The 57671-nt window shown below is 51.8% G+C and carries 49 protein-coding genes and 2 pseudogenes; 27 read left to right on the plus strand and 24 right to left on the minus strand.

Annotated elements, in window-relative coordinates; genetic code table 11:
* The first annotated feature begins 268 nt into the window (after window positions 1-268).
* The 15 genes from EKM91_RS02425 to EKM91_RS02495 all read left to right on the plus strand — a co-directional run bounded on the left by EKM91_RS02425 (window position 269) and on the right by EKM91_RS02495 (window position 13185).
* Window positions 269-1399, plus strand: a complete 1131-nt coding sequence (locus tag EKM91_RS02425; protein WP_125749228.1) for an ATP phosphoribosyltransferase regulatory subunit — start codon at window positions 269-271, stop codon at window positions 1397-1399.
* The gene (hisG, locus tag EKM91_RS02430) at window positions 1396-2022 is read left to right on the plus strand and encodes an ATP phosphoribosyltransferase (RefSeq protein WP_125749231.1); all 627 of its coding nucleotides are present in this window, start codon (window positions 1396-1398) and stop codon (window positions 2020-2022) included. The genes EKM91_RS02425 and hisG overlap by 4 nt, the downstream gene beginning before the upstream one ends.
* Window positions 2023-2024: 2 nt before the next feature.
* Window positions 2025-3302, plus strand: a complete 1278-nt coding sequence (gene hisD / locus EKM91_RS02435) for a histidinol dehydrogenase (RefSeq protein ID WP_125749235.1) — start codon at window positions 2025-2027, stop codon at window positions 3300-3302.
* A 139-nt stretch (window positions 3303-3441) separates the two neighbouring features.
* A complete protein-coding gene (gene hisB / locus EKM91_RS02440; RefSeq protein ID WP_125749238.1) occupies window positions 3442-4026 on the plus strand; it encodes an imidazoleglycerol-phosphate dehydratase HisB in 585 nt (194 codons plus the stop codon).
* Window positions 4026-4652, plus strand: a complete 627-nt coding sequence (gene hisH / locus EKM91_RS02445) for an imidazole glycerol phosphate synthase subunit HisH (RefSeq protein ID WP_125749241.1) — start codon at window positions 4026-4028, stop codon at window positions 4650-4652. Before hisB ends, hisH begins: the two co-directional genes overlap by 1 nt.
* On the plus strand, window positions 4630-5349 hold the full coding sequence (gene hisA / locus EKM91_RS02450) for a 1-(5-phosphoribosyl)-5-[(5-phosphoribosylamino)methylideneamino]imidazole-4-carboxamide isomerase (protein WP_125749244.1): 720 nt from the start codon (window positions 4630-4632) through the stop codon (window positions 5347-5349). Before hisH ends, hisA begins: the two co-directional genes overlap by 23 nt.
* Before the next feature lies 1 nt (window position 5350).
* The gene (gene hisF / locus EKM91_RS02455) at window positions 5351-6109 is read left to right on the plus strand and encodes an imidazole glycerol phosphate synthase subunit HisF (RefSeq protein ID WP_125749247.1); all 759 of its coding nucleotides are present in this window, start codon (window positions 5351-5353) and stop codon (window positions 6107-6109) included.
* Window positions 6106-6435 (plus strand): phosphoribosyl-AMP cyclohydrolase, encoded by a 330-nt coding sequence (gene hisI / locus EKM91_RS02460; protein WP_125749250.1) that lies wholly within the window; start codon window positions 6106-6108, stop codon window positions 6433-6435. Before hisF ends, hisI begins: the two co-directional genes overlap by 4 nt.
* A gap of 35 nt (window positions 6436-6470) precedes the next feature.
* Window positions 6471-7544, plus strand: a complete 1074-nt coding sequence (gene hisC, locus EKM91_RS02465) for a histidinol-phosphate transaminase (RefSeq protein ID WP_125749253.1) — start codon at window positions 6471-6473, stop codon at window positions 7542-7544.
* A gap of 42 nt (window positions 7545-7586) precedes the next feature.
* Window positions 7587-8387, plus strand: a complete 801-nt coding sequence (locus EKM91_RS02470; protein WP_125749256.1) for an HAD family hydrolase — start codon at window positions 7587-7589, stop codon at window positions 8385-8387.
* A gap of 217 nt (window positions 8388-8604) precedes the next feature.
* On the plus strand, window positions 8605-10077 hold the full coding sequence (aldA, locus tag EKM91_RS02475; RefSeq protein ID WP_125749259.1) for an aldehyde dehydrogenase: 1473 nt from the start codon (window positions 8605-8607) through the stop codon (window positions 10075-10077).
* Window positions 10078-10179: 102 nt separating this feature from the next.
* Complete coding sequence (locus EKM91_RS02480; protein WP_125749262.1) at window positions 10180-10593, plus strand: hypothetical protein; 414 nt, start codon at window positions 10180-10182, stop codon at window positions 10591-10593.
* Window positions 10594-11111: 518 nt separating this feature from the next.
* Window positions 11112-11945: an aggregation-promoting factor gene (apf, locus tag EKM91_RS02485; RefSeq protein ID WP_225419434.1), complete on the plus strand. Its 834-nt coding sequence runs from the start codon at window positions 11112-11114 to the stop codon at window positions 11943-11945.
* 491 nt (window positions 11946-12436) lie between these two features.
* Window positions 12437-12808 (plus strand): hypothetical protein, encoded by a 372-nt coding sequence (locus EKM91_RS02490; protein WP_125749269.1) that lies wholly within the window; start codon window positions 12437-12439, stop codon window positions 12806-12808.
* Window positions 12809-12852: 44 nt separating this feature from the next.
* The gene (locus EKM91_RS02495) at window positions 12853-13185 is read left to right on the plus strand and encodes a hypothetical protein (protein WP_125749272.1); all 333 of its coding nucleotides are present in this window, start codon (window positions 12853-12855) and stop codon (window positions 13183-13185) included.
* Window positions 13186-13256: 71 nt separating this feature from the next.
* Here the strand turns inward: EKM91_RS02495 and EKM91_RS02500 are convergent, their stop codons facing one another.
* Entirely contained in the window at window positions 13257-13448 is a 192-nt protein-coding gene (locus EKM91_RS02500) for a hypothetical protein (RefSeq protein ID WP_125749275.1), read from the minus strand.
* Window positions 13449-13945: 497 nt separating this feature from the next.
* Between EKM91_RS02500 and EKM91_RS13780 the strand changes: the two genes are divergently transcribed.
* The 5 genes and pseudogenes from EKM91_RS13780 (at window position 13946) to EKM91_RS14245 (ending at window position 17953) form a co-directional block, all read left to right on the plus strand.
* Window positions 13946-14110: a hypothetical protein gene (locus tag EKM91_RS13780; RefSeq protein WP_164508429.1), complete on the plus strand. Its 165-nt coding sequence runs from the start codon at window positions 13946-13948 to the stop codon at window positions 14108-14110.
* A 22-nt stretch (window positions 14111-14132) separates the two neighbouring features.
* Window positions 14133-14459, plus strand: a complete 327-nt coding sequence (locus EKM91_RS13785) for a hypothetical protein (RefSeq protein WP_164508430.1) — start codon at window positions 14133-14135, stop codon at window positions 14457-14459.
* Window positions 14460-14861: 402 nt separating this feature from the next.
* Window positions 14862-15459, plus strand: a pseudogene (locus EKM91_RS02505) (IS607 family transposase).
* A 36-nt stretch (window positions 15460-15495) separates the two neighbouring features.
* Window positions 15496-16668, plus strand: coding sequence for an RNA-guided endonuclease InsQ/TnpB family protein (locus tag EKM91_RS02510; protein WP_125749278.1), 1173 nt, complete (start codon window positions 15496-15498; stop codon window positions 16666-16668).
* 346 nt (window positions 16669-17014) lie between these two features.
* A pseudogene (locus EKM91_RS14245) lies at window positions 17015-17953 on the plus strand (IS30 family transposase).
* 251 nt (window positions 17954-18204) lie between these two features.
* On the opposite strand, the gene EKM91_RS02520 reads toward EKM91_RS14245, so the two are convergent.
* The 9 genes from EKM91_RS02520 to EKM91_RS02560 all read right to left on the minus strand — a co-directional run bounded on the left by EKM91_RS02520 (window position 18205) and on the right by EKM91_RS02560 (window position 32989).
* Window positions 18205-18666, minus strand: coding sequence for a deoxycytidylate deaminase (locus EKM91_RS02520; protein ID WP_125749281.1), 462 nt, complete (start codon window positions 18664-18666; stop codon window positions 18205-18207).
* Window positions 18663-19310 carry an endonuclease III domain-containing protein gene (locus EKM91_RS02525; protein ID WP_125749286.1) on the minus strand — a complete coding sequence of 216 codons (648 nt, stop codon included), beginning with the start codon at window positions 19308-19310 and terminating at the stop codon, window positions 18663-18665. Before EKM91_RS02525 ends, EKM91_RS02520 begins: the two co-directional genes overlap by 4 nt.
* A 16-nt stretch (window positions 19311-19326) precedes the next feature.
* Window positions 19327-19941, minus strand: coding sequence for a DnaD domain-containing protein (locus tag EKM91_RS02530; RefSeq protein WP_125749290.1), 615 nt, complete (start codon window positions 19939-19941; stop codon window positions 19327-19329).
* Window positions 19942-20011: 70 nt separating this feature from the next.
* Window positions 20012-21310, minus strand: a complete 1299-nt coding sequence (asnS, locus tag EKM91_RS02535) for an asparagine--tRNA ligase (RefSeq protein WP_125749293.1) — start codon at window positions 21308-21310, stop codon at window positions 20012-20014.
* Between the two features lie 28 nt (window positions 21311-21338).
* Window positions 21339-22517: a pyridoxal phosphate-dependent aminotransferase gene (locus tag EKM91_RS02540; protein WP_125749296.1), complete on the minus strand. Its 1179-nt coding sequence runs from the start codon at window positions 22515-22517 to the stop codon at window positions 21339-21341.
* A 29-nt stretch (window positions 22518-22546) separates the two neighbouring features.
* Window positions 22547-23038: a cell wall elongation regulator TseB-like domain-containing protein gene (locus EKM91_RS02545; protein WP_125749299.1), complete on the minus strand. Its 492-nt coding sequence runs from the start codon at window positions 23036-23038 to the stop codon at window positions 22547-22549.
* Window positions 23031-25820: a helicase C-terminal domain-containing protein gene (locus EKM91_RS02550; RefSeq protein WP_125749302.1), complete on the minus strand. Its 2790-nt coding sequence runs from the start codon at window positions 25818-25820 to the stop codon at window positions 23031-23033. The genes EKM91_RS02545 and EKM91_RS02550 overlap by 8 nt, the downstream gene beginning before the upstream one ends.
* A gap of 37 nt (window positions 25821-25857) precedes the next feature.
* Window positions 25858-29505, minus strand: a complete 3648-nt coding sequence (gene addA, locus EKM91_RS02555; protein WP_125749305.1) for a helicase-exonuclease AddAB subunit AddA — start codon at window positions 29503-29505, stop codon at window positions 25858-25860.
* Window positions 29498-32989: a PD-(D/E)XK nuclease family protein gene (locus EKM91_RS02560; protein ID WP_125749307.1), complete on the minus strand. Its 3492-nt coding sequence runs from the start codon at window positions 32987-32989 to the stop codon at window positions 29498-29500. Before EKM91_RS02560 ends, addA begins: the two co-directional genes overlap by 8 nt.
* A gap of 97 nt (window positions 32990-33086) precedes the next feature.
* Between EKM91_RS02560 and mvk the strand changes: the two genes are divergently transcribed.
* From mvk to EKM91_RS02585, 5 genes are all read left to right on the plus strand, one after another.
* Window positions 33087-34037: a mevalonate kinase gene (gene mvk, locus EKM91_RS02565; protein WP_125749310.1), complete on the plus strand. Its 951-nt coding sequence runs from the start codon at window positions 33087-33089 to the stop codon at window positions 34035-34037.
* Window positions 34034-35008: a diphosphomevalonate decarboxylase gene (gene mvaD / locus EKM91_RS02570; protein WP_125749313.1), complete on the plus strand. Its 975-nt coding sequence runs from the start codon at window positions 34034-34036 to the stop codon at window positions 35006-35008. The genes mvk and mvaD overlap by 4 nt, the downstream gene beginning before the upstream one ends.
* A complete protein-coding gene (gene fni, locus EKM91_RS02575) occupies window positions 35001-36035 on the plus strand; it encodes a type 2 isopentenyl-diphosphate Delta-isomerase (RefSeq protein ID WP_125749316.1) in 1035 nt (344 codons plus the stop codon). The genes mvaD and fni overlap by 8 nt, the downstream gene beginning before the upstream one ends.
* A gap of 128 nt (window positions 36036-36163) precedes the next feature.
* Window positions 36164-36565 carry a hypothetical protein gene (locus EKM91_RS02580; RefSeq protein WP_125749319.1) on the plus strand — a complete coding sequence of 134 codons (402 nt, stop codon included), beginning with the start codon at window positions 36164-36166 and terminating at the stop codon, window positions 36563-36565.
* Window positions 36566-36671: 106 nt separating this feature from the next.
* A complete protein-coding gene (locus EKM91_RS02585; RefSeq protein WP_125749322.1) occupies window positions 36672-38057 on the plus strand; it encodes an aspartate ammonia-lyase in 1386 nt (461 codons plus the stop codon).
* Between the two features lie 181 nt (window positions 38058-38238).
* Here EKM91_RS02585 and EKM91_RS02590 read toward each other — a convergent pair whose 3' ends face one another.
* The 5 genes from EKM91_RS02590 to EKM91_RS02610 are packed head-to-tail and all read right to left on the minus strand — an operon-like array spanning window position 38239 to window position 41874.
* Window positions 38239-39567, minus strand: a complete 1329-nt coding sequence (locus EKM91_RS02590; protein ID WP_125749325.1) for an RsmF rRNA methyltransferase first C-terminal domain-containing protein — start codon at window positions 39565-39567, stop codon at window positions 38239-38241.
* Window positions 39567-40526 (minus strand): hypothetical protein, encoded by a 960-nt coding sequence (locus EKM91_RS02595; RefSeq protein ID WP_125749328.1) that lies wholly within the window; start codon window positions 40524-40526, stop codon window positions 39567-39569. Before EKM91_RS02595 ends, EKM91_RS02590 begins: the two co-directional genes overlap by 1 nt.
* Before the next feature lie 13 nt (window positions 40527-40539).
* Window positions 40540-41277, minus strand: a complete 738-nt coding sequence (locus tag EKM91_RS02600; protein WP_125749331.1) for an SAM-dependent methyltransferase — start codon at window positions 41275-41277, stop codon at window positions 40540-40542.
* 44 nt (window positions 41278-41321) lie between these two features.
* On the minus strand, window positions 41322-41669 hold the full coding sequence (locus EKM91_RS02605; protein ID WP_125749333.1) for a metal-sulfur cluster assembly factor: 348 nt from the start codon (window positions 41667-41669) through the stop codon (window positions 41322-41324).
* Window positions 41670-41685: 16 nt separating this feature from the next.
* Window positions 41686-41874 (minus strand): 2-hydroxymuconate tautomerase, encoded by a 189-nt coding sequence (locus tag EKM91_RS02610; RefSeq protein WP_125749336.1) that lies wholly within the window; start codon window positions 41872-41874, stop codon window positions 41686-41688.
* 92 nt (window positions 41875-41966) lie between these two features.
* Between EKM91_RS02610 and EKM91_RS02615 the strand changes: the two genes are divergently transcribed.
* Window positions 41967-43373, plus strand: a complete 1407-nt coding sequence (locus tag EKM91_RS02615; protein ID WP_125749339.1) for a C69 family dipeptidase — start codon at window positions 41967-41969, stop codon at window positions 43371-43373.
* Between the two features lie 128 nt (window positions 43374-43501).
* Here EKM91_RS02615 and EKM91_RS02620 read toward each other — a convergent pair whose 3' ends face one another.
* From EKM91_RS02620 to EKM91_RS02660, 9 genes are all read right to left on the minus strand, one after another.
* On the minus strand, window positions 43502-44293 hold the full coding sequence (locus tag EKM91_RS02620) for a Nif3-like dinuclear metal center hexameric protein (RefSeq protein ID WP_125749342.1): 792 nt from the start codon (window positions 44291-44293) through the stop codon (window positions 43502-43504).
* Window positions 44283-44981 carry a tRNA (adenine(22)-N(1))-methyltransferase gene (locus tag EKM91_RS02625; protein WP_225419435.1) on the minus strand — a complete coding sequence of 233 codons (699 nt, stop codon included), beginning with the start codon at window positions 44979-44981 and terminating at the stop codon, window positions 44283-44285. Before EKM91_RS02625 ends, EKM91_RS02620 begins: the two co-directional genes overlap by 11 nt.
* Before the next feature lie 73 nt (window positions 44982-45054).
* Window positions 45055-46167 (minus strand): RNA polymerase sigma factor RpoD, encoded by a 1113-nt coding sequence (gene rpoD / locus EKM91_RS02630; RefSeq protein ID WP_125749348.1) that lies wholly within the window; start codon window positions 46165-46167, stop codon window positions 45055-45057.
* 34 nt (window positions 46168-46201) lie between these two features.
* The gene (gene dnaG / locus EKM91_RS02635) at window positions 46202-48016 is read right to left on the minus strand and encodes a DNA primase (protein WP_125749423.1); all 1815 of its coding nucleotides are present in this window, start codon (window positions 48014-48016) and stop codon (window positions 46202-46204) included.
* Between the two features lie 316 nt (window positions 48017-48332).
* Entirely contained in the window at window positions 48333-50399 is a 2067-nt protein-coding gene (gene glyS / locus EKM91_RS02640; RefSeq protein WP_125749351.1) for a glycine--tRNA ligase subunit beta, read from the minus strand.
* Window positions 50399-51298 (minus strand): glycine--tRNA ligase subunit alpha, encoded by a 900-nt coding sequence (gene glyQ, locus EKM91_RS02645; protein WP_125749354.1) that lies wholly within the window; start codon window positions 51296-51298, stop codon window positions 50399-50401. The genes glyS and glyQ overlap by 1 nt, the downstream gene beginning before the upstream one ends.
* Window positions 51299-51550: 252 nt before the next feature.
* Window positions 51551-52114: an LOG family protein gene (locus EKM91_RS02650; RefSeq protein WP_125749357.1), complete on the minus strand. Its 564-nt coding sequence runs from the start codon at window positions 52112-52114 to the stop codon at window positions 51551-51553.
* Window positions 52111-52923, minus strand: a complete 813-nt coding sequence (locus tag EKM91_RS02655; RefSeq protein WP_164508431.1) for an HAD family hydrolase — start codon at window positions 52921-52923, stop codon at window positions 52111-52113. Before EKM91_RS02655 ends, EKM91_RS02650 begins: the two co-directional genes overlap by 4 nt.
* 113 nt (window positions 52924-53036) lie before the next feature.
* Window positions 53037-56438, minus strand: a complete 3402-nt coding sequence (locus tag EKM91_RS02660) for an MMPL/RND family transporter (protein WP_125749362.1) — start codon at window positions 56436-56438, stop codon at window positions 53037-53039.
* Window positions 56439-56592: 154 nt separating this feature from the next.
* Between EKM91_RS02660 and EKM91_RS02665 the strand changes: the two genes are divergently transcribed.
* Window positions 56593-57165: a TetR/AcrR family transcriptional regulator gene (locus tag EKM91_RS02665; protein WP_125749365.1), complete on the plus strand. Its 573-nt coding sequence runs from the start codon at window positions 56593-56595 to the stop codon at window positions 57163-57165.
* Window positions 57166-57671 lie beyond the last annotated feature (506 nt).

Genomic DNA, 57671 nt, shown 5'->3' on the forward strand with positions numbered 1-57671 from the left:
CCGCTGCTGTGAAGGGATCACTACCCAATGCGTCCACATCTATGAACTTGGCGATTGAATCCAGTAGGTCGTCACGCAGGAATTGCGTTATCATAGCTACCAACAAGCGCTCGCTTAGGCCGTCGCTTGCAGGCAGTGTGAGGCTGGCTTCGCAAGAAGTCGGTAAACAGAGGTGGAACCGCGGTGAATCAATCGTCCTCGATGAGCAATAGCTTATCGTGGGCGATTTTTTTATCTTCTCATAATCATTTTGGAAAGAAGGTCCAATATGTCAAAACGCAATCTGCCAGTGGGCACCCGTGATGAATTCGGTCCGGAAACGGAACGCAAGACCCAATTGACACAATTACTTCAAGAACGGTTTACTCAGCAGGGCTTTCACCCGATCAAAACCCCGGTGATGGAATATCGCGCCGTGTTTGATGCAATGGCGCCGACCCCGGAAAATGCCTATCAGTTTTTAGAAGAAACTGGTGAGACCTTAGTCTTGCGGCCGGATTTAACTTTACCCATTGCCCGGGTGATGAGTACGACTGGGATCACCCCGCCGACGAAGTGGTGTTATACCGGGGATGTTTTTCGGATCAAAAAGCGCCACTCTGGCGGTTATAATCAAATCACTCAAAGCGGGGTCGAGATCATTGGGTATCAAGGCCTCAAAGCCGAATGGGAATGCCTCTTGCTGGCGGCAGGGATCTGTACGGAACTCAAGTTAGCGGATGTGACCATCGAACTTTCTGATGCCAGCTTTGTCGATACCGTGTTGGCGCAATTGCCGCTTGCCAACCAAGATGCCCTCAAACACGCCTTGTTCAATAAAGACTTGACGGCTTATGAGCAGCTGCTCAAGCATTTGCCGCAAAGCCAGCTGACCGCGTTTTTAGCCGCTTGGCCATGGCTGTTTGGCCCGGCAGATGAGGTGTTGGCTAAGCTGCCAGATGAACCGACGATCCAAGCCAGCGTTGCGGATCTGCGCAAGACGGTGGCGTTTCTTGAAGCCAATTGTCCGAGCTTGCATTTGACCATCGACTTATCCAGTCAGTCGCCGCAGCCTTATTACACCGGGTTGGTTTTCCACGGCTATCGGCCAGATGCCAATGATTACTTATTCAGTGGCGGGCGTTATGATCGACTCCTTTCAAGCTTTCAACAAACGCGTCAACCTGCCGTTGGTTTTAGCTTTGACTTAGATGCATTAGCTGCGACTTTGCCGCAAAGCCCGGCAGTGGTGCCAACGTTGATCTATTTTACTGATACGCAATGGGCCCAAGCACAAGCCCTAGCGGCTAAAACCCCTAATGCCAGTTTGTGTTTGACAGATAGCTTGGCAGCGGCCAAACGCCAAGCGCAAGGGGTTGGCGCCAACTTGATCGATCTCAGTCAGGAGGATGCGCAATGACATTAAAAATCGCATTGACCAAAGGCCGCACCGAAAAGCAAGTGTTGCCCTTGTTGGCCCAAGCGGGGATGGATGTGGAACCGATCCGCAATAAAGGGCGCCGCTTGATTTTTAACGATGATCCCAAATACCACACGATCTTAGCCAAAGGCCCAGACGTGTTGACTTATCTCAATCGCGGAGCAATGGATATTGGGATCGTCGGCAGCGATATTCTTGATGAACAGCGCAATCCGCAATATGACATGTTGGATCTGCGCACTGGCCGCTGCCGGTTTGTGTTAGCATCAACCGCGAATTTTGATCCTGGACAGACCCGTCGCAAGATCATCGCCACCAAATATCCCAATATCACGCAAGACTATTTCGCCACCATTGGCGAAGACGTCGAGATCATCAAGATCGAAGGCTCCGTCGAACTCGCCCCGTTAGTCGGGTTAGCGGATGCAATCGTGGATATCGTTGAGACTGGCACGACGCTGCGTGAAAACCACTTACAAGTCTTTGCGGAATTGCGGCCGGTGTCCACGCACTTAGTGGTCAACCGCCTCGCCTTGAAGCAAAAGCAAGTGGAGATCCAAACTTTGATCCAAAATCTACAAAAAGCCATTCAGGAGGACTAATCATGAAAATTTTAACTGGTAATTTTGACCAACTGGCCACCCAAGTCAACCAACGTGAAGAACAAGCGGCCAGCAAGCCAGAAGTTGAAGCGGCAGTTGCCGACATCATCGCCAATGTGCGTGCCAATGGTGACCAAGCCTTAAAGGACTATTCGCAAAAGTTTGACGGCGTCCAAGTTGATGATTTCAAAGTTAGTCAAGCCACCATTGATGCCGGCTATGCCAGCTGTTCTAAGGAATTGATCGATGCGTTGTTGTTGGCCAAGCGAAACATCACCAGCTACCACGAAAAAGAAGTCAGTCGCGGCTTTATTGACAGCGAACAACCAGGTGTGATTCGCGGCCAGAAGCTGACCCCCTTGGCTGCCGTTGGCTTGTATGTGCCAGGCGGGACCGCTGCTTATCCATCAACGATCATGATGGCGGCTTTGCCGGCTAAGATCGCTGGTGTCAAAAATATTGTCATGGTGACGCCGCCACAACCAGCAGGGATCAATCCTGCAGTGTTAGCTGCCGCCAAGTTAGCCGGTGTCGATGCGGTTTATCAAGTCGGCGGTGCTCAAGCGGTCGCGGCTTTAGCTTTTGGCACCGAAAGCATTCCGCGGGTCGACAAGATCATGGGCCCAGGCAACATTTTTGTTGCCACCGCCAAAAAGCAAGTCTTTGGTCAAGTGGCCATCGATATGATCGCCGGCCCTTCGGAAATCGGCATTATCGCCGATGGCCAGTCCAACCCTGCGCAAGTGGCAGCCGACTTGTTGAGCCAAGCGGAACACGATAAGCTGGCCCGGCCGATGTTAGTGACTGACAGCCAAGCCCTCGCTGATGCCGTCAATCTCGAATTGACCAAGCAACTGGCCACTTTGCCGCGTGAAGAAATTGCCACCGCCAGTGTCAATGATGAAGGGTTCATCGCCGTGGTAGAAAATCTCGACGACGCATTTAAGCTGATGAACTTGATCGCACCAGAACACTTGGAAGTGCAAGTGGATGAACCAATCAGCTATCTCAATCAGATTCAAAACGCGGGTTCAGTCTTCTTAGGCCGGACCGCTTCAGAACCGCTGGGTGATTATGTTGCCGGCCCTAACCACATCTTGCCGACTGCAGGGACGGCGCGTTTCTTCTCGCCGCTAGGGGTGGAAGATTTCGTCAAGCGCATCCAATTCATTCAATACACTCCGCAAGCTTTGGGTAAAGAAGCTAAAGCGATCACGACCTTAGCCCGTACCGAAGGCTTAGAAGGACATGCAAGAGCGATCGAATCGCGCTTTAACTAAGCCCGATGCAAAAGCCTAACTGAGGATCGGTGCCGATTTGCTGGTCGCTGCGATCAGCATGACCCAGTGGACGCGATCATTTCGTCCACCAGCATTCACCGATTTGTCATCTGTTCAACTTATTCAAGGAGGAACTGTCATGCGTCAAGCCACCATCACGCGAAATACTAAAGAAACCAAGATCACCGTTAGTTTGAACCTCGATGATTATTCGACCATCGACATTGATACCGGGATCGGCTTTTTCGATCATATGCTCAATGCCTTCGCCAAGCACGGGCGTTTTGGCTTAGTCGTCAAAGCCGATGGCGATTTAGACGTCGATCCGCATCATACGACTGAAGATGTTGGCATCGTGATCGGCGAATGCTTCAAAGCAGCCTTAGGCGATAAGGCCGGCATCGAGCGTTTTGGCACCGCGTTTGTGCCATTAGATGAAACTTTGAGCCGGGTCGTGATCGATCTTTCTGGGCGGGCGTATTTGGTTTTTGAAGCCGAATTTGATAACCCGAAGCTGGGTGGTTATGACACTGAAGTGACGCAAGACTTTTTTCAAGCCTTTGCGTTTGCCGCAGAGCTGAATCTGCATGCCACTGTCTTATATGGCCGCAACACGCACCACAAGATCGAAACCTTGTTCAAAGCACTCGGCCGGGCAATGCGCGCAGCAGTGACGATAAACCCAGAAGTTAAAGGGATCCCATCGACTAAAGGAGTGATTTGATGCTGGCAGTGATCGATTACGATACGGGCAATGTCCGTAACGTCAAAAAAGCGTTAGACTACCTGAACATCGCCAACACCTTGACTAGTGATCCAGCAGTGATCGCCGAAGCAGACGGCTTGATCTTGCCTGGCGTCGGTGCGTTTCAAAAAGCGATGGCTGAGCTGCAAAAACGCGACCTCGTCGGCGTTTTGCAAACTCAAGCCGCGGCTGGGCAGCCGATGTTGGGAATCTGTTTAGGCATGCAATTATTGTTTGATCGCAGTGAAGAGTTTGGCGATTCGACTGGATTAGGCTTGCTGCCAGGGGCGGTGGTTGCCATCCCCGAAAAATCTGGTTTGAAGGTCCCGCACATGGGCTGGGATACCAACCATAGCAAGGCTAACAACCGCTTTGGCCAAGTTTTTGATCAACAAGCGACTTATTTCGTACACTCATTTTATGTGCAAACTGCGGCGAAAAATATCGTTGCCACCGTCGACTATGGGGTCACCATCCCTAGCGTCGTGCAACAAAACAATGTTGTGGGGATGCAGTTTCACCCCGAAAAAAGCGGCCAAGTCGGCTTAGCCGGCCTAAAAGCCTTCAAGGAGATGTGTGCAGATGCAGCTTTTTCCAGCAATTGACCTGTTGAATGGTCAAAGCGTGCGCTTGTTTCAAGGCGACTACGCACAAGTTTCAACGATCAACACCGATCCGTTGGTGCAAGCTCAAAAGATCCAACAAGCCGGATTGACGAATTTACACTTAGTCGACCTCGACGGCGCCAAAGCCGGGCAGCCGCAAAATCTTGAGACGATCACCCGCTTGCGCCAAAATACTGATCTGTTTATTGAAGTTGGTGGCGGGATCCGGTCGTTAAAGACGATCCGGCAATATCTGGATTTAGGGATCGATCGGGTGATCCTAGGCAGTATCGCGCTGAAAGCCCCAGAGTTGGTCAAGCAAGCACTGGCTGAATTTGGTGCAGACCAAATCGTGATCGGGATCGACGCCAAAAACGATCGCGTCGCCACAGAAGGATGGCTTGAAACCAGCACCACCAGCACCGCTGATTTAGTGGCGACGATGGCCGAAGCTGGGGCCGCGACGTTTATCGTCACTGACATTGCCAAAGACGGGACGCTGGCAGGGCCGAATGTGGCCATGCTCAGGCGCTTGCACGAGCAGTTTCCGGCACTGATCTTTGTCGCTTCTGGCGGGATGCGCACGCCGGCAGACTTAGTTGCCTTGCAAACTGCCGGAATCGAGCATGCGATCATCGGCAAGGCGTTAGCAGCTGGCAGCATTACCTTAGCGCAGTTGAAAGCATTGGAGGGATAACATGATCACCAAACGGATCATTCCATGTTTAGATGTTGATCACGGCCGGGTAAAAAAAGGGGTCAATTTTGTCAATCTCACCGATGTCGGTGACCCGACGGAAATCGCGGCGGCATATGAGCAGCAAGGTGCCGATGAACTAGTCTTTTTAGATATCACAGCCACTAAAGAACATCGCGGGGCCATGGTCGACACCATCGAAAAAGTCGCCAGCCAAGTGTTTATGCCGTTGACCGTCGGCGGCGGGATCAACAGTGTGGCCGATATGCAAGCTTTGTTGCGGGCGGGAGCAGACAAGTGTTCACTTAACTCTGCAGCCGTTCGCCATCCGGAATTGATCACGCAAGGCGCCGAGAAATTTGGCCGTCAGTGCATCGTCGTGGCGATCGATGTGCGGTGGCAAGCGGCTAAGAAACGTTATCAAGTCGTGATCGATGGTGGGCATACGCCAGTTGATCTGGATGCCATCGCCTGGGCCAAAAAGGTCGTGCAACTTGGTGCTGGCGAGTTGTTGGTCACGTCTATGGACAAAGACGGCACGAAAAATGGGTTCGACTTGCGCCTCTACCAATTATTGACGGCAGCCGTCAATGTGCCGATCATTGCCAGTGGCGGTTGTGGCGCGATCCAAGATTTCACTGATCTATTCACCCAAACCACTGTCGATGCTGGCTTAGCCGCATCGGTGTTCCACTATGGAGAGCTGACGATTCCTGAAGTGAAAACTGAACTCAAAGAAGCCGGGGTGAGTGTCAGATGACAGAACTTGATTTTGCCAAGGGCAACGGCTTGATCACCGCCGTCGTTCAAGACGCCAAGACCAAGCAAGTGTTAATGGTCGCGTATCAAAATCGCGAGTCGTGGGAAAAAACCTTAGCGACTGGTGAAACTTGGTTTTGGTCGCGTTCGCGAAAAGAGTTGTGGCATAAAGGCGCCACCAGCGGCAACACCCAAAAAGTCGTCAACATCACCATTGATTGTGACGCCGATACCGTCTTGATCATGGTCGATCCGGCAGGCCCGGCTTGCCATACCGGGCACACCAGCTGTTTTTTCACCCCGCAAAAGCTTGCGACTCAGTCATGATTGCTGCCGTTCACGGGGTTATAGGAGGAATGTCTATGTTGAAACCAAGCGTCACGCATTTGCACCCATATGTCCCAGAAACACCCTTACCCGAATTGGAAAAGCAGATCGGTGTCAGCCCGATCGTACGCTTATCGGCCAATGAGAATCCGTTTGGGACTTCGCCTGCGGTCAAAAAAGCGATCCAAGGCTTTGATTTTAATACCACACGCCAATACCCAGATGGGGATGCCAATCAATTATGCCAAGCCGTGGCCAAATTTGCTGGAGTCCCAGCAGAGCAACTGTTGTTTGGCTGTGGGTTGGATGAAGTGATCGAATTGGTGGCGCGCACGTTTTTAAGCCCAGGGGATGAAATGGTCGAGCCTTGGCCGACTTTTGGCGAATATAAGATCCACGCCCAAATCGAAGATGCGACGATCATTGATGTGCCTGTGCAAGCTGATGGGCAATTTGATGTTGATGGGCTGATCAATGCGATCACGCCTAAGACTAAATTGTTGTGGTTATGCAACCCTAACAATCCGACTGGTACGTTTTTACCTTTGGCCCAGATGCGTGCTTTGCTGAAGCGGGTGCCTAAGCATGTCTTGGTGATGATCGATGAAGCCTATGTCGATTTTGTCACCGACGAAGCACAGCCTTCAGCTTTGGCATTGATCCCAGAATTTGACAATATCGTCGTCATGCGGACGTTTTCTAAGATCTATGGTTTGGCGGCGATGCGCGTCGGTTATGCTGTGATCCCGAAGGCATTGGTCGCCGCGATGCAAGCGGTGCGCTTGCCTTATAACCTCAATAGTGTCTCGCAAGCAGCTGCCTTGGCCGCCTTGGCTGATCAAGACTTTGTGACGACGATCCGCCAGCGCGTTGCCAAAGCCCGCACGCAATGGGAAGCATTTTTAGCTGCTAATGGCTATCAATATGACCATAGCCAAGCAAATTTCATCTTTTTCAAAGCGCCTCGTGCCGCCGAGCTGAAAGATTACTTGTTGCACCACGGCTTTTTAGTGCGTGACGGCCTGGGACCAGATCAGTTGCGCGTCACTTTTGGCACCGATGCGCAAAATCAGCAGATCCAAAAGCTGATGACGGCCTTTTACGCATAGCCATGCTATAATTGAAGGCATGTGAGAAAAGGAGTGGACGCATTGCAAGACGTCAAATTGATTGCTACCGATATGGACCATACTTTATTGACCGAAGCTGGTGAATTACCGCCAGCCTTTGGTGATAAGCTCGACGCGCTGAAAGCCAAAGGGATCCAGTTTGCGATCGCCAGCGGGCGGCCGCTTTATACCTTAAAAGCCTTATTTCCTAAACATCACGATCAAATGGTGTTGATCTGTGATAACGGGGCAGTGATTGCCGACCATGGACAAGTGATTGCCAAGCACTTATTGCCGCAAGCGACGATCTTAGATATTTGCGCAACGGTGACTCGCCAAGTGAATGGCCATCCGTTGATCTGTGGTTTAGATGGTGCAGTTGGCGCCACTGCGGATCAGCAATTTGATGGGGTATTTCGCGAGTTCTATCACCGCTTGACTTATCGAGATGACTTGCAAAGCTGGAGCGGAGAAGCCGATAAGGTGACCATTTATCTGCCTGACGGGAATGCAGAAGCCGTTTTTGAACAGCTGATCAAGCCGCGCTATGGCGCTGATTTTTCTGCGGCAGTCTCTGGCCCGGTTTGGATCGACATCATGCCCAAAAATATCAACAAAGGCACTGCTATGGCCCAAATCGGCCAGCGCAAAGCCATTTCTGCCGATCAAATGATGGCGTTTGGCGATACGTTCAATGATGCGCAGATGCTGAGTTATGTGCGGTATGGCTATTTAGTGGCCAATGCCAATCCCGGGATGGCGGCTTACGCGCGATATCGTACCGCCAGCAACGATGACTATGGGGTGGTGCAAGTCCTCGATCAAGTGCTCGCGGCGAATTAAGCGGCTTGTGCACCACTTCAATAAGCCCATGAATTTTTTAGAAACATTTTTATAATGACCCGGAGTCAACCTGGCTCAACTGCTTTTCTAAGCTTGTGAAAAAATAATTCACAAGCTTTTTATTTTGCTTCCTATTCAGTCATGGCGTATACTGCAAGCCATAAGGATGTAAGCGCTTGCTAATGACCGTTTGTGAATTTTAGGGAGGTAACTATTGATGGCTAACAGTACAACTGCGCTCAAGCATTATCAAATGTATCTGGATGGGAAATTCGTCGACGCGAGTGATCACGAGACTCAAGTGGTCATCAACCCTGCGACTGAAGCCCCGTTGGCCACTTTTCCAGTCGCAACAGCAGCGGATGCAGAAGCGGCAGTGTTAGCGGCTGAGCGCGCCCAGCGCACTTGGCGGCAATTACCGGCACCTGCCCGCGGGCAATATCTTGCTCAGCTGGCTGCGGCTTTGCGCAGCCACGCGGAGACGTTCATTGATCTATTGATTCGCGAGCAAGGCAAAATCTATGGGCTGGCTGAGACAGAAGTAAATTTTTCCGCGGACTATCTGGATTACATGGCCGCCGCTGGGCGTACCTATGAAGGGGAGATCATTCAATCTGATAATCCTAACGAGAATATCATGATCGCCAAGCAGCCGATCGGTGTTGCGGTAGGGATCTTAGCCTGGAACTTTCCGTTATTCTTGATCGTGCGCAAGCTGGCACCTGCACTAGTCACAGGCAATACCATCGTGCTCAAGCCTAGTTCTGAGACACCGCAAGTTGCATTGGAATTTGCCAAGCTGGTGGATGAAGTTGAGTTGCCGCATGGGGTCGCGAATTTCATCACCGGCCATGGCAGTGAAATCGGCGAAGCGCTGTCTGCCAATCCTAAAGTCGGCATCATCAGCTTGACTGGTTCGGTCAACTCCGGCAAGCGGGTGATGGCCACCGCTGCCAACCATGTTGCCAAGGTTTCTTTGGAATTAGGCGGCAAAGCACCAGCAATCGTGGCCAAAGATGCCGACTTAGATCTGGCCGTCCAAGCGATCATCGATTCGCGTATCGACAACAATGGTCAAGTCTGCAACAATGCTGAACGTGTCTATGTCCAAGAGGACGTCGCCGAAGAATTTACCCAAAAGCTGACGGCGAAGTTAGCCGCTGTTAAAGTCGGGGACCCAGAAGATCGCTCTGTTGACATGGGGCCGCTGATCAACCGTGCAGCCTTGGAGAAAGTCGACGGGATGGTCCAAAGAGCAGTAGCCCAAGGCGGTGTGGTCACAACCGGTGGCCATCCCCTCGATACCGAACGGGGATTCTTCTACTTGCCAACGGTCATCACACATGTGCAACAAGACTGGGAAATCGTCCAAAATGAAGTCTTTGGGCCAGTGTTGCCGATCGTCACGTTTAAGACGATCAAAGAGGCGGTGGCGATGGCCAATGATACCCGCTATGGGTTGACCAGTTCGATTTACACGCGCGATCTTGAAGCGGCCGCTTATGCAGCCAATACGATCGAAGCTGGGGAAACTTATATCAATCGATTCAATTTTGAAGCGATCCAAGGTTTTCATGCGGGGTGGAAGGAATCTGGTGTCGGCGGGGCAGACGGTCGCCATGGGATCGAAGAATTCTTGAATACCCACGCGGTATACTTGCAACGCCATCCAGAGCATTTGACCGACTAAATTGGTTTTTAAAAAAATGGGCGATGTCAGCGGGAATTTAACAAAATAGCGAAATGTATTCTCATGGTAGATAGGTATTCGGCCTGTAAAGGAGGCACAACCATGAATGTACAATTAGTTAATTTTGTTGATGTCCATGCCTCAATAGGCACGATCACAACATTGCTGACGACACCCAGTACTTTTAGCGACTGGATGTCCACCGTGGTCAAGGTGGTCCAGACGCCAGACGCTATTGAGATCACCCGGGACAACTCGTTTTTCAACCCGCATGAGCATATGCGCATCCAAGCCCATGATGGGATCGTGCGTTTCATCAGTACCGAAGGCTTGGTGCAGTATCAAGTGATCTTTCGGCCAATGTCGTTTGGACCAAATTGGACAACGATATACCAATTGTTGATCTTGACTCAGCCGCCAACGATCCCATTAACGCTATTGCGCCCATTTTTGCAGATGACGTTCAATACGGACTTGGCGCAATTTGCCCGCTATGCTGAAGCAATCACATTATGATGCACTATAGCCGCAGACCTTCAGGCCTGCGGCTATTTGCTTACTTAACGCCAAGGAACAGTGTCAAGCAGATGATCAGCGCTAAGGCGATCCTGGCATATATCATATATATAGAAAGAAGCAAAATGAGCACGGTTGTTGCTGTTGACTTTGCTGCAAAATAACCCGATCGGCGGCCGTCCTAATTTTTACATTACCGAAGCCGCTTGTGACGCATCGGCGAAAAACGATTAGCAGCTAGGCGTCAGACTGCTTGAATTCATGCCAGCATGGCTTGTCCAGGGTTCAATTTTGACGAGCGTGGGAGTTTTGTAATATTACGAGTAATAAAATAGATTGATGACAATAATACAAATCATTCGAAAAATGTAATACTGCTGTGGTATCCCTGTAATCTGAACACGTTAGTATAGTCAGTGTTGAATCGTTACTGGACAAACACATAGGAGTGAATTAATATCAAAAACTCACATTTAGCATGGCTCTTTACAACGGCAGCAGTATTAGGCGCAGCAGTCGTGTTGGGACAATCTAACACCGTTAGCGCAGCTACCACAGGCGAGTACGTGGTTAAAGCGGGTGACACCCTTGCTGAAATTGCCGCAGCGAATAATGTAAATACCGATAAGCTGGCCACAGCTAACCAATTGGCTGATAAAAATGTCATCATCGTCGGCCAAAAGCTGACCTTAAATGTTGCGACCCAGCCGCAAGCGCAAGCAACCACCGCTTCGGCTTCCACTTACACGGTCAAGGCTGGCGACACGCTTTCTGGCATTGCAGCCAGCACCGGTGTTAGTCAAGCCACATTGATTTCCTTAAATAACATCCAAAATGCCGATCTGTTGACAGTTGGTCAAGTATTAAAACTTGCTGGTACGCCAGTTGCCGCTGCGGTTACGACGGCCCCGCAACAACCAGTTGCCCAGGCGCAAACGACGACTGCTGCTGCTAAGCCAGCAACACCAGCTGCACCAGCTGCACCAGCTGCACCAGCTGCACCAGCTCAACAAGCTGCACCAGCTCAATCGGCGCCTGCAACCACATACTCCGCACCGAAGTATGTCGCCCCACAAACTCAAACTCAAACGACACAATCTTCCACGACTGCCAGCAGCACAGTAACAGGCAGTGAAGCTGCTGCTAAGGCAGCAATCGCCCAGCGCGAATCCGGTGGTTCGTACAGCGCACGTAATGGGCAATACGTTGGTAAATACCAACTGACCGATTCTTACCTCAATGGTGACTACTCCGCTGCTAACCAAGAAAAAGTGGCGGATCAATATGTTGCCAGCCGTTACGGCAGCTGGGCCAACGCGCTTGCGCATTCTAATGCTCAAGGCTGGTACTAATATCAAGTGCAACAAAATTACCGAGACGCATTTGCGTCTCGGTTTTTTGTTGCCAATTCGGTTAGTGGTCCGTTACCATGCAAGTGCAGCTTGATTACTGTCGTGAAAGAATCACTGATTGCTCATTAATCATAAGATAGCGTATAATCACATTGAATTAATGATCATAGCACTGATAGATTTGTTATCCGCAGCGTTGCTGCATGTTGGTTCGTGACTAGCATGCAGGCTAGGAGGAAAATTATGGTTCCAAAAACTGCGCGACAAGTTCGCTGGCTGATTGTCGGGATCTGGGGTATAGTGCTTTTTGGCAGTATTGCCATTCTGTCAGTGCCAGCATTTTTTGGCGGCTATGTGCCTTTTTGGGTGCCAATCGTCTCAATATTAGTGGGCACTGTGACTTACGCGGTGTGTTTAAGGCAAAGCAGGCGCCCATAGCCAGTAATTGTAGTCAGCTTTTCGGGAGTTTCTGCTAACGAATAAGGAGAAGCATGAAACCTGTAAAAATGGCCCACCAGCGCAAGCCTCATCGCATCGATAAGCTGATTGTTGCATTGACTACCGTCGATATTCCGGTTGTGAGCGGGGTGATCGTGTTAGCAGGTGCGATCGTGCTGCCAATCATGGCGGTGATGAAACATCGACAGGCCAAGCGCCTGCTGATCACAGTTTGGCAATTAGCGGATCACTTAGGATTTTCTGCAGCTGATTTGAAGCGCTTGTCAGGCAGCTTTGATTACGGCGTCATTGATTGGGCACTTACTCGGCCAGGCCGAACGCAAACAATTGTCCCGTCGCTTGAGACGATTTGTTTGGTTCGCGCCGAACTGAAGCGGTCAGTTAACCGCTGTGATACCGATTAATTGGGGATGTACATGTTGTTGCTGCGTTTGTTAGAGGGTGCTGAATGAAAAGAGAATTTTGGACCTTGAATCGCGTGTTGACGCTCTTGGTGTATGGGATGATTGCGTGCTTTGTCATCGGGCATGCGACGCCGACGTTGGCCGTTAGAACTAAAATGCTCTTTCACGGGTATTTGAGGAGTAGTCTAACGGCACAAATCACCAAGTCAAAGGAACATGGGGACCATGGTGAAGCAATCTACTTCGTTTCGCCTTCGCCGGTCAACGATTCAACAGCGGCAGCCGCGCTGGCCCAGCACACTATTTTGTTGCCTGATCACTATCGCGTCACCACATTTGGACTGTCGTTTGCTGAGATGGCTACCAGCATGGGGTAGCCATCTTTTAGTAAGGGCTGTGTTATTGGGGATGATTCGGCTGCTGAGCTTAGCAGGTAAGAATATTACCTTCACGGAATGGCAATACCGACTAGAAATAAGCACCAGTAAAGACCGACTCCGATCGTGAGGATGCCGATCAAGCTAAGCAATAATTTCCAATTTAATGAAAATCGCGCTTTGATGCTCGCAATTATCAGCATCACGCCGATAAAAATAAGCAGTATTGCAACAGATGTCCATAGTACGACGATCATCGACATTGTGATTCTCCTTAAATTGTCTTTGACAAACGACGCAAAACGTTGACGCACAGCCAGCGTAACAAACGAAGTGCCTCAAAGCAAACACAAGCGTGGAAGATGAATCAGGAACTGACTCAATCTGATTTATGGCTTAAACCTGACCTTAACTATCAAAGAAAAATGTCCCAGCAGGTTGGTGTGATCTGGATACTGAGGAGAAGGGTTAAGTGCCGGTCAACTTGACGTCTGCATTGGCTTCTCTAGTTGTGGCGTCCAATATAAAGGGCAATATGCCACCCCGCCAGCCCCTCCCTGATAAGGTTCTAGTGTGATGAATCCGTTGGCAGGAAGAGCTGGGCGCTGCTTGTTTTTTTTTGACATGTGAATATGTAGCGTATATCAAACGCAAGATGTTTGATCAACTTAACTCACCGAAGCGGAATATGCCTCTGGTTGTTATAGACTCAGGAAAAGATACCAAATAGCTAATCCATTGATGTGGAAGGGGATGCGCAATGAAAAAGTGGGGTTATCGTTTTATTTTTGGCCTGCCGGTGCTTGGCAACGAAGCACTGGCATACGCAAACTCTATCCTAGGATGGCCGGCAATGCTCCTTCCATTGTGTCTTTTGCTGGCGTTTTGTCTTTCGCCGTTTAATCCCACTGCCACTGCTTCCTGACAGCGGTGCTTTGCTCATATGGTTGGGACTCTACGCACTTTCACTAGTTTGGCTCTTGCGAAAAAGCCGCGTTGGTGAAGTCACCGAAAAGTTACCAGATACAGCTTTTCCCAGCGCCAAAAAACGGATCCGTCGCTGGAGCTGGGGATTTGGGGTTTTTGCTGCATTGATCATCGACGTGGTCCTGTCTGCCGTCCAATATCGCATTTATAATCGAGCAAATTTCTGGACGCACGGGATCGCAAATACACTATTTAATATGGCTTGGCAGTTCGCACTGATCGCCTGGCTTCTCGAACACACGTGGCGAGTCGCGCTTCAGTCGCGCCTCACCGTACGTTCCAGATAACGTAAACAGCCGAGTACCGTTTCTGAGTTCTGTCACATCAACATGCGAGGTGTGAAAATGAAACCTAATCGAGAACATTTGAGAGACAAATTGTCGATTGCTTTTCCAATATTTGCAACAATTGGTTTCTTGATTCTTTTTTCAATATCGATTTTAAAGCACGATTCCTTTATCCACGCTATGCTTATGCTTGGGCTCTCTTTGGTCTCTTTTGGAGTGGCTTTGGAAGTCCATAGCAAGCTTTGCTGATTCCCATAATGTAGGAAATTAAAGGAAAAACAGTGGTACCCAATCTTTGAGTGTTATTGATTTTTGGTCAAGGAGGTTTGAAACTGTAACTTTAAATGTAGAACAACGTATAATGTTAAGGCATAATGGGGATACAATAATTAAGTGGGAGGTATCCTCATGCTCAAACCAGGACAAATGGCTGAACGCATTGGCGTAACAGTGAAAACCTTACAGAAGTGGGACAAAGATGGCACGTTGCCAGCCTATCGAAATCTATACCGAAGAACAGTATCTTGCCTACCTAGGTAAGTCTAAGAAGAACGATCACAAGGTGATTGCTTATGCGCGTGTCTCAAATGCTGGGCAGAAAGATGACTTGAAGAATCAAGTTGACTTTTTACGTCAGTATGCCAATGGCAAAGGCGTAATCCTTGATGACGTGATTACGGATGTTGGTAGTGGACTTAATTATAAGCGTAAGCATTGGAATGAGTTGCTTGATCAGATCATGGCTAACAATGTTGATGCCGTGTATATCACTTATAAGGATCGTTTCGTCCGTTTCGGCTATGACTGGTTTGAACAATTAGCAAATAAATTTAACACCCAAATTGTGGTGCTGAATAACCCGGATTTGTCACCTCAAGAAGAAATGACGCAAGACTTAATCAGTATCATTCACGTTTTCAGTTGCCGTATCTACGGTTTGCGTAAATACAAAAGGGTTTGCGTAAATACAAAAGCAAAATCGAAAATGATAAAGAACTGAAATAGCTGTGTCTTTCAGCGAAAGGAGGTGGGTCGAATGATTAAAACACACAAAACCAAAATCTATCCAAATGCTACCATGCGGAAAGTGCTTAATTCTCTTTTCAATTACCGAAGGTGTTGCTATAACCAAGCGTTAGAGACGTGGAACATGATGTATGACGAGTCATTGATCCTTGATGACAACTCCTTCCGCCCTAACGAACGCAAGGTGCGTGATGAACTAGTAGATAATAAACAGGATTGGCAGTTCCTTCAATCCGCGCGGGTTTTACAATTAGCCGTGAACGATCTAGCCAAGGGCTGGAAAAACTATTTCAATCCCAAGATGCCCAACCATGCTAAGCCACGCTTCAAGTCTAAGAAACGCTCAAAACGAGTCTTTAAGACGGATCGGGCCAAGGTGGTCAATGGTCGATTACGACTTGATAAACCTCGAGGGTCTGGAGCTTGGTATGACATTAAATTGGCTGAAAAGCTACGGTGGCAAGGTGATATTAAGCTTGTTACTGTAGTTGAAGAGGTCGATGGCTATTATGCCTGTTTGTCTATTGATGTAGCGGACATCGCTGTCGAGAAGCATGGAGTGCAGGTCACTGGTGTTGATGCTAACATTGCACGATTTGATTACAAAGACGCCTATGGGTATCAACAAGTGAACTCGCTGCCGCAAAGCTTGCCCTGCCTATACCAACGCATCACCGTTTATCAACGACTCTTAGCACGTAAACGAGTGGCAAATCCAAAAAGTTTTCAATCAAATAATTACCGCACAACGAGAACCAAGTTGAAGCGCGATTATCAGAAAGTTAAACGGATACAAGAGGATTTGCTCAAGAAATTTACGGCTAAGCTGGTAGATGAGAACGACGTAGTCGCTATCGAAGACTTGGATGTCTTGCATATGAAGATGAACAAGCGACTAGGCAAGAACCTTCATCGATCGATGTTTGGCAAATTCAAGCAAATGATGGCGTATAAGAGCAAGTGGAACGGTGTAAAACTGGTCCTGGTTGATCAGTTTTATCCAAGCACTCAGCGTTGCTCGCAATGCGGTTATATCAAGACTGGTGATGAGAAAATTGGCTTGAGCGGTAATCAAAAGCATTACACAGGACATGATGAATATGTGTGTTATCACTGCGGTGCGAAGATGCTTCGCGATGAAAACGCCGTGGAGAATCTGATTCAATACACGCAAGTAAAATAATCATTCAGGGTATGGCTAATACCTTAAAGTTCAAGAGCTGGTCAATGTCGTGAGGGCTTATGTCTGAGTGAGAATACCAATGTAGACGGGACTAAGTGAAATGCAGAATGTAAATCAAGAAAGGAAATATATTAACCTTTATTGGTGTCAAATAGACGTTCTTCCACATTTTATATAGCAGAGACTTATGTATCAAGCGGTATATAGATCTCAACAAAATAGAAAAATAGATAGCAAAAGTACGGTGAAGAGTCGTGGACATTAAGTCCACGGCTCTTCTGTGGTTTTAGGGCAAGTTAAATAAGGAACATAGTAAGAATCAGCAAAACCTTGAAAGGGCGGCGTAATCACGGCATATAAGCACCTTAGCGAAGCAGAGCGCGGTCAAATCGAAATCTTATGGCATCAGGGTAAGACGCAAGCTGAAATCGCACGTATCCTACATCGTATCCGCAGCACGATCTCACGCGAGATGTTGCATAGCCAAGAGTTTTAAGACTACAAGATGTTCAAACCGCGCCAGCGTCAGCATATCTTGCGCTGTGACGCCATGATTGCCCAGAATAATGCACGCGGCTGCGTAATCGCAAGATTGGCCGCAAACCGTCTGTGACGCGGCGTATGACTGACATCATCGCAGAGGGTTATGCGCATCACTCGTCACCTGAGCAGATCGTTCACGGACACATAGAAATCACGGTGTGCCGCAATACAGTCTACAATTGGATCTTTCGTGGCTGGGTACCTAAAGTTGTTCATGATCAAATAAAGCGGTATCACAGGCGCCCTAAGCGCCGCAAAGAGGCACTCGCAGAAGCAAATCGTGAAATGATCAAGTCACGCTAGATTGAAAATCGGCCCGAAATTATCAACGATCGCGAACGGCTTGGTGACTGGGAATTGGATTGCGTACTGCCATCACGATCCGGTAAAAAGGTCATCGTGACGTTCAACGAACGGCGCACCAGACTCACATTCATGGCGTTAGCAAAAGCTCAGACCGGTGAAGCGTTGGTACCAGATCGATACATTGATGTCGCTGTATGGTGAGCACGTCTTGTCGTTAACGTGTGATCATGGTGCAGAGTTCACGAACGCAACACTGATCGGCAGAATTGAGAATACATACCACAAATAGCTGTATTTTGTGCATTCGTATGCGCCTGAAGAACTCCGGCACCAATGAGAACAACGGGCTGATTTGGGCGTTTCTGCTGAAACCAAGACTCAAGCCGACATGAAATTTGTTACGGATAAACTGAATAAACGCCGGAGAAAAATGTAAGATTGGAAAACATGTACAAACATGTACAGTGGTAATGGCAAATGAAATCACCCAAAATCAGAAGGCGCAAAAATGAGCTTAATACGAGGGGATAATGACAATGACTTTTTCATCTTCTCTAGTTTACATAATATATATTATACGAAGTAACATCTTCGGAACTATCCCAAGGCTTTACCTTGGGATCTGATCTGATGTGCAAAAAACGCGTCTGTTGGCCCTTTGCCTGACAAACGCGTGCATTAGTCGGTTCATTCGGCGGTCAATTTGACCGCATCGATTTGATGATTGGCCAATAGCGTTACCGCATATGGATCGTTGTGGTAATCGTTAGCGTAATAGATCTTGCTGACACCGGCTTGGATCAATGCTTTGGTACAATTCAAGCACGGGAAAAATGTCACATAAACAGTTGCATTGCGTGTGGACACGCCATTTAATGCACATTGCAAGATCGCATTCATTTCAGCGTGTAATGTGCGGATACAATGGCCATCACGCATCAAGTGGCCCGCATCATCGCAGTGCGGATCGCCGGAAATGCTGCCGTTATAGCCAGTCGCGATAATGCGGTGATCTTTGACTAAAACTGCCCCTACCGTTGCCCTTTCGCAAGTCGAACGCTCGGCAACATTGGTGGCCAATTTCATGAAGTAATGATCCCATGATTCACGATGCGCATGCCGTTTAGAGGCAATGATTTGATCAGTCATGCTTTACCTGCTTTCTGTAAAGGTTGATAATATGGCGCAAATTGTTGCCATTCAGGCGGTAGTTGGGGATTTTTGGCTGTCAGCCATTCGCGGCCGACACGGATCAAGGCACGATGCAGTGTGATCCAGGTGGATTGCGGCATCAATGTCTCCAACCGTGCTTGGATCTGATCAGGGGTTGCCGTCGCCGCGACGATGCCAAAGCCTTTGATGATGCGGCTGACATGCGTGTCAACGGCAATGCCAGGAATGTTGAAGGCATCTGTGCGCACCACGGTAGCAGTTTTGCGGCCGACACCAGGCAAGCTGGTCAATTCCTGATAGGTCTGCGGGACCACCCCGTCAAAATCTGTGAGCAGCTTAGTACTTAATGCTTTTAAATATTTCGCCTTGTTGTGGTATAACCCCAACCGGTCAATATAAGCTTCGATCTCAGTGATACTGGCTTGCGCCATATGCTGCGGATCGGGATAGGCTGCAAACAATTTGGGCGTGACGGCATTGACAGCCACATCCGTGGTTTGCGCTGACAACATGACCGCCACTAAGATCTCGAAAGGATCATGGGCAGTCAAGGTCGGCTGGGCATTCGGATAGCGTGCCAAGACGGCATTTAAAAATGTTTGTGCTTGCTGATCATTCATAGCCACTCCCCCTGCTTTACAGCTGATTGCGCTGTTGCAAATATGTTTGGACTTGCTGCGGCGTGGTGAGATGGAGTTTCTCCCAGTTGATCAAAATGCGATCAATGTAACGCAAGGAATACTTCTGATTTAAGACCGCTTCACGCAAGGCCAGCTGGATCACTTTAGGATTATAGTGGTCGATGTTGAGCCAATCTGCGATGGTTTGCTGCTCGATCGGCGATAACGGCCGGGCAAATTCGATTTCGATCTGGTTGAACACCGTGCTTGTGGCATTGGCTTCGGCTTGAGTTGTGGTGGCCTGCGGGGTATCCAACAAGCGCCGTAACAACGGGGTGACATCATATTGATCGATGGTATGGCCATGCCCGTCAGGAAAGCTGACCAAAGCAACCGCTTGTTTTTGTAGGAGGCTGTTGATCGTTGCGTATAAGGTGCCTGGTGTCATTTTGAGTCTAGCAGCCAGCCCGTCAGGTTCAGGCGCTTCTGTGTGTGTTTGCGCCCATTGACTCAAGAATAGATATACTAAAAATTCACTATGAGTCAGGTCACTTTGCGCGTAATGGTCAAATAATGCGGTACTGAAGCTGCTTTGACCAGCAGCCAAAAAGCTGTTTAATTCATCAGCCAAACCAATTCCTCCTTATCGCTGCGGTGATATAAAAACAAGGTCGAGACCAAGTCTCGACCTTGTAGCGGCATTACGGCTTGATCCGGTTGATCATGCGTGGGAACGGAATTGCTTCGCGCAAGTGATCGAGGTGGCAGATCCAAGTGATCGCGCGCTCGAAGCCAAGGCCAAAGCCGGAATGCGGCACGCTGCCGTACTTGCGAAGATCTAAATACCAGTCATATTCGTCCAGGGACAGGCCCTTGGCAACGATCTGGGCCTTGAGTTTGTCATAGTCGACTTCACGCTCGGAGCCGCCAATGATCTCGCCATAGCCTTCCGGCGCCAGCAGATCGGCGCAGACATAAGTGTCGTCGCGGCCTGCTTCAGGCAGCATGTAAAACGGCTTGATCGCTTTGGGGTAGTTCAATACAAATACCGGTTGTTCGAACTGGTCGGACAGATAAGTTTCTTCAGGAGAGCCGAAGTCATCGCCCCACTTGACGTCAAAGTCGGCTTTTTGCAGCATTTCAATGGCTTCGTCGTAGCGGATCCGTGGGTATGGCAACTTCGTGTATTTCTTGAGTGTCTCCACGTCACGGTCGATCAGTTTCAGTTCGTATTCGCAGTTGTCGATCACACTTTGCACCAAAAAGGCGATGTAACGTTCTTGAATCTCCAGGCTTTCAGCTTGGTGCATGAAGGCCATTTCCGGTTCGATCATCCAAAATTCGGTCAGATGTCGGCGAGTTTTAGATTTTTCAGCACGAAACACCGGCCCGAAGGTAAAGACCTTCCCATACGCCATTGCCCCGGCTTCGGCATACAATTGACCAGATTGACTCAAGTATGCCGGCTTGTCGAAGTATTCGGTTTCGAATAATTCGGTGGTGCCTTCTGGCGCACTCCCGGTCAAGATCGGGGGGTCCATCTTGATAAAGCCTTCATTGTTGAAGAATTCATAGGTCGCGCGGATCATTTCGTTACGGATCTTTTGGATCGCAAACTGGCGCTTGGAGCGCAGCCAAAGATGGCGATGATCCAGCAAGAATTCGATTCCATGTTCCTTAGGCGTGATCGGGTAATCTTCTGATTCGCCTACCACTTGAATGTCATGGACTTCGATTTCATAACCAAAATGGCTCCGGCTGTCTTCGTGGATCACCCCGGTGATCGTCATGCTGGTTTCTTGGCGCATTTCTTTGGCAGTGGCAAAGACTTCCTCAGAAACCGCGTTTTTTAACACGACCCCTTGGAAAAAGGCCGAGCCATCGCGTAATTGTAAGAAAGCGATCTTGCCGCTGGAGCGTTTATCTGTCAGCCAAGCGTTGATAGTCACCTCTTGATCGACGTGTTGTGAGGCATCCTTGATGCGAATCTGTTCAGTCATGTGTCAGTACTTCTCCTTACCCAAATTATCAGTTGTTGCCGACGAATGCAGCGATGCGATCGAGGGCGGTCATTAAGCTGTCCATGTCATTGGCATAGCTTAAGCGTGCATGTTCCGGCATTCCAAAAGCACGGCCAGGCACGAGTGCGACGCCAGTTTCTTCCAGCAATGACGAGATAAAATCATCGACGGAGCCATAATTGGTCAGTTGTGCCGCGCGCCGGACGTTCGGGAAGAGATAAAACGCCCCTTGCGGCTTATCTTCTAAGGTGAAACCAGGCAGCTGGACCAGCCGGTCGTACACCGCATTGAGCCGTTCTTCAAAGGCCTGACGCATCGATTCGACCGGTGTTTGGTCATCACGAAAGGCGGCTAAAGCGGCATATTGCGCCACTGCAGTCACATTGCCGGTGGCATGGCTAAGCATCGTGGCGACGGCATTAATGATTTTTTCCGGTCCAGCCATGAAGCCGACCCGCCAGCCGGTCATCGCGTATGACTTGGAAACACCAGAGATCAAGACCGTATTAGCAGTGACTTGCGGATCGATTTCGATCATCGACGTGTAGCTGGCGCCGTTATAGATCAAGTCCCGGTAAATATCATCGGCGACCACTAAGATATCATGCTTTAAGGCCCAGTTGCCGATCAGCGTTAATTCCTGGCGCGTGTAAACGGCGCCGGTCGGATTTTGCGGTGAATTAATGATCAGTGCGCGCGTCTTTGGCGTGCGTTGAGCTTCCAGTTCATCGACGGTCACTTTAAAATGGCTCTTGGCCAATACTGGTCGCGGCGTTGCACCGGCTAAGCGGACTTGTTCCACATAAGAAACCCAGCCTGGGATCGGGATCAAGACTTCTTCGCCAGGATCCATCAAGACTTGAAATAACGCATACAGCGCAAATTTCGCCCCAGTGGTGACCACGATTTGTTTCGGGTCATAGCGCACCTTGGTTTGTGCTTCAATGTGGTCAGCGATCGCTTCACGCAATGGCAAGATCCCAACGGCTGGCGTATAAAAGCTAGTCAAGTTGTCATGGATCGCTTGGATCGCGGCTTGTTCGATATGTTCAGGTGTCTTGAAATCCGGTTGGCCGATCGATAAATCGATCACGTCTTCGCCGCGAGCTTTCATCTGTTTCGTCAAATTGCTGACTGCGAGGGTGGCCGATGGCGCCACGTTGATGATGCGCTTAGCTAAATGCATATTATTCTCTCCCCTTTGATGCTGACTGCTTACAAGTTGGCAACGGCGAATAATTCATCACCGGACTTGAAGTCATACGTCACATAGCCTAGTTTACCAGACTTTGTGCGGTAGCCAACATCCCAAACAAATTTCTTTCCCCGTTTGCTTAGCCCAACGGACAAGATCTTCTTAGGCGAATAGCTGGCGGTGGCCTGTGCGATCGCGGTTTGACGGCTGATCCCGGCGTGTTGCGATAAAATCGTCACCCGCCCATTTTTTTGCCGGATCAAGACAAAAATCGGCTTTTTTTTGGTATTGGTTCCAGCAACGGTCAAGTATGATTCTCGTTGCCGATCCCAATAAAAGGCATCGACGGTTTGGATCTTGGCCTTTTTTTCAGCGATCGTGATCGCGTCGCGCCGCACTTGTTGCATGGGACTCAAACCACGATGATAAATGCCCAAAACGATCACGATCAGCACGATCCCGGCGACAAGCCAAGCGGTGCGGTGCCATGTTGGACGATGTGCTCTACGCATGGGTAGTTTCCTCCTTAGATAATAACGGCTGATGGGTCAACCACGCTTGCACATACTGGGCGATAGTTGCCACAGGTAAGGCCATGGGTTTCAGATTCGGTAAGGCATGTTGCAGCTGGCGGCCATAGCGCGTGGTGGTAAAACGCGGATCTAACACCACAAAGGCCCCGCGGTCGTGTTCGGTGCGGATCAAGCGGCCGAAACTTTGGCGCAAGCGAATCGTTGCGCGCGGCATGGCATCTGCCGTGAACGGATCTTGGCCGGCAAGTTTTAACGCCGCTGTACGGGCTTTGACGAGCGGATCATTCGGTGCGTCGAATGGCAAGCGCGTCAAAATGACTAACTCCAATAATTTGTCTGGGTAATCGATGCCTTCAAAAAAACTCGCGGCGCCTAATAAGACGCTGTTGTCCCCTAATGCAAACCGTTTGGCGATTTTTTCTGCCGAGCCGGTGACGCCTTGGGCCAGTAATTCCTTTTCTGCGGCGATCGGGGTGTGCAGCAGCCGCTGATGCACCGCAGCAATGGCCGCAAGCGATGTGAACAAAACTAGCGTTTGCTGCGGCCCGCGCACCAACGTGGCGATAGCGTGGGCCAAATAGTCATAATAAACGGTTGCATCTTGCGCCGGATCTGGTGCTTGAGGGTCAACGAACACTTGGGCTTGTTGCCGATAATGAAAAGGACTGCGCAAATGCAGCGTTGGGGTGTTTTGCGGCAAGCCGAGCTGCTGTTGTAAAAAGTCAAACCGCCTTGCCACCATCAATGTTGCCCCGACAAATACTGGCGCGGTAAAATGCTGCAACAAGGCTTGGATCTTTTCGGTGGCTGAGAATAACTCCCACACCAGCTTCAAGCTGTAGTGGTCGTGACCATTGGCCAATTGTAGTCGACAAAGCCCAGCTGCGCCACTGGCGATCACTTCAGGCGTCAAATTCGCCAAATCACCGGCTTGCGCGGCGATCGTCGCACTTAATGCCGAAACCGCTTGAAATAACGCCGCATCGCCAGGCATAAAGTGGTCCGCGTGGCTGGCATGATCCTGCACTAACTGGGCGCATACCGCATTGACAGCGGCTAATTGTTGGGCCAACTGGCGCAATGGTGCTGTCAATGCCGTTGCGACCCACTGTTGTTGGGCTTGCGTCAAGGGTAACTCAGCAAACCCGCTCGACCAGTCTTGGTCGTGGCCAAAATGGCGAAACAAGCGCTGCTGACACCCTTCGATCACGGCAATGGCGTTGGTGATCGTCGTCGCCAAACTTTGCAGCTGATAACGCATGACTTGTGAATCCGCATAAGCGGCTTGCAAGCTGTGTTGCCCAGGATGATCGACTAAGCGCAGCAAATGCTGCAAATGGCTGCGGAGTTTGGCAAAGTCTAAGCTGCGCGCATGCGCGGCGGCGACATGTTCGGCAAAATGCTGGGCTTCATCCACGACTAAAAACGGCTGATCAGCCCACTCTGTGGCATGCCGGGCCAAATAAGCATGATTGGTGATCACGATGGTTGCAGCATGTTGTTGGGCTTTGAGCCGGTGATAAAAATCGTATTCAGCGTAGGCACTATCTGACGGCAAGGCTTGGCCGCGATGCCGGATCCGAGCAAATAACGGGGCGCGATAGCTGGTCAAGTGCAACTCGCTAAGATCTCCGGTATGGGTTTGTGTCAGCCAAACAACCAGCTTCATTTGCAACAAACGCGTGAGACGATCGGCATGCGGGGTCGCCAATGTATCCGCAAAGCGCTGCAAGTCGATAAAATGCCGCGCGCTTTTCACGATCACGGCTGGCAGCGGCTGTTGCAACAATGCGGCCGCTTGGCGAACTTGTTGGGCGATTTGGGTTTGCAATACGGTGGTGGCAGTCGCCACCACTAATTGGCGCTGCGTATCACTGCAATAGGCATAGGCAAGCAAATACGCTAACGTCTTGCCAGCCCCAGTCCCCACTTCGATCATCAAGGGGGTTTTGGTCACGGTCGCATTGTTGTACAGCGCATCCATCATGGTGGCTTGGGCCTTGCGCAAACGCAGCTGCGGGGCGAATAATGCCCGCTTGGCAGCCGCGCTCCAAGGATAGCCGCCAATAGGCTGAGGATTGCCGCTGGCGGTTGCAAAACGCTGTAAGATCAACTCCCCCACTTGGACTGACCCATTTGGTAAAGGGGCTTTGGGGGTTTGGTGGGCTTGCAAATACGCGCCGGTTTGACGCGCCAGCGGTGCCGACAAGCGCACTAATAGCGCTTGAGTGGCTTGCGGCAAGGCTTGAAACTGCGCCGTCAATGTCGTTAGCAGCTTGGCGGTGCTGATGGCATCACTGTCTGCTCGGTGCGGATGGTCGTGTTGGATCTGCAAGTGCCGCGTCAAGTCGCTTAACCGAAAGCTCCCCAGCTGCGGCAGTAAGATCTGCGCCAATTCAACCGTGTCAACTGCCTGATTGGTCAAAGCCGGCAAGCCAACGCGTTCAAATTCCGCACTTAAAAAAGGATAATCAAAATTGACATTATGAGCCACGATCACCGTTTGGGCTAACCGCGTTTGCAGCGTTGGCGCAAGTTCGGCGAAATATGGGGCAGCCAAAAGATCATCTGGATGAATATGCGTTAGTTGCTGGATCGCCTCTGGTACGCCCCGTTCTGGGTTGACCAGCTGTGAAATCGTGTCGACAATTTGACCGTGTTGCAAAAAGGCACAGCCAAATTGGATGATCCGGTCACCGTTTTTGACGCTGGTACCGGTAGTTTCAAGATCGAGCACCGCGTAGATGGTGTCGGGATTCATGTCGTCACTCGTTTCTGTACAGATTGTCTCTATTCTACTATTCTTGAGGCCCCTTGGCTATCGTCTTGACTTGACCAGTTTCTAAAAGGATCAATTCCCGGCGCAAGACCGGTTTTGCCTGCAGGTGGGCCAAGGCTTGTGCATATAATTGCAACTGGATCTCATATTTCGTGACCAGTGCTTGGACATCGGTCACATGATCAGTTTTGTAGTCAAACAAGATCACCCCTTCATCAGTGGTGACAAACCCATCGATGATCCCATGGACTAAGACATCGTCAGCGTGGGTCACCCGCTGATCTTTGGCGAGTTGGGTGAAGACTTGTGTGGCTGGCAGCAACAAGGAAAACGCGACTTCGCGCTGGACGGCATCGGCTTGGGCCAACAACAATTGGCCTAACGGTTCGGTGAAAAAGCGCAACACCGCCGCTTGATCGATTCGCTTGGCCACGGCATCATCGATTTGGCCAGCGGCCACTAAGGCTTTCAATGTCGCCGGTACGCTGATTTGCGGGTCTTGGTGCAGATCCAGGCGTTGTAAAAGCAAATGCGTCGCAGTGCCGACAGCGGTGGCTGCCACGGTTTTAGTCGTTGCAAGAAATTGCGGCTTGGCAAAATCGCTCACATAACGATTGCCCAAAAGCTGGCGATTCGAGCGGACCAATTCTGTATTATCAGGATCTTCGCTGCGGGCGCGTTTGATCTCAGTGACGCTTTGAAACCCAGTGGTTTGCGTTTCGGCTTGATACGGGTAATCCCAATCAAGCCATGCGGATAAATCAAGGTCTAATGGCGGCTGCACGGCTTGTGCTGGCGCCAAAGCGACCGGTGATACCGGCGCTTCCACCGTGGTCGTGAACGCCACCTTGGCCCCATAAGTTTGGATCGCAGATTGGCCGCCGACTTGGGGATGGCGGGCTAAAGCAAGCTTGAACCAGTCAAGGTAGCTATGGGCTGCGGCGCGTAAATTAGCCGGCAACACTTGATGAACGGCTGCTGCAGCCGGCGAATCTTCTGTGAAGCTGGTTTCGTCTTTGACACTGGCGACGATGAATAAGCGTTGTTGCGCCCGGGTCAACGCCACATACAACAGCCGCATTTCTTCGGCAAGCAATTGTTTTTTCTTACTTAGCTTGGCGAGTTGATATTGCGGCAAGGCATAGCGTTCTTGGGTCTGTGGATCGACCCATTGGATCCCGGCCAATTCTGGGGTTAAGATCTGGCGGGCCTTGAGGTCTTGAAGGTTGAACTGCTTATCGGCGGCCATTAAGAACACAACTGGGAATTCAAGGCCCTTGCTGCCATGGATCGTGCGCAGCGAGACGGCGTCGGCATCTGGTTGTAAGCTTACTGGCATCGCCAAGTCTTTGGCTTGTTTTTGCATCAATTCGATGAAGTGGATGAAGGCAAATAAGCCTTTGAAGCCGCCGTTTTCATAAGCCGCTGCCCGAGTAGCCAAGGCGCGTAAGTTGGCTTGGCGCTGCGCCCCGCCTGGCAAGCCGCCGACAAAGTCCAAATAGCCAAACATGTCATAGATCTTCCAGATCAGAGCTACTAATTCGTGCTCGCGCGCAAATGCCCGCAATGTTGCCAGCTGGGTGTTGAAGACTTGGGCTTTGGCATAGGTCGCCTGGCCTAAAGGTGTGGCACTGGGCTGGGCTAAAAAGGCCAGCCAGGCATCATCAAAACTGGCTTGCGGGGCCGCTAAGCGGATCAACGCCAAGGCATCGGCACTCATCCCCACTAATGGTGACCGCAGCACCGCGGCCAAGGCGATCTCTTGGCGCGGATTATCGATCAAGCGCAACAGGCTCATCATCGTCATCAGCTCAGTGGTTTTGAAATAGTTTTGCGCATCAGCGACCACGATCGGAATGTTGGCTTTGGCAAAAGCACTTTGAATCGTGATATTTTGACTGCGCGAACGGACTAGCAAGGTGATATCCCCGTAGCCGATGTGATGGCTTTGCCAATGGCCATCAGCGTCTTGGCCATCATAGATGATCGCTTGAGGATCGTTGATCAAGGTCTTGATCTTGGCGATCACCAATTCTGCTTGGGCAGTGGCTTTGTCCATGGCCGCTTGACTCAGCTCGTCCGCATCTGGATCGACAGTTGGCTGCACCGCGAGTAAAAATTCAGTGGTTGGCGCCCAGTCAGCTGGTGCTTGGAAAGTCGCGCGTTTGAGTTCTGCGTCGTGATCATAGGCCATCTCTCCGACAGCTTGATCCATCAGCTGGCTAAACACAAAATTGGTGAAGTCTAACACATTGCGGCTGGAGCGGAAGTTCTCTGCCAGCACGATGCGCTCACCAGGGCTGTCTTTGGCGCCAAAACGTTGATACTTGGCCAGAAATAGTCGTGGATCGGCCAAGCGAAAACCGTAGATACTTTGCTTGACATCCCCCACCATGAACCGATTGCCGGCACCTGGGCGGCTGATCGCATCCAGCAGTGCTTCTTGTAAGGGATTGATGTCTTGATATTCATCGATCATCAGCTCCGTAAAGCTGGCTTGAAAATTTTCCGCAATCGGTTTGCCGGTTTGCGGGTCTAAAGTATGCAAGATCTTCAAGGCATTATGGGCAATATCGCTGAAGTCTTGGAGCTGCCGGCGCTGTTTTTCGGCCGCAAAAGCCAACAAAAACTCTTGGCACACTTGCCCCAGGGTTTGCATCAACGGATACGCGTGGGTCAAAGCCCGGGTCAGATCTGCCGGCAAGATCTGCATCAGCTCCCCCACGGCATCATTGAAGCGGGCTTTTTGCGCATCACGTTGAGCCTTGGCGTCAGCTTTGACCGCTTTGGCCTCGTCATCGGCGACTTTGGTACGCGGCCAAGTTGGCCAAGCCACAGCATGGATCGCCGCATACGCGTCAGCATAATCAGGGGTTTGCAGCTTGGCGGCGGCGCCTATTTGTTGTTGGGTGGTCATCAGTGCGGCTTGCACTGCAGCTAAGCCTTTGTCATTGGGATCAAGGCTTTGCGCCAAGCGGTCTAGTTGCGCGGCAATATCCGCCAAGGACGTTTGCAGATCCGGCCACAATTGCGTGGCAAAATACTTGCCGAAGGCGGCCGGTGCATATGGCGCGGCTAATTGTGCCAGCCAACGCGTTGGGTCAGTAGTGGTATTGGCAAACCCAGTCAATGCAAAGACTGTCTCTTGCAGGCCTTGATCGTCTTGACCATGCGCAAAGTTATCGGTCAACGCAATAAAGGCTTTGGCTTCATCGCTGGCGTATAAGGTTTCGCGCAAATCCCCCCAGACACTTTCTGCCAGCATGGTGCGCTCCACCTCATCGCTGAGTAAGCGAAAGCCTGGATCTAAGGCGATGGCATAATAGTATTGTTGGACCACTTGCAAACAAAAGGCGTCCAAGGTCATGATCGGCGCGGCATTAGCGATCGCCACTTGTTTGACCAAATGCTGGCGGATCGGATCGGCAAGCGGTGTTTCGGCAACGGCTGCTTTGAGCTTTTTTTGGATCTTGAGCTTCATTTCTGCAGTGGCAGCAGTGGTGAACGTCACGATCAACAGTTGCGACAACTCTGCGCCGGCGCGCAATTCAGCTAAGATCCGCTCGACTAACACGGTGGTTTTGCCTGATCCGGCACTGGCGGATACGAGCACATCGTGGCCGTGATCGTGGATCGCTTGTTGTTGACTTGGGGTGTAATCAGTCATGCCGTTCCTCCTGAAGTTTTTGCATGATCGTCGCTTGATCAAGGGGTAAGACGCGGTGGTAATGGTCAAAGCCAGTCGCCGGGTCAAACGTCATGATCGCTTGATAATCGCTATTAGTGATCGTGGCGGCTTCTTGGTCAAATTGGATCGGCGCCAATGCGATGTTGCCGGCTAAGATCGCCCCAGCCGCTTGGGTGATCTTGCGGCGGTTATGCGCGAGATATAAGCTAAGCGCTTCAGGGGTGATCGCTTTGGTGCTGGTTTTGGCAAAAGAGCCGTCTTTTTTCGTGCCGATCTGGACGATCGGGCTGGCGCCGCTTTGGGTGGTCAATTGGGCATCTAACAACCCGGCTAACATGGTCGCTTCGTCAGCGTCATCCGGCAACACTAACAACCCATAAAGTTTGTAAGCTTTGAATCGCTCAGCGGCGACATCTTGCTGCGCGGCATATTTGATCTGCGGCTGATGCAAGTGAAAATACACCGCCCCGGCTGGATGGCTTTGGCGGCCAGCTGCGTGCAGGCCGTTTTGTACCGCGTCAATATACGTCAGCATCTGCATCGCCACGCCATAATAAGCCTCTTCAGGCTTGAATTGGCGGGCACTGGATTTGTAATCGACGATCAAGAAAAAGTCTTCGCCATTGACGCTGACGGTATCCAAACGGTCGATCTTGCCGCGCACCGTCACACTTTGGTCTACGCCCAGCGGCAATTCTAACGGGGCAAGGTGTTGGCCGCTGCCATCAAAAGGCAATTCTGTGCGCTGCGTGCGGAATTGGCCGCGCCGCTGTTGATCATGGATCGCCGCTAATACCGCCACCAGCATCTTTTTGGTGCGGCCTTGGACATATTGCATTTGCTGGCTGGTCGTTAAGATCTCCCACCCTGGTTCTTGCAGGAGTTGGGTCAACTCGGCTTGGACTAAGCCTGGCAATGCGCTTTTATCCAAATCAGGCAGCGCGATGTGGCGGGCTTGTAAGCGGTTAAAGACGCGGTTGAGGGTCTCATGGTATAACGAGCCGCTATCAGCCGGCGTCAAGGCAAATTCTGCCCGCGGGGTCAAGCGCAGGCCGTATTTGAGGAAATACTCATACGGGTTGCGATAATAAGTCTCCAAACGCGAAACGGATACCGCCAAGTGCCGCCCATAGAGCTTTTGCGCCAATTCGGGATCCAGCTGGCCCACGGCATTGCGATAGTGGATACTGCCGGCTAAGCGTGTGGCTAAGCCAGTGTGATCGCGGGCTTTGATCGCAGCCAATACCGCTTGCCACGCTGGGCCTAAGGCGATTTTTTGATCTGCTGCGGTGCGAGCGGCCACCACAAAATCACTGAGCAAACTGCGTGCCGTCCCTGCCGCTGCACTGACTGGCGTGGTCAACGTGATCGGGCCCCAAGTTTGTTTAGGCAGCTTTAAGGCTTGTTTGAGCCCGGTGTAATAAGGCGAAGGCCGATTTTCACGTTCACCATAAACCGGGTAACTCATGCACACGCTGTCTTGTGCAGCCATGATCGCTAAGTAGTTGATGAATGGATCCCCTAAGCTGGATTGCGGCCCATTGATCGGCAGCCATGCAGTTTCCGGCAGCTGCGGCTGTAATTTTTCCCGGTCTTCTGCCGTCAATAAGCCCAGATCAGCAGGCACATCCGGCATCACCAAACTAGTCGCGCCGATGACAAAGACATGCGAGAAATTTGGCAAGCGCGTCAGCGCGGTTTCAGACACCACCACTTGATCCAGCGTTGAAGGGATCTGCGTAAATGTCGCGCTGGCAAACCCAGCGGTCAATAAGGCCTCAAATTGCGCTTGATCAAAATCCTGATCCCCTAAGATCGCGACATAATCATCTAATAATGCGACGAAGGTTTCCCAAGCTTGCTCGCCAGTTTGACTGGCAGTCAAGTCCCCTGAAGCGATCGCCGCTTGCCGGCGCGCATCAAGTTGGGTGACGACGCCTGCTTGCAGCAGCCAGTCGTATAAGGCACTGGCGGCTTGTTGGCCGGTGGCGGCTTGTTGCCAGGCAGCAAATAATGGCGGGATCGTGGTTTGCACAAACCGCCGGATCACATTGATCTGTTGGGTCTTTTCATCATCAGCTAAAATGTGATCATCATCGATGCGGCGGCGAAAATATTGCCAATCCTGCTCTTTGAGCCACCAAGAGCCATTCATTCCCGTTCGCAACAAGTGGTTATCGCAAACATCCACGGCATCGCGAAACGCCGCCAGCTCCATCCCCGCCGGCACCACTAACTCGGTGCGCAAAAACCGCATCACATCTGCATATTGATAGTGGTGCTGGCGCAAGGCAAATAGGCTGTCCAGCAAGGCGACCAGCGGATGGTGTTGCATCGGGCGTTCGCGATCAGTAAACACCGGCAGCTGATATTCAGCAAATACCGGCTCGATCAAGTCTTGATAAGGGTCTAAGTGGCGTGCGATCACCAAAAAATCACGATAGCGCGCTCCCGCATGGACCGCTTGATTGATCTGTTGCGCCACATGCCGCAACTCAGTATAAGGGTCTTGGGCCTTAGCCAGTTGCACTTGATCACCCACCGCTGGCGGCGCTGGCAGCGGCTGCATCGCGGTGTCCGCAATGAAAAACGCTTCAGTCGCGCTGATTCCTGCTTGGACCTGGCGACGGTTGGCGGTGATCGCCCCGAGTTCCTTGACCCCTAAGCGCAACGCCGCCAGGTGCAAGCGGTGATACAAGCGCTTGGCTGGCAAAAACAAATCAGGCGCTTGCGGTGAGCGGTCTGCTGGTGTGTCAGCCGGCAAAGTCAAACACATCGTCACCTGCTGCGCGTGTTGCATCAAGGTTTCGACCAGGTTTTGTTCGCTGGCAGCCAGTTCGTTAAAGTGGTTCAAAAAAAAGTAGGTATGGCTCAAATCGCGGGCCGCCAAGTCACTGGTCAACGCGGCCAACAAGCTGGGTTCGGTGGCAAAGGGGCCGATGGCGGCTTCATAAGCTTTGAGCATCACGGCCAAGTCATTAAATTTGGCGCGATGGCGATCACCGACGGCTAAGGCGGCAGTGGCGGTTTGTAAAATTTCCGCATCGATGCGCCCAAGGCTCAATTCACTGAGTTGATCGGCTAATTTGGCGACAAACCCCGGTGCATGGGCTTCGCCTTTGAAAAGCTGCAGCTGATCGACATTTTCAGCCAATAAGCGCGCAACTAACATCGTATTGCTGGCGCGGTCTAATCGCGGCTGGGCGTAGATCGGCTGGTCCTTGAGAAAATACCAAGCCAGGCGGGAAAAGGAAAATGTTTGCACATGACTGGATGCGACGACTGCCCCAGCAGTTTCGCGCAAACCTTGCAACAGGCTCACTTCGGCGTCGAACTTGACGTGGTTTGGCACCAGGTAAAAGATCTGGGCTTGCGGGTCTGCTGCCAACGTTTGTTTGAGCTTGGTGATCACCGCTTGGCGGTGGTCTTTAGTCGCCGTGCCAAGAATGAATTGGATGGCCATCGAACTCCCCCTTTTTTATCGTTTCTAAGTTTAGCACAACCTAGTGCCGCCACGCGCTTTGGGGTATGATTTAAGAGAATGCTTAAGGAGAGATGACATGTTAAAAGCCAGTGGCGAAAGTTTCGCTAAAATCATTTTGATCGGAGAACACGCCGTCGTTTATGGCCAGCCCGCCATCGCCTTGCCGGTCAAGTCGATCAAGTTAACGGCGACGCTCATTCCGCGGGCGGATCAGCAGCAATTGATCGCCTCGACGTTTTATCACGGGCCGCTGGCTGCGGCCAACACCAGCAATTTTGCGGGGATCGCCCATTTATTGCGCGCGTTATTGACGTTTTTTGGGGCGCAGCAGCAAGGCTTTGACCTCAAGATCGTCAGTGACTTGCCGCCAGAACGCGGCATGGGCAGTTCTGCTGCCACGGCGACGGCGGTGGTACGGGCGATGTATCAAGCGTTTGCCGTGCCATTGCCGCATGCGACACTATTACGGTGGACGGCGATCTCAGAAAAATTATTACATGGCAATCCCAGCGGCTTAGATGCTGCAACGACTAGTGCCCAGCGCCCGCAATGGTTCGTCAAGCACCAAGCGCCTCACGCGATCGCGTTTCCCAGTAATGGGACTTTGGTGATCGCCGATACTGGGGTGGCAGGACAAACCAAACAAGCCGTGGCTGCCGTGGCCGCGCGGCTAAACGCCGACCCGAATCGCTATCAGCCAAAAATCACCGCGATCGGCCAAGCGGTCCGCCAAGCGGCGATCGCTTTAGCCGATGACCAGCTATGCGCTTTAGGCCAACAGCTGAATGTGGCGCAAACGCAGCTGGCCGCGTTAGGGGTGAGCACCCCGGCCTTGGATCATTTGATCCAAGCGGCGCAGGCAGCTGGGGCATTAGGGGCTAAACTGACCGGCTCTGGGCTTGGCGGCTGCATGATCGCCTTGGCCAAAGACCATGCCGCAGCGCAAGCGATCGCACAAGCGCTGACTGAAGCTGGGGCATCGGCAGTTTGGCAATACGATTTTGCCCAAAGCGAGGAGCACTCATGAAAACTGTAACAGCGCGTGCGCATACCAATATCGCCTTGATCAAATACTGGGGTAAAAAAGATCCTGAGTTGATCTTGCCTTATACTAGCAGTGTCAGTTTGACCTTGGCAGATTTTTATACGGATACCACGGTCCACTTTGAGCCGCAACTCAAGGCGGATCAATTCACCCTGGATGGCATCAGCCAACCCACCGGCAAGATCAGCGCCTTTTTGGACTTGGTGCGCCAGCAAGCCGGCTTGTCTGCTTCAGCACGGGTCGAATCCCATAACCATGTGCCCACTGCCGCCGGTCTGGCCAGTTCTGCTTCGGCGTTTGCCGCTTTGGCACTTGCTGCTAGTCGTGCCGCCGGGTTGGCACTGTCTGCGCGTGACTTGTCGCGGCTGGCGCGTCGGGGGTCTGGTTCAGCCAGCCGCAGTATTTTTGGCGGGTTGGCACTTTGGCAGCGCGGCGATGACGATGCCACCAGCTTTGCAACGGCCTTGCCCAAGCCGGCATTGCCGCTGGCGATGATCGTGGTGTTAGTGGATGCTGGGCCCAAGCCGGTCGGCTCGCGAGCATTGATGGCTAACACTGTGGCGACGTCGCCGTATTATCCCGCCTGGGTCAGCACCAATGAAAAAGCCGCCCAAGCCATGGTCGCCGCTTTGGCTGCTGATGATTTTGCGACGGTCGGCCACTTGACGGAACAAAGCAGTATGCAAATGCATGCGACGATTTTGGCAGCCGATCCCGCCTTCACCTATTGGCAGCCGGAAACCTTGACGGCTTGGTCTTTGGTGCGGCAGCTGCGTGAACAAGGCGTGCCGGCTTATGCGACCATGGATGCCGGGCCAAATGTCAAAATTTTGACGCTGGCGCCTTATGTGGCACAAATCAAAGCGGCTTTGGCGCCGACTTTTGGCCAACGCTTGTTAACGACTGGCCCAGGTCCGGCAGCCCGAGTCTTGACGGAGGTACCTGATGACTGAATCCCAACAATCACATCGCAAGGATGAACATGTCTTTTTAGCCGAAAAATATTTCCAACCCCAAGCGCAAGCAGGCTTTGACCAGGTGCGGCTAGTGCATACCCCACTGCCGGAAACTGCCGTGGCCCAAGTGGCTTTAGCCCCTGCTTTATTTGATTGGCAATGGCCGTTTTTCATTAATGCGATGACTGGCGGTTCCACGCAAACCGGGGCGATCAATGCCAGCTTAGGCCGCATTGCCCATGCGTGTCACTTGCCGCTTGCCAGCGGCTCACAATCCGTGGCGCTGCGTGAACCGGATCTGATCCCCACCTTCACCGCGCTGCGCCAAGCTGATCCTGACGGGTTTATCCTCGCCAATGTCGGCGCCGGCGCCACTTGGCAACAAGCGCAAACGGCAGTGGCGATGCTTGACGCGAATGCCTTGCAGATCCATGTCAACGCGATCCAAGAAGCGGTGATGCCTGAAGGAGACCGGGATTTTCGCTGGTTGGATGCTATCGCAGCCATCGCTGCACACAGTGATGTGCCGGTGATCGTCAAAGAAGTGGGTAATGGCATGAGCAAAGAAGCCTTGGCGCAACTGGCTCAAATCGGCGTGGCGTATGTGGATCTTGGCGGCCGCGGCGGCACTAATTTTGCGCAGATCGAAAATGCGCGGCGTGCAGAACCTACGGCTTGGTCAGCGCTAGCCGATTTTGGCCAATCGACGGTGGAATCGCTGCTTGAAGCCCAAGACAGTACGCTGACGGTGATCGCTACTGGCGGCGTGCGTGCGCCGTTAGATATCGTGAAAGCTTTGCGGTTAGGGGCCAGTGCAGTCGGCATCAGCGGGCAAGTGCTCCACTGGTTGATCCAAGAAGGTGAAGCTTTTGCCCAAGCTCAACTCGCCGCTTGGCAAGCCGCGCTGCCGGTATTATTTGCGGCATTAGGGGCCAGCGATCTCGCCAGCTTACGGCAAGTGCCGGTGGTGTTAGCCCCCTCGCTGCTCAATTATGCCAATCAACGCCAGTTAAAGCTGCCTTGACGCTGCGCAATTCGCCGCTGGCTGCTACTTGATTTTAAAGTGGCAGCCAGCGGCTTTTTTTGGTGCGAGGCAAAATATTTCTTTTCTTAAGGCTTCTGGGATATGATGGCGTGAAAGGAGGGATTTTAATGTTACCATTGACCCCTGAATCGATCACCGCCGCATACCGAGATGACGAGATTTGGAACACTGCTTTGACCGTCCAAAACGATCCGACGCATTCCCGGTATGTTTTGATCTCTGACTTGATGACCGCTGGTGCTGATTGGTATTTGGATGTCGTGCGGGTGGCTGATTATTGGCAGGTATTAGCTGCCGGCGGCTTGGCCATGGCGCAAACGGCCGCCGCCTACGCGCATGTTTATCGCGGGCATTATTGGTTTGACCGTGATCGGGCCCAAGCTGAGTTTCACGCGCATCAACACGTTGCTTTGAGCCAATGGTTAGGTGCGGGGTTTGCGGATGTGGTCATTGCCGCGATCGACACCCACGACATTAGCCGATTCAGCTGGCTTGAACAGCTCAAGTGAGCCCACTTTGCCGGGCTGGACAAGTGCTGTCGGGTATGGCATACTGATTAACAATTTGAGCTAAAATTTGTTAATTAATTTTCAGCCGTGACTGGAGGATTATCAAATGCATTACGAAGAAGACTGTATTGGTCGCCTGGCAGTGCCAGACGATGTGCTATATGGTGTGCATACCTTGCGCGCTTTAGACAATTTTCCCATTGGACCACAAATCGTCCACCCGGCGCTGATCCAAGCGCTGATCATGATCAAACAAGCGGCTGCCGGGGTCAATCAAGCTGCCGGCACGCTTTCAGCACCAATAGCGCAGGCGATCGATCAAGCATGCTGGCAATTGCGTCAGCATGCGCATCCTGAGGCGTTTCCAATCGCCGCGATCCAAGGCGGTGCCGGCACGTCGACGAACATGAATGTCAACGAGGTGATCGCCAAGTTGGCCACCCAGCTCAGCGGCGTCACCATCCACCCCAACGACCATGTGAACCAAAGTCAATCGACCAATGACGTCTACCCCACTGCTGGTAAAATGGCTTTGCTGCAGCTGCTGCCAGCTTTATTGGCAGCCGTTGCGCAATTGACGCAAACCTTGCGGCAAAAAGCGGCGGCGACCCAAACGGTCTTGAAAGTCGGCCGCACGCAGCTACAAGATGCGGTGCCAACCACTTGGGGGCACAGTTTTAACGCGTATGCCAGTATGTTCACCCGCGATCTTCACCGTTTGCGGCAAGCCGCTGGCGGTCTTAAAAGCGTCAATTTAGGCGCTACGGCGATCGGTACCGGCGTCAATGCCAGCGACTATTATCGACACCATATCGTGGCTGCCGTCAGTGCTTGCGCGAATTTGCCTTTGCAGCCAGCAGCAGACTTGTTTGACGCCACTCAAGACGTGGATGTGTTGGTCACCTTTTCGGCGGCGTTAAAGGCTTTAGCGGTGAATTTGAACAAGTTTTGTAATGACTTGCGCCTGTTAGGCAGCGGCCCGCAAGCCGGGTTCAACGAACTTCGCTTGCCGGCTCGCCAAGCTGGCAGTTCGATCATGCCAGGCAAAGTTAATCCGGTGATCCCAGAAGCGGTGAATCAAGTGTGCTTTGCCGTTATCGGGCAAGATGTGACCGTCACCATGGCTGCTGAAGCCGGCCAGCTGGAGTTGAATGCGTTTGAACCAGTGATTTTTGCCAGCCTTTTTACCAGCATGACCCAACTCACTCAAGCCGTGGGGATGCTCAGTACCAAGTGTGTAGCGGGCCTGCAAGTCAATGCCGGTGCTTGTCGTGCGCAAGTTGAACATTCTGCGATTGCCGCAACGGTATTGGTGCCATATTTAGGTTATGAGCGCACCATGCGCTTGATCAAAACGGCATTGGCGACCGATCAAGCGGTGCCAGATTTATTAGCCAAACAGCAGCTCTTGCCGCCGGCGACCATTGCCCAGATCTTTAGCCCGGCGAGTTTGACCGGCCAAGCCCCAGCGGCAGCTGCAGTTAATCAATAAGCCAAAAAAACAAGCGGCTGAGACATAAAGCGGTTTTAGCCAATAACGCAAGCGGCTCTGCACCATGATTCAGACTGAATCGCGGTGCAGAGCCGTTTGTGTTACTTGGTGTTGCTTTATGAAACGCGACTGTGTGATTGAGGTCTCGCCCGCTTGTTTGTGTTGGCGCCAAGGCTGCGAATCAATGACGCAGGCCTTTGGGATAAAGGTTCTTGATCGTTTGATTGACCAATTTACCAATGGCAAAGCCTTTGTCTTCACAAGTTAATAAGACATAATGCTTGCCGCTTAAGGCACTTGGCAACAATTCGCCATGCCGATAGCGTAAATACTCCGCTTGCGAAACTTTGACGACTTGTTGAAACGCGGCAGGCGGCAAGGCAGTGGCCAAACTGTGTGAGGGTTCAAAACGATTCTTTTTGAAAGTCCCCAGATGCAACCCTGCCCGCACGATGCGCACATGCCGCCAATCCAAAGCCGTTTCAGGCACGGCAAACAATTGGTCTTTAACCGCCAACAAGTGTCCGCTAGGCATTTGCGTCAAGTTGGCTTTGACAAAGGTGTCAAAGTCCCGGCGCTGCGTAGCGCTTAAGCGCCCCCATTGCGGGTCATAACGCTTCACTGAGGCTTGGCCTGCTTTGACAAAGCGCGCCACAAAATGCCCTTCGCCGCGTAATTGGTGCGGCCATAAGCGCGCTGTATTGGCCACCGCCGGGTCGTTATCGGCCCATTTTGGCCGGCCTGAGGCAATGCCAGCCGGCTTTTGGATCGGGACTAATGTCAGCGGTAATTCGGCATTGGCCCAAGCGGCAATCTGTTCGTCTTCTTCTGGGCTGAAGGTACAAGTCGAATATACCAAGACCCCGCCTGGGCGCAGCATTTTTTCAGCCATCACTAAGATCTCGCGTTGGCGTTGCGCGCAAGCCGCCGGGTAATCTGGCGTCCAATATTGCATGGCGTCTGGATCTTTGCGAAACATGCCTTCACCAGAACACGGCGCATCCACCAGGATCTTGTCGAAGGCTTCTGGCCATGCTGCGGCTAAGCTGTCCGGGTCGTTGTTGGTGATCAAGGCATTGGTGATGCCAAAGCGTTCGACGTTGCTGGCTAAGATCTTAGCGCGGCTGCGATTGATCTCATTGGTGACGATCAAGCCTGACGCCCCCATAAAACTGGCAATGTGGGTGGTCTTGCCCCCTGGTGCCGCGCACAGATCAAGCACACGCTCGCCTGGTTCAGGTGCTAACACAGTGGCGACAAATTGTGCGCTGGGTTCTTGGCTATAAACAAATCCGGAGACATGCTCGATGTCATTGCCAGCTACTTTGCCATAATGGCCCCAAGTGCTCCAGGGGATAGCCGGGCCGCCAAGCGCCAATGGAGCGGCTGGTTTCAAGGGATTGATGCGATAGCCGGTTTCGGCAGGTTGTTGAAACGTGGCGAAAAATGCGGGTGCTTCTGCACCTAATAAGCGTTGATATTTGGTTTTGAATCCTTCTGGAAAGTCCATTAACGGCTCCCTTCTCGATGGTAACGGGCGCGCAAGCCATAATAGGTGCCAGACACGTTGACGGCCCATAAGGCGGCGACAAAAATGAGTAATCGGCTGTAGTCAGTCAGATAAAACGCACTGGTAGCAATGATCACACCGATCACCGCGACGACTGTGGCATGCAGCGCTGCTTTGGCCCATAAGCCGCGCAAGAAACGTCCGCCCAGTGTCGGATCCATACCGCCGACTTGGCGCATCGGCGCCATGCGCCCTAAAAGCCAACTTAAGCCAAGCGTGACTAAGCCTAAGGCGATGCCAGCTGCGATCGTTGGCAAATGTTGGGTCCACCAGTTGGTTTGGCGGTCGCCTTTGCCATAATGATATTGACTGGTGCTGGCAGCTTTTAATACCTGCTTGAGTTTGCCAGTTTGTGCTTTGATATTTTGGCCATCAGCGATCACCGTCAAATGATGGATGGTCGGCGCAGTCGTGGCGGCACTGGCATTCAAAAACTCCCCTGCATTCAAAGGACTGTCCAATCTGGTGGCGACGATGCCGATCACCGGAATATAGCGGTTATCTTGGCGCCAGTAGCGCTGATTGCTGCCTTCATACAGGGATTTGGTTTGGGCCCGGCCGATCACCGCAACTGGCAAACTAGAACGCAGATCAGCGTCGGTAAACCACTGGCCTGACGTCACCGGCAGGGTGGCGTAATCACCGTGGCCGTAAAAATAGACATGCTGATCCGTTTGTTGAAACTGGACTTGCAGATTATTCAGTTTGGCCTCGGTCAACTTAACCACCGCTTGAGCTGGGGTCATGGCCGCTTTGGTGTGAAAAATCACGGCATTTTCGCTCAAGCCGTTATTCGCCAAGCGATCCGCATATTCTGCTTGATCATATGCCGACCACGTCAAGCCCGCCAAAACCACGACAGCCAGCCAAAGCAGGTCGATGAAAAATAATCGTTTCAAAAGGGCCTCCTTTTTAGCGCATCAAATAGATCCGCTCGTTAATGGCATCAAATTGCGGCAAGGCGCGATTCAATGCCAATAGCCGCCGATCTGCGACAAATCGCGCTTGAGACCAAAATAAGCGGCTATTGGTCGCCCCGTTGCGTTCCCCTATGACAAAAAAAGCCAGGCCGCTAAAATGTTGGCGCAACGTGGTCAAAAACTGGACATCGTTCAAATCGTGATCCGGGCTCCAAGCCATGACCACGGCATCCACCGCATGGCCGTATGTCCATAAAGCGGCAGTCGCACCAAGCGGCTGCAGCACCACTAACGGGTCTTTGCCGGTCACATTTTCCCCTGTCCAGCTTAACGGGTCGGTGGTGATCACCTGATTGCCTTGTGCTTGCAAGCCGGCGCTGATGTAGCCGTTGCCAGCGGCGACTTCCAAATAGCGTTGCGGGCCAAACAATTGCTGCCAAGTGGCAAACAGGTGCTGGGTGACAAATGACCACATGCCAAAATGATACGCCACGTACTGGCGAAAATTGCGCAGCATGGCATCCAATGCCTTGATCGCAGCCGGATCACGGCCAAGCAAGATGGCTTGTGCATAATCGCCTGGGGTCACCCCTAAGCGCGGCAGCGGCGTTTGGGGTAATTCGTGGCGGCTCAAGGCGTCTCGCACTGCCGCTGCTGCGGTGACTTGTTTGGCGATGGCAGGGATGGCGACGGCATGGTTCAATTGTAGTAAGCGCGGCCAATAGTCCAAGTATGCGTGCTCCTTTCGACAGAAAAAAACCGCCTGGGGCGGTTTTAGTGGATCCCTAACGCCATTTTGGCATAACGGCTCATTCGCTCTGGACCCCATGCTGGGTACCAAACCAAATGGATCTCGACAGACTTGATCCCATCGATACCAAGTAAGGCACGGTGAATATCATCATCCAAGATGTCCGTCAACGGGCAGCCCATGGTCGTCAAGGTCATTTCAACATCGCAATGACCGTTTTCGTCCAGATCCACCCCATAAATCAACCCTAAATTGATCAAGTCGATTCCTAATTCTGGATCGATGACCGTTTCTAGAGCTTCGAGGATCTCACCTTTCATCTTGTCGAAATAAGCGCTGTCGGTAGTCGTCGATTCTGGTTCTGTCGCCATAAGCGCGGCCTCCTGTCTACTTTTCGTCGGCTTTCAAAACACCGCCAACGGCATAATGCTCTTTTTGCATCTCGTTCAAGACGACATGGATATGTTCCTTAGGCGCGCCAGTATTTTTGGCGATCGCCTCAGTGACGTCTTGGACCATCTGCCGCAACTGTTCGCGTGATCGTCCTTCGATCAGCTCGATGTGTACGAGTGGCATACGATCCCTCCTTCAACTTGTATGCAACCATTCTAGCACAGGATGCCTTGCAAGACCATCTTCGGTATAATAGACAAAAAAGGAGTTAGAATATGCCAATTCGCAGTTCATGTACCAGTATCTTGATCGGAAAAAATGCCAGCGCAGACGGATCTGTAATGATCGGGCGCAATGAAGACAGCAAAGCCGCATGGCCTAAGCACTTGGTCGTGCGGCCAGCGCAGGCAAAAGCACAAACCTTCACGTCAAAAGCCACCGCTTTTAGCCTCACTTTGCCGGCTAATGCGCTGCAATATACTGCCACCCCTGAATGGACTGATGAGTTCGGGGTGTTTGAAGAAGCCGGGATCAACAGTGCCGGCGTGGCGATGAGCGCCACCGAAAGTGCCTATGCGAATGCGCGGGTGCTGGCGTATGATCCTTTTGTTGCCCAAGGGATCCTTGAAGAAGCCATGGTGACCGTCGTGCTGCCTTATATCACCTCTGCCAAAGCGGGGGTCCAGCGGTTAGGCAAGCTGGTGGCGGCTTATGGCGCTGGTGAAGCCAATGGGGTGTTGTTTGCCGACCATGACGAAGCGTGGTATATGGAAATCGCCACGGGACATCACTGGGTCGCCGCGCGGATCCCTGATGATCAGTATGCAGTCGTGGCCAATCAATTAGCGATCCAAACAGTCGATTTTGCGTCACCAGATTTCATGTTTAGTGCCGGCTTGCGTGATTTTGCCCAAAAACACGATTTGTGGCAACCGCAAACTCCATTTGATTTTCGCCGGATCTTTGGCACTGATTCTGAGTTTGACCGCATTTACAACACGCCGCGGGTATTCGATGGTCAAAGACGCTTGACCCCTAGCCGCCCAGCCGAACCCACCGCTTCTGACTTGCCATTCACGCTGCGGCCGGATTTGCCGCTGCATGTTGAAGACGCATTTGCAGTATTAGGCAGTCATTATCAAGAAACCAATTATGACCCCACAGATCCTAATGCCACTGAAGGCCACCGGTTTCGCCCGATCAGCCTGGCACGGACGCAAGAAGCGCATGTGTTGCAATTGCGGCCGCAATTGCCCTACCCCATTGCCGACATTCACTGGCTGGCGCTAGGAGTCGCTGCTGAAAGCCAATTTGTGCCATTTTTTGCTGGGGCGACGGCATTTCCAGATGATTATCGCCGCGGCGGCTTGCCTGCCGGCTTGGATTCCGCTTATTGGCAGTACAAGCTGGCTGGGGTCTTGATCGATGCCCATTTCAAACGCTTCAGCCGCGACTTGGACGCTGTGCAGCAGCAAACTCACGCCAAGCTTTTAGCCAGCATCGCGCAAGCCGATCAAGCCAGTGCAGGACTTAGCGCCAGCGACTTAGCCGCTTTGGCGACTACCGCAAGTGCGGCGAATGCCGACATTGCCCGCAGTGCATGGCAAGCGTTTACGATGCAGCTATTACAAACGAGTACTGACTTGAGTCCGTTGAATTTTAACACGGATGCGAATTTGTAACCTGCAGTGATCGCAAATGCACGCACGCCAATAAACGCCTTGGGACCGCGATCCTTAACCGAATCGCGGCCTCAAGGCGCTATTGTCTTGGGCGAAAACCGCTTCGCGGCTCCGCCGGTTATTTTGAGCTATAAAAAGGTGAATGGATCGGTATTCAAAGCGGAAGGCAAGACGGTGATCGGCCAGTCGGCAGTTGCAGCCCAATCTTGGAGCATTGATGCGACCTGCTTTTTCATAATGGCTTCAATATGGTGCCCGGGATCGATCACCGGCAGATCATACGCAAGCATGTCATGGCCGGTGTGATAATAGACATCCCCGGTCACATACACATCTGCCCCGGCTAATTGCGCTTGCCGGAAAAACTTGCCGCCATCCCCGCCTAAAACCGCGATATGGCGAACTTGCCGGTTTAAGTCAGTGGCGATCACACGCAAGCCGGCAAGGGCAAAAGTAGTTTTAAGCTGCGCGGCAAAATCCGCTAAGCGCAGTGCTTGCGGCAGCTCGCCAATGCGTCCCATGCCCGCTTCCGGGCCGTCATCAATGAAAGGACGCACAGCGGTAAGCTGCATTGCTTGCGCCAGCCAATCGTTCATCCCGCCGGCAGCACGATCCAAGTTCGTATGGGCAGCGTACACCAAAATCCCATGACGCACACATTCCGCATACATTTCATTTTGCGGCACCGCAAGATCTAAAGGCTGCACTGGGCGAAACATGGCTGGATGGTGCGCGAAGATCATATCCGCCCCATTAGCGATCGCTTCTTGGACCACTTCTGGGCGGACATCTAACGTGACCAATACCTTGTGCACGGGTTGATCCAAGCGGCCGATTTGTAAGCCGATCGGATCGCCTGGTACCGCTAGAGCTTGCGGGGCAAATTGTTCAAAACGGGTGATCAAAGTTTCAGCGCGCATCGCGGACCTCCTGCAGCAACTGCAGCCGAGCGGCTTCTGCGGCCACTTTTGCCGGCGCAAGCTGGTTGGCTTGACGCAAGCCGGCAAGAATATGCTGCGATGTGGCGATCAAACGATCTAATTGACGCAGAAATAACGGGCTGCGCTTTTGGCGCAAGACTGGCCCGAGCAAGAGATCGGCTTCGGTGTACGGGACTTCGGGTTTGGTTTGGCCCGCAACGATGATGGGATAAACATGGCCATCATCTTCCAGCAAGTCCTCATCTAAGATCCCAAATTCATGCGCAGCCAGCCAGGCGCGAACCGTGTAGTCATCTCGATTAGGCTCTAAGATCAAGCTCTCGGTGCCATCAAGATGGTCAGCCCCTGCCGTTAAGATCTCTACCATCAGCTGGCCGCCCATCCCGGCGATGATCACGGTATCGATGCCGTCAGCCGGCGTAATGCCTTGCAGCCCATCTGCTTGGCGGACAACGACCAGGTCTTGGACTTGTGCGTGCGCCACGTTGGCTTGTGCGATCGCACAAGGACCGGCGCCAATATCGGAAGCAACCGCGTATTCAATCGATTTGGCTTGGGCTAAGGCGATCGGGATATAAGCGTGGTCGGTACCGATGTCGGCGATCCGGGACCCAGGTTCAACGAAATCAGCAATGCTTTGGAGGCGTTTGGATAAATGAATGGTCATGATTTTCTCCTTTAAATAATTGCACTTCCTTAAGTATACAAAAAAACCGCCGAAAACGGCGGTTTTCTTTTGCCTATTCCAGGAAATCTTTGAGCTGCTTGGAACGGCTTGGGTGGCGAAGCTTGCGCAAAGCCTTGGCTTCGATCTGGCGGATCCGTTCGCGGGTCACACCAAAGACTTTCCCAACTTCTTCCAAGGTCCGCGTCCGGCCATCATCCAAACCAAAACGCAGCCGCAAGACATTTTCTTCACGGTCAGTCAAGGTATCCAGCACACTTTCCAGCTGCTCTTTGAGCAATTCATAGCTGGCGTGGTCTTCTGGTGAAGTGGCATCTTGGTCTTCGATGAAGTCGCCTAAATGCGAATCATCCTCTTCGCCGATCGGCGTTTCCAAGGAAACAGGTTCTTGCGCGATCTTTAAGATCTCGCGGACCTTTTCGGTTGGCATGTCCATTTCTGCCCCAATTTCTTCAGGCGTCGGTTCCCGGCCGAGATCTTGGAGCAGCTGGCGTTGGATCCGGATCAACTTGTTGATGGTTTCCACCATATGCACAGGGATCCGGATCGTCCGGGCTTGATCCGCGATCGCACGGGTGATCGCCTGGCGGATCCACCAAGTGGCGTAAGTGGAAAACTTGAAGCCTTTACGGTAGTCGAACTTCTCGACCGCCTTCATCAGCCCCATATTCCCTTCTTGGATCAGATCCAAAAACTGCATGCCCCGACCGACATAGCGCTTCGCAATGGAAACCACGAGTCGTAAGTTGGCTTCGGCTAGCCGTTGTTTGGCTTCTTGGTCGCCTTGTTCGATCTTGAGCGCCAAAGCCACTTCTTCGTCGGCGGTCAGCAAGTTGACCCGGCCGATCTCTTTAAGATACATCCGCACCGGATCATTGATCTTAACGCCGCTTGGGGCGGTGAGATCTTTCATTTCTTTTTTGGTGACGGCTTTGGTCCGCTTGAGGGCGTGCGTGGTCGGGTCACCATTCTTGTCGACGATCGAGATCCCGTTGTCTTCTAAGCGCTGCATCAAGTCATCAACGGCTTCGCTTTTCAACGAAAAAGGCTTGACGATTTTATCGACTAAGTCGTCGTTGGTGATCTGCTTTTCTTTTTTGAATTCTTTGATCACTTTTTTAACCGCAGCATCATATTTTGGATCTGTCTTGGTCGTCTTTTCAGCCATTAAAGTTCCTCCTTCGAGGCGGTTGCCCGTCTCCTTAAACGTTACTGTTGGTCTTATATGCGCGCATCAAGTTGACATATTGAATACTCAACTTCGTGACGCCGGCCTTATCTCCCAGTTGCTGCGCTTGGCGCAACGCCTGTTTGACTTGTTGCAATTGTGAAAACGTCTGATTCGTCGCGATCAGCGCGATCAAATCATCGATCAGCTCTGATTCCGGCTCCGGCAGTTGCGATTGCATCGAAACGTCAGTTGCCGTGGTCATCAACTCCGGTGGGATCTGATCCAGATAAGCGGCGAAGTCAGGTTGTTGGGTCGTGGCCGCATAAGCGATCCACGCATCAAACAACTGTTGATACGCCGGATGGGCAAACTTAAAATCCTGGGTATGCAACTGGCGCGCGATCAGCGGTTCTTGCCAAGCATAATAAAGCAATTCCCGTTCTGCCCGCTCAAACTTATCATAATGCGGCGCAGCGCTGACCGCCACTGCTGGCGAAGCACCATAATCTTCAGGGTATGGCGCTTCTTCTGGCGGCGGCGGAGCTTGCGGCATGGGTGCTGCTTGCGGCAATGATAAGCGCAAGTCTTCAACCGCCACGTTGGTCACCGCGCTGACTTGTTGCAAATAGATGGTTTGCGCTGCAGGTTCGCTGACGCGCGCGATTTGCGGCAAAGCGGCATCGATATATGCCAGGCGATCGCGATCATTGGTCATATCTTTGCCACTGGCCATGAACTGCAACTGGAAAGCCAAAGGCGTCAGCACTTGGTGCAGCTGCGCTTGAAAGGCAGCCGCCCCGCGGGCTTTGATATACTCATCAGGATCTTGTTGATCCGGCAGTACGACCACGTTTGTTTCTAAGCGCGGATGATTCTCGACTAATGCTAAAGCCCGGGCAGTCGCCTTTTGTCCTGGGGCATCACCGTCATAGCAAATGATCAATTGCCGGGTTTGATGGGCAATGATCTGCACTTGCTCTTGCGTCAAGCTCGTGCCCATCGAGGCGATCCCTACTGGAATGCCTGCTTGATAAGCCGCGATCACATCCATAAAGCCTTCAAACAAGATCGCCGCACCATAGCTTTTAAACTCTGACTTAGCAGCATCAAGATTGAATAAGACATTGCGCTTGTTAAACAAGCTGGTTTCTGGACTATTGAGATACTTGGCTTGTGCAGATCCTGATAACACACGGCCAGAAAAGCCGATCACCGCGCCAAAGGCATCTTTAAGCGGGAACATGATTCGGTCCTTGAACCGCGCATGCAGCGCCCCAGTGTCATCTTCAACAAATAACCCGCTGGCTCGCTGGGTCGCATAATCGACGCCTTGTTTTTCTAAAAATGCTCGGATCAAGTCGTTGTCTGCCGGCGCATAACCGATCTCGAAGTGGTCGATCGTTTCGCGACTCAAGCCGCGCTTGGTGAGGTAGGCCAATGCAGGTTCGCCGCTGACTGTGTTCACCAACACGTGGTGGCACAAGTCGGTGACTTCCCGCAACAGTGTCTTTTGCGCCGTCTTGGCAGGATCTTCCGGCTGTTTGGCGTGAGCAGGCGTGATCGCAACTGGGATATGCACATACTCAGCAACTTTTGCCACGGCTTCAGGAAAGCTCAGGTGGTCATAATCCATCACAAAGGTGAAGACATTGCCGCCGCGGCCACATGAGAAGCATTTGAAGATCTGCTTAGATTCATTGACCGAAAAAGACGGCGTTTTCTCCTCGTGGAAAGGACAGACCCCAAAGAGGTTTTGCCCTTTAGACTGGAGCGATACATACTGGCCAATATAATCAGCGATGTTGACGGTGGTCCGGATCTGATCCACCGTCGCTTCCGGAATCATGCTTGCCACACGCTCACTCCTTTCCAACCACAGCATAGCGGTAAAAAGTCGCACTTCGAGGTGAAATGCGACTTCATTGACCGTTTCGTTGCACAATAATGCAACCTATAGTATAGCTGATATCTGCCGAAAACGCAACCCTTGAGGACGCTGACACCCATGCTTAAGTGCGGCTTGTTTCGCTTTGGGTTGGCGTCGAGCTGCACAAGCCAACGGGGTTGTAGGTAAGTCGTCTCGGTCACGCGATGGCGTTGCCATCGCGCACCCAAGTTGCCTGATGCCCATGCCTAAACCCGCGGTATTTCGCTCTGGGGGGTTATTTGACGATGACTTGGGCGACGTCGCCGAATTGGTGGATCAATGCCGCCAGGTTGGTGAGCTCGCGTAAGCGGTTGGTGCGGATCTGGTCGTCTTTGGCCATGATCATCGTTTCGGTGAAGTAGTCAGTGATCACAGGCGTTAAGCCGGCCAGTGCTTGATAGTTGGCTTCGTTTGGTTGGGCGTCAAAGGCGGCTTGGACCTTCGCTGCTGCGGCGTGCAAGGCGTGTTCGCTGTCATTTTCAAACAAGGCGGCATCGACGCTGCCAGTCGTCGGCGTCTTGTCAGCGATCCGGGTAACTCGGCCTAAGGCTTCCATGACCGGTTTGAAGTCAGCATCGGCGGCGTGGTGCTGCAAAATCGCCGCCGCATCGATCATGGCTTCAACATCCACAGTCCGGCTGGCGGTGACGGCATCGACAATGTCATGCCGGACCCCTTCGCCAGCCAGATATTGATTGACGCGATCGCGGAAGAAGTCAGCCACGGCTTGGGCGTTTTTCGTGAAGTCTAAGCCGCTCAGCTGATCGTTGGCCGCAAAAGCACTGGCGATCTGCTGTTGCAAGGCATTGACATCAAAAGCAAAATGATTCGCTGCGACCATCCGCACGATGCCATAAGCCTGGCGCCGCAGTGCATAAGGGTCGTTGGAGCCGCTGGGGATCAAGTCAACGGCAAAAAAGCTCATCAGCGAGTCTAACTTATCGGCTAATGCTAACAAAGTGCCGATCCGGCTGGCAGGCAAATCACCATCTGCAGAAGTTGGCATGTAGTGTTCGCGGATCGCTTGCGCAACAGCAGGCGTTTCGCCAGCTAGTTTGGCGTAAACTTCCCCCATCGTCCCTTGCAGTTCCGCAAATTCGCCGACCATTGCCGACACGAGGTCAAACTTATAAATAGACGCTGCGCGTAACAATTGGGCTTTGTCAGCCGCGGCTAAGCCGACTTGATCAGCTAATAACCCAGCGATAGTGGCCGTGCGCGCCATTTTTTCGGTCATCGAACCGATCTTGTCGTGGAAGCTGACGGTTTGCAAGCGCGTCACGAAATCCGCGATCGTCTTCTTTTGATCTTCAGCATAAAAGAAGGCGGCGTCTTCTAATCGGGCGGTCAAGACCTTGACGTTGCCGGCGATCACGTTATCCAAGTAATCGCGGTTCCCGTTGCGGACCCCGATGAAGGCGTTGACCATCTTGCCGGCAGCATCGCGGGCGTAGAAGTACCGTTGATTATCTTTCATCGACGTGATCAAGACGGCTTCTGGAATGGCTAAATATTTTTCGTCAAAACGCCCGGCAAAAGCGGTGGGCCATTCGACCAGATTATTGACTTCTTCCAGCAAGTCGGCATCTAAGTCGATGGTCCAGGCATTGTCTTTGGCGATTTGAGCGATTTGATCGCTGATCAATTGCTTGCGTTCTGCTGGCGTGACGATCACTTTTTGGGCCCGCAATGCATCGACATAATCACTGGCATCAGCTAATTCGACCGCCTCACCTAAGAAGCGATGGCCTTGTGTCGTGCGCCCAGCGGTGATATCCAATAACTGCATCGGCACGACATCGTGATCTAATAAGGACACCAGCCAATGGATCGGGCGAATATATTCAAAATCATAACTGCCCCATTTCATCCGCGTCGGGAAGGTCAAGGACTTGATCACGTCGATCAATCCGCTTAAGATCGCTTTAGCCGGCTTGCCGGCGATGGCTTTGTGCAGATAGACATATTCGACGCCTTTGAGTTCGCGAAATTCGATGTCATCAACCGTCATCCCTTGTCCGCGGGTAAACCCGATCGCGGCTTTGCTCCAGTTGCCGTCAGCGTCTTGGGCGATTTTTTTTGCCGGGCCTTTGACGTCTTCTTCAACATCGGCTTGCTTATCGGCCAAACCCGTGATGTAAAGCGTCAAGCGCCTTGGGGTGGCGAATTTTTCAATGTTTTGATAATCGAGGTGGTTTTCCTTGAGGTACTTGGCTGCTTTTTGCGCAAATTGATTCAAGCTGGGGGTGACGACATGTGCTGGCATGTCTTCCAAACCGATTTCTAATAAGTAGTTTGCCATTAGTTTTCCTCCTCTTGCTGGTGTGCGAGCAGCGGGAAGCCGAGCTTTTTGCGTTCTTCAACGAAAGCTCGCGCCACCTTGTGCGCCATTTTGCGGATCCGGCTGAGATAGCCGGCGCGTTCGGTGACAGAAACCACCCCGCGCGCGTCAAGCAAGTTGAATGTATGGCTGCACTTGAGGATGTAATCATAAGCAGGATGGACCAAACCGAGATCCATCAAGCGCCAAGCTTCTTTTTCATAGGCATCAAAAAATTGCAGCAGCATGGCTTGATCAGATTCTTCAAAGGAGTACTTGGAATGTTCATATTCCGGTTCCTTGAAAATATCCCCGTATAAGACGCCATCGCCCCATTCCAGATCAAAGACGTTGTTGACATCTTGGATATAAGAAGCCAAGCGTTCAACGCCATAAGTGATCTCGCTGGTGACTGGGGAGACTTCTAAGCCGCCGACGACTTGGAAGTAAGTGAACTGTGTGACTTCCATGCCGTCCAGCCAAACTTCCCAACCCACACCGGCGCAACCCATTGACGGGTTTTCCCAGTTATCTTCGACAAAGCGAATGTCGTGTTCCAAAGGCTCGATCCCTAAAGCCCGCAATGAATCCAAATAGTAAGCTTGGACTTCCTTAGGGGATGGTTTGATCACGACTTGGAATTGGTGATGTTGATATAAGCGGTTGGGGTTTTCCCCATAGCGGCCATCTGCTGGCCGGCGAGAAGGTTCAACATAAGCTGCCGCCCAAGGTTCCGGCCCGATCGCCCGCAAAAAGGTATACGGGCTCATGGTGCCGGCGCCTTTTTCGGTGTCATAAGATTGCATCAGCATGCAGCCTTTATCGCCCCAAAACTGTTGTAACGTCTGGATCATTTGCTGGACAGACATTTTCTTGGTCATGGTTATCTCCTTTTTATTTCGGTACGCCAACAAAAAAAGCGCCACTATGCCAAAATTGACATAGGGACGCTTGCGCGCGGTTCCACCCTACTTCAAGTCCGCAGACTTGCGCTCACTTGCCGGCTCGAAAACGCCAATCACAAGTCGTTAGATGAGGCTTCCACTGCTCCTCACTCGCTGATCAACCGTGCTTGTGACCCTTTTTCTCAGTACCGAATATTTAGTTTCAGTATACGCTTTTCCCCCGGTGTGTCAATATTTGCGGATGGTTGGCTGGGTGTAATTCTGGAAGAAATCAGCGATTTCATCTAAAGAATCTGAAAACAGCAGCTTGCTGCGGTGTTCTGCAGTCAAGAAATTATCGGCCACCATCCGATCAAACATCGTCGCCACCGGATCCCAATAATGATCGACGTTATAAAACGCACAAGGACTGGCGTTATCACCGATGCGGGCCCATGAATACGCCGTCGTGATCTCTTCTAAGGTGCCAGGACCGCCTGGCAAAGCGATGCAAGCATCGGCTAAATGCATCATGGTGAGCTTGCGCTGGGTCATGTCCGGAACCACGGTGAGATCTTCCAGCTCCGCAAGTGCGGCCCCGCGTTCATAAAGATTTTGCGGCATGATCCCGATGACATGGCCATCGTGGAACAAAACGGTTTTGGCGAGGATCCCCATTAAACCAACGCCGCCCCCGCCATAAACTAAGGTGTCGCCGCGCTCAGCCAGCCAAGCGCCTAATTGCTTAGCAGCGGAAATAAATACCGGCTGATTGCCAGCGTTCGCCCCACAAAAAACTGCGATTCGACTCATTGGATCTTTCCTCCATTATCTAAAATATTGGTGATCATCTTGGCTACCGCATAATCGGCATTGCTGCCAATGCGCGCTGTGGCATACGGGGTCAGCTTTGGCGTGGCCGCCGCGACAATGTAGCTATGGCCAACGACTTGCAGCATCTCGGTGTCATTCAGATTGTCCCCAAAGGCGACCATTTCCGCCGGGGCGACGCCTAATTTGGCCCCTAACGTCTTGATGGCGGCGCCTTTATTGACGGCTTGGTGCATGATGTCTAAGAAATAGTCACCGCCGATAGTGACATGGAAGCGATCGCCAAGCGGCCGTTGATAATCCGGATCAAATGCCGTATAAGTTTCTTTGTTTGGGAAAAACACCGTATATTTGGCGATTGGCACGTCTAATGTGGTGAGATCGTCGACAAATTCATATTGCATGAAAAACTGACTCAAAAATGATTCTTGATCAGCAGCCGTTGCATCAATATATGCGCGGTCTTTGGCGCACAAAATTGGAAAACCTGACCCCTTGGCTTGCGTGTAGTGAACCAAATCAATGACATCTGCTGGGGCCAAATATTGAGTCGCCACTTCTTGTCCGTCGTGAATCACGAAGGCCCCGTTTTCAGCGATCAAGCTCATTTGCTCTTGGACTTGTGCAAACATCGGCTGCAAAGTGTACAAGGCACGGCCGCTTGCCGCAACAAAGTGGATCCCAGCGGCATGCACCCGTTGGATCAAAGCATAAAAATTCGGCGGCAGCTCCCCGGCATCGGTCAGCAAGGTGTGATCAAGGTCTGAAGCGATCAGTTTTATGGCAGTCAAAGGCGATATCCTTCCTATCGTTAGTGATACTTCCAGTATACGCAAAATTGCTGGGCAAACAACGTGGCTCAGGCATAAAAATAGGTGAGTCAAAATGACTCACCTACTTGAACTTATTTATCGCCGGCGTGATTGTGCCAGTCGATCAAGCTGATCAACCCCGACATCGTGATCGGCAAGATGATCACTAAGATCACCAACCCGATGATAACGCCTAAGGCCACTTGGATCAAAGTCGTGACACCGCTAGGAATCAACGCGGCAAAGGTCCCGCTTAAGATGATCGCCGCAGAGATCACCACGGCACCGATGGCCGTAGCGGCTTTGAGAATGCGCTGGCGTTCATTGGTTTCATCATGATCATCCTTATAGCGGATCATCAAGAAGATACTGTAGTCGACCCCTAACGCCATTAACATGATAAAGGTGAAAAACGGTGTATTCCAGCTCAGTAAGCTATCCCCTAAGACATGACTGGAGATCATGCGGGTGATGCCCATGGAAGCAAAGAAGGCGGCGACTAAGGTCCCAATGATCGTCATTGGCTGTAATAGCGAGCGGGTGACGACCATCAATGCGATGCCAATGCCGATGATCATGATCGTTGCAGTCCGCTGGAAATCACCATTGGCCAAAGCCCGCAAATCGTTGTCCTCTGAAGTTTGTCCGCCAATCACTACGTCGGCGTCTTTCAACGCCCCGTGTTTCAATTGGGCGTTCAAGTCGGTTTGCATGGTCTTAAACCGCGCGTTGGCTTGGGTGGAATTGGGATCGCCTTTAAAGACAACGGTCAAGGTCGTGATCTTGTGGCTGTCGGCCATATATGCCGCTAATGCCGGTTTGAAGGCCTTGGAATGGATCTGGTCTTTTGGCAAGTAGAATTGCTTGCCCATGTAAGAGTTTTGCAACTCGGTCAGGTAAGTTTGCATGGTCTTGCTGCCGTCACCAATGGTTTTTAACCCATCATCGGCAGCATCTAAACCAGTGCCCAGCTGGGATAATTTGGCCGTCATCCCTTGCAGCTGGGAGTTGACCGTTTGCACCCCAGCATTGACTTGACTGGCACCACTATCTAACGCGCCGCTCTTAGAATTCAGCGTGTTAGCCCCAGCTGCGACTTGTTGGGCCCCGGCAGTGACTTGACTGGAGCCGGCGGTGACTTTTTGCGAGCCGGCGGCTAAGGCCCCTAAACCAGAGGCTAACTGTTGGTTGGCACTGGCAACTTGACTGGCCCCTTGACTGGTTTGACTCGCGCCAGCGGCGGTTTTGGCTGCGCCATTGGCCGTTTGACTCGCGCCATTAGCCGCTTGGGCGGCGCCGGCAGCGACTTGGCTGGCACCAGCTGCCAGATCATTGACGTTGTTGGTTAAATTCGGCATGGCGGCATTGAATTGGCCAATACCAGTGCTGAGTTGTGCCGTGCCAGCAGTTAATTGACTGACGGCTTGGGCCAATTGATTGGCTTTGGCGGTGACTACCGGCGCTGCCGCCGCACTGAGGGCTTGATTTTGACTATTCGTCAACAAGCCCAAAATCGCTTTGGCTTGCGCTTGCAAACCGGCAACCGATTGATTCAGCGTCGACATTTGCGTCGTCAACTGGCTGCTGCCGGCGGCTAAGGTCTGCACATTGCTGCTCAACGTGGGTAAGGTGGCCGCTAAGGTGCCAGTACCTTGCGCGACTTGGCTGGCCCCAGTGGCTAATTGGCCATTAGCGGTGGCCAATTGTCCGGCGCCATTGGCCACTTGGCTCGCCCCACTGGCGACTTGACCGCTGCCATTGGCGACTTGAGCCGCCCCACTAGCGGCTTGCCCGGCGCCGCTAGCGGCAGTATTGGTACTGCTGGTGACTTGGCTGGAGCCGGCGGTGACTTGCTGGGAACCAGACGCGAGTTGATTGGTGGCGGAGCTGACTTGCTGCACCCCGGCCGTGTATTGCTGGACCCCAGTTTGCAATTGGCTGGAGCCATCTGCGAGTTGTTGGATCTGGGCCATTTGAGACGCGGAGTTGCTGCTGCTCAATTGGGTATTCGCACTGGCTAAGCCTTGACGGATCTTGGCTAAGCCGGATTGTGAAGATTGCAAGCCTTTGGTGATCGTTTGCAGCTGATCGCCTAAATACATTGCCGAGATCTTGCTGCCGCCAGGCTGGGTCACGGAAGCGACGGTTTTGACGCCAGGTTCTTTTTGCAAGTAGCGCGTCAAATCGTCGATGGCAGCCAGTTTGGCCTGGGTGTCTAATGGCGTTTTGCTCTTGATATAAATCGTGGCTGGCGCAGACATCCCTTTAGAGAAGTGGTCTTGAATGACCAAGTAGCCTTTTTTCGATTGATAGCTGGTCGGAACTTCATCGGCATTGTTGAAGTTGAGTTCGGAATTATACGTGAAAACAAACGGCAGCACCACGATCGCGACCACGATCAAGGCGATGGCAGGCCGGGCAATGGCGACTTTAGACAGCCCATGCCATAGTTTGCTGGAACTTTGACCATCGGCAACTTTGCTCGGCCAAAAAAGCTTTTCACCCAGCGTTGCCATGAAGAACATGTTCAGCGTCAATAATACTGGCAATAAGACTAAAACCCCGATCGCCACGGCACTGGCACTTTGGTAGAAGGAAAACTTCGCCAGCCACAAAACTGAAAAGCCGATCAACACCGACAAGCCGCTATATAACACCGTGCGGCCGCCATGTTTGCGGGTTTGCCGGGTGGCTTCTAGCGGACTTAAGCCATCGGCGAGCGCACCTTTGAAGTAATCATAAAGCAAAATGTTGTAATCCGTGCCGATCCCGAACAAGACCACCACCAAAAAGACTTGGGTGAAATTGGAAATCGGGAAATTAGCGTGTGCGGCTAGATTCATCACGATCGACAAGCTGGTGATGAAGGCGACCCCGACGTTTAATAGTGAGATCACCGGCACGATCGGTGAACGGAAAACCAAGATCAAGACGATGAAAATAAAGATCACCGCGATCACTTCGGTTTTTTGGATCCCCTTTTCAGTGACGGTGGCAAAGTCATCGTTTAACGCATCCACCCCAGTCACGTAGGTGTGCAAACCAGACAGCTTTAACTGCTGGCGCAACTGGCGTACTTGATTTTTGATCGTGCCATTTTTTTTGACGGTGATCTGGGCCAGTTGCGTGGTTTTATCTTTCGCCCGCAACTGTTTTTTGGTTTCCGCGTTGTCATTAGGGCCCATGATCGTGGTGACGGTTAAACCGTCGGCATGATGCAAGGCTTTAAGCTTGGTATTGATGCGGTGCGTTTGCGTCGCTGTGATCGGGTCTTCCCCATTGCTGAACACAGCGGTGTAAGTCCGGACTGATTTATTACCATTCGCCTTTTTTTGGATGCGCGTGGCGACTTGGCTTTGAACATCCGCCGGCAGCTTGACCGCCCCATTATCGCGGACCAGTTGCGAAACATTCGGCATCGCAAAAATGGCGATGGCGACGATCACGATCCAAGCAATCAGGGCGGGATAATGTTTCTGCGTAAACTCTTTCATGTAAAATCCCCTCAATCGTCAAAATTTAGACAGTTGTAAAACCACAAAATTCATGATAGATTCGAGTCAAAGGTTAGACAAGACACAAACCTTGGCTATGTGTGCAAACTTAGACACTTTTTGAGTGTTTGTCTAAATGTAAGGGGATTTATTCATGAAATATACACCAGGGCAAAAAATGAATCGGAATGCGGCGCGCACGTTGGCGGCTTTTTCTGAGTCGATGTTCTTATTGCTCGGAGAAAAAGAATTCGATAAGATCACTGTCAATGAAATTTGTCAGCGCTGTGACTATCCGCGGGCGACCTTTTATAACTACTTCGATGATAAATATGACCTCGTGGACTATTGCTGGTATCAACTCAGCAAAGACATTCACCTGGATGTGGTGCAAGCACGGCCTTCTGGGGATGCGTTGGAGACGGTTTTTGATGAAGCTTTTCGGTTGTTTTCCGACCAGCGCGATCTGTTAAATCGTATCGTAGCGCACAATCCGATCGATAGCCCCTTGGTCACCCATTTTCTGAATCATTTTACCCGCACGATGACGACGATCTTAAGCACCGGCATGCCCAAACGCCATGGTCAGACACCGTTGGTCTTAGTGGCACAATATTATGCCAATACCGTGTTGCTGGTCTTGAAATGGGTCTTTTTGAGCCAGCACGAAACGACTTTGGCAGAAGCGCGCACCTACTTAAAAGAACTCCTCACCAAGCCAGTGTAACTGACACAGATGCAAGACACTTTAAGGGCAAGTTTTCGATGATCGGCCGAGGACTTGCCCTTTAATGCGGTTGACGTGAAGCGAGATAAGGTCATCCTGACAGCGATGCAGTTACCCCTCTATTAACAAAGAGGCAATTTAGACCAAAAAAGTAGAGCTCTCTCAGCGAATTCTAATACAAAAAAATAAATTTTCTTACATGAAAGCCTTACACCGACGCTCAACTCCAAATGGTTAGCCTAATTTCTTGTGCGTATCTGTCTAGCAAAAATCAGGCAAAATTGCCTTATTTGTATATAGACAGGCAATTGATCACTGCCTGTTGGCGACTGCGTGAGTCGCTGGTTTTTGCCCCACAAAAGCCAGCGCGGGGCACGTACGCTCGCCGCCATGCGGGCCCGAATGGTTCCGCCTGATAATTGTGCCGATAAGCTGCAAGCTTAGCTGCTCGCCTCAGTTGATCAGGTCGTTGTCTGCCGCTTCGCCTGTTAATCTCGATGCACTAC

Source organism: Lacticaseibacillus baoqingensis (assembly GCF_003946165.1).
In the GTDB taxonomy this organism is placed as follows: Bacteria; Bacillota; Bacilli; order Lactobacillales; family Lactobacillaceae; genus Lacticaseibacillus; species Lacticaseibacillus baoqingensis.

Bases quoted from the DNA above. Each gene is read 5' to 3' on its own strand.
- EKM91_RS02425 (WP_125749228.1), top strand. From the start codon at position 269: ATGTCAAAACGCAATCTGCCAGTGGGCACCCGTGATGAATTCGGTCCG.
- hisG (WP_125749231.1), top strand. From the start codon at position 1,396: ATGACATTAAAAATCGCATTGACCAAAGGCCGCACCGAAAAGCAAGTG.
- hisD (WP_125749235.1), top strand. From the start codon at position 2,025: ATGAAAATTTTAACTGGTAATTTTGACCAACTGGCCACCCAAGTCAAC.
- hisB (WP_125749238.1), top strand. From the start codon at position 3,442: ATGCGTCAAGCCACCATCACGCGAAATACTAAAGAAACCAAGATCACC.
- hisH (WP_125749241.1), top strand. From the start codon at position 4,026: ATGCTGGCAGTGATCGATTACGATACGGGCAATGTCCGTAACGTCAAA.
- hisA (WP_125749244.1), top strand. From the start codon at position 4,630: ATGCAGCTTTTTCCAGCAATTGACCTGTTGAATGGTCAAAGCGTGCGC.
- hisF (WP_125749247.1), top strand. From the start codon at position 5,351: ATGATCACCAAACGGATCATTCCATGTTTAGATGTTGATCACGGCCGG.
- hisI (WP_125749250.1), top strand. From the start codon at position 6,106: ATGACAGAACTTGATTTTGCCAAGGGCAACGGCTTGATCACCGCCGTC.
- hisC (WP_125749253.1), top strand. From the start codon at position 6,471: ATGTTGAAACCAAGCGTCACGCATTTGCACCCATATGTCCCAGAAACA.
- aldA (WP_125749259.1), top strand. From the start codon at position 8,605: ATGGCTAACAGTACAACTGCGCTCAAGCATTATCAAATGTATCTGGAT.
- EKM91_RS02480 (WP_125749262.1), top strand. From the start codon at position 10,180: ATGAATGTACAATTAGTTAATTTTGTTGATGTCCATGCCTCAATAGGC.
- EKM91_RS02490 (WP_125749269.1), top strand. From the start codon at position 12,437: ATGAAACCTGTAAAAATGGCCCACCAGCGCAAGCCTCATCGCATCGAT.
- EKM91_RS02495 (WP_125749272.1), top strand. From the start codon at position 12,853: ATGAAAAGAGAATTTTGGACCTTGAATCGCGTGTTGACGCTCTTGGTG.
- EKM91_RS02500 (WP_125749275.1), bottom strand. From the start codon at position 13,448: ATGTCGATGATCGTCGTACTATGGACATCTGTTGCAATACTGCTTATT.
- EKM91_RS13780 (WP_164508429.1), top strand. From the start codon at position 13,946: ATGAAAAAGTGGGGTTATCGTTTTATTTTTGGCCTGCCGGTGCTTGGC.
- EKM91_RS02510 (WP_125749278.1), top strand. From the start codon at position 15,496: ATGATTAAAACACACAAAACCAAAATCTATCCAAATGCTACCATGCGG.
- EKM91_RS02520 (WP_125749281.1), bottom strand. From the start codon at position 18,666: ATGACTGATCAAATCATTGCCTCTAAACGGCATGCGCATCGTGAATCA.
- EKM91_RS02525 (WP_125749286.1), bottom strand. From the start codon at position 19,310: ATGAATGATCAGCAAGCACAAACATTTTTAAATGCCGTCTTGGCACGC.
- asnS (WP_125749293.1), bottom strand. From the start codon at position 21,310: ATGACTGAACAGATTCGCATCAAGGATGCCTCACAACACGTCGATCAA.
- EKM91_RS02540 (WP_125749296.1), bottom strand. From the start codon at position 22,517: ATGCATTTAGCTAAGCGCATCATCAACGTGGCGCCATCGGCCACCCTC.
- EKM91_RS02545 (WP_125749299.1), bottom strand. From the start codon at position 23,038: ATGCGTAGAGCACATCGTCCAACATGGCACCGCACCGCTTGGCTTGTC.
- EKM91_RS02550 (WP_125749302.1), bottom strand. From the start codon at position 25,820: ATGAATCCCGACACCATCTACGCGGTGCTCGATCTTGAAACTACCGGT.
- addA (WP_125749305.1), bottom strand. From the start codon at position 29,505: ATGACTGATTACACCCCAAGTCAACAACAAGCGATCCACGATCACGGC.
- EKM91_RS02560 (WP_125749307.1), bottom strand. From the start codon at position 32,989: ATGGCCATCCAATTCATTCTTGGCACGGCGACTAAAGACCACCGCCAA.
- mvk (WP_125749310.1), top strand. From the start codon at position 33,087: ATGTTAAAAGCCAGTGGCGAAAGTTTCGCTAAAATCATTTTGATCGGA.
- mvaD (WP_125749313.1), top strand. From the start codon at position 34,034: ATGAAAACTGTAACAGCGCGTGCGCATACCAATATCGCCTTGATCAAA.
- fni (WP_125749316.1), top strand. From the start codon at position 35,001: ATGACTGAATCCCAACAATCACATCGCAAGGATGAACATGTCTTTTTA.
- EKM91_RS02580 (WP_125749319.1), top strand. From the start codon at position 36,164: ATGTTACCATTGACCCCTGAATCGATCACCGCCGCATACCGAGATGAC.
- EKM91_RS02585 (WP_125749322.1), top strand. From the start codon at position 36,672: ATGCATTACGAAGAAGACTGTATTGGTCGCCTGGCAGTGCCAGACGAT.
- EKM91_RS02590 (WP_125749325.1), bottom strand. From the start codon at position 39,567: ATGGACTTTCCAGAAGGATTCAAAACCAAATATCAACGCTTATTAGGT.
- EKM91_RS02605 (WP_125749333.1), bottom strand. From the start codon at position 41,669: ATGGCGACAGAACCAGAATCGACGACTACCGACAGCGCTTATTTCGAC.
- EKM91_RS02610 (WP_125749336.1), bottom strand. From the start codon at position 41,874: ATGCCACTCGTACACATCGAGCTGATCGAAGGACGATCACGCGAACAG.
- EKM91_RS02615 (WP_125749339.1), top strand. From the start codon at position 41,967: ATGCCAATTCGCAGTTCATGTACCAGTATCTTGATCGGAAAAAATGCC.
- EKM91_RS02620 (WP_125749342.1), bottom strand. From the start codon at position 44,293: ATGCGCGCTGAAACTTTGATCACCCGTTTTGAACAATTTGCCCCGCAA.
- EKM91_RS02625 (WP_225419435.1), bottom strand. From the start codon at position 44,981: ATGACCATTCATTTATCCAAACGCCTCCAAAGCATTGCTGATTTCGTT.
- rpoD (WP_125749348.1), bottom strand. From the start codon at position 46,167: ATGGCTGAAAAGACGACCAAGACAGATCCAAAATATGATGCTGCGGTT.
- dnaG (WP_125749423.1), bottom strand. From the start codon at position 48,016: ATGATTCCGGAAGCGACGGTGGATCAGATCCGGACCACCGTCAACATC.
- glyS (WP_125749351.1), bottom strand. From the start codon at position 50,399: ATGGCAAACTACTTATTAGAAATCGGTTTGGAAGACATGCCAGCACAT.
- glyQ (WP_125749354.1), bottom strand. From the start codon at position 51,298: ATGACCAAGAAAATGTCTGTCCAGCAAATGATCCAGACGTTACAACAG.
- EKM91_RS02650 (WP_125749357.1), bottom strand. From the start codon at position 52,114: ATGAGTCGAATCGCAGTTTTTTGTGGGGCGAACGCTGGCAATCAGCCG.
- EKM91_RS02660 (WP_125749362.1), bottom strand. From the start codon at position 56,438: ATGAAAGAGTTTACGCAGAAACATTATCCCGCCCTGATTGCTTGGATC.
- EKM91_RS02665 (WP_125749365.1), top strand. From the start codon at position 56,593: ATGAAATATACACCAGGGCAAAAAATGAATCGGAATGCGGCGCGCACG.